The sequence below is a fragment of the Mycobacterium yunnanensis genome (genome assembly GCF_025823185.1).
Taxonomy (GTDB): domain Bacteria; phylum Actinomycetota; class Actinomycetes; order Mycobacteriales; family Mycobacteriaceae; genus Mycobacterium; species Mycobacterium yunnanensis.
Genome location: NZ_JACKVK010000011.1, coordinates 230,687 through 285,860 on the forward strand (window position 1 = coordinate 230,687; position 55,174 = coordinate 285,860).

Consider the following 55,174-nt stretch of genomic DNA (forward strand, 5'->3'; position numbering starts at 1 on the left):
AGTCGAGTCCGACGTAGGCCTCGACGCGACGCACACCCGAGCCGACGGAGGATTCGCCGAGGATCGTCACGGGTCCGATCTGCGCGGAGTTGTGCACGTGGGTGCCGCCGCACAGTTCAAGGGAGAAGGGTCCGCCGATCTCGACGAGACGAACGTCCTCGGGATAGGCCTCGCCGAAGAGCGCCATCGCGCCCATCGCCTTGGCCTTCTCCAGTTTGGTGTACATCGTGTTGACCGCGTAGTCCGCTTGCACGGCCTCGTTGGTGACGACCTCGATCTGCTCGCGCTGATCGTCGCTCAGCGCACCCTGCCAGTTGAAGTCGAAGCGGAGGTAACCGGGCCTGTTCAGCGAACCGGCCTGAACGGCGTTGGGTCCCAACACCTGTCGCAACGCGGCGTGCACCATGTGGGTGCCGGAGTGGCCCTGGGTGGCGCCGTGGCGCCACGTCGGGTCGACGCTCGCGACGATGGTGTCGCCCTCGACGAACTCGCCGGATTCGACGTTGACCCGGTGCACGAACAACGTCTTCGCGATCTTCTGCACGTCGCTGACGGCGGCCCTGGCGGCGCCGCTGGAGCCCGTGCCCGTGATCGAGCCGACGTCGGCGATCTGGCCACCGGACTCGGCGTAGAGCGGAGTGCGGTCCAGGACGAGTTCGACGCGCTCGCCCTCTCCCCCGTGCGCCACCACCGGCACTCGCCTGCCGTCGACGAAGATGCCGAGAACCCTTGCCTCGGAGGACAACTCGTCGAAACCGGTGAATTCGGTGGCACCGGCGTCGACGAGTTCGCGGTACGCCGACAGGTCGGCATGGGCATGCTTGCGGGCGGCGGCGTCGGCCTTCGCGCGCTGACGCTGCTCGGCCATCAGGCCGCGGAAGCCCTCCTCGTCGACTGTCAGCCCGGTCTCGGCGGCCATCTCCAAGGTCAGTTCGATCGGGAAGCCGTAGGTGTCGTGCAGCGCGAACGCGTCGGCGCCGGACAGCACGGAGAGCCCGGATGTCTTGGTGGACTTCGCCGCATCGTCGAAGAGTCGCGATCCGGAGGCCAGCGTGCGATTGAACGCCGTCTCCTCGGCGATGGCGATCCGACTGATCCGGTCGAAGTCCGTGACGAGTTCGGGGTAGGAGGGACCCATGGCGTCGCGGACGCATGCCATCAGGTCACCCATGACCGGGGTGTCGACGCCAAGGAGCTTCGCCGAGCGGATGACCCGTCGCAGCAACCGCCGCAGCACGTACCCGCGACCGTCGTTGCCGGGGGTCACGCCGTCGCCGATGATGATCGCCGCGGTGCGGCTGTGGTCGGCGATGATTCGGTAGCGGACGTCGTCCGCGTGATTGCCTGCCCCATACCCGCGCGGGGCGATTCCGGCGACGAGGTCGATGGTGGGCCGCATCAAGTCGGTCTCGTAGACGTTGTCCACGCCTTGCAGCAGGCAGGCGACGCGTTCGACGCCCATGCCGGTGTCGATGTTCTGGCGCGGCAACGGGCCGAGGATCTCGAAGTCGGACTTGCCGGTGCCCTCGCCGCGTTCGTTCTGCATGAAGACGAGATTCCAAATCTCGATGTAGCGGTCCTCGTTGGCCTCGGGGCCGCCGTCGACGCCGTATTCGGGTCCGCGGTCGACGTAGATCTCCGAGGACGGCCCGCACGGCCCGGGGATGCCCATCGACCAGTAGTTGTCGGCCATGCCGCGACGCTGGATGCGCTCCAGCGGCAGTCCGGCGACCTCCTGCCACAGACTGATTGCCTCGTCGTCGTCGAGATAGACCGTCGCCCAAAGGGTTTCGGGGTCGAAGCCGTAGCCGCCCTGATCCTGAGGATTGGTCAGCAGCGTCCAGGCGAACTCGATGGCGCCCTTCTTGAAGTAGTCACCGAAGGAGAAGTTGCCGGCCATCTGGAAGAACGTGTTGTGGCGGGTGGTGATGCCGACTTCGTCGATGTCCGGGGTACGGATGCACTTCTGGACGCTGGTCGCCCGATTCCACGGCGGTTTCTGCTGACCCAGGAAGTAGGGCACGAACTGGACCATGCCCGCGTTGACGAACAGCAGGTTCGGATCGTCGAGGATGACCGATGCGCTCGGCACCTCGGTGTGACCCGCGTTCACGAAGTGATCGAGGAAGCGCTTCCTGATCTCGTGTGTCTGCACGTGCTGCCGTCCCTTGATTACGTGGTGTCTTGCCCGATGCCGATTCTCGACCGCATCACACTACCGGCCCATCACGATCAACTCTGCGAGGGCGCGGCTCAGCCCGCCACGAAGCTGATGCGCACCGAGCGCCGCGGGTTGTCGACGTTCAAGTCGACGAGCACGACACTCTGCCACGTGCCGAGCAGCGGTTCGCCACCCTGGACCGGAATCGTCACCGACGGCGGGACGAGGCCCGGCAGCACGTGATCGGCACCGTGGCCCGGCGAGCCGTGCGCGTGGCGGTAGCGGTCGTCGCGGGGCAGCAGTCGCTCCAAGGCGTCGACGAAGTCGGCGTCCGAGCCGGCACCGGTCTCGAGGATCGCGACGCCGGCCGTGGCGTGCGGCACGAAGACGTTGCACAGCCCGTCCCCTCTGGACGCGCAAAACGACCGCACGTCGTCGGTGAGGTCCACGGTGCGGCGGCGCGAGGTGTCGACGTCGATGACTTTCGAGTTCACCACCCGAGGTTACGTCGCACCGTTATTCACGGCGACGTTTATTCGCGCCCCCCGGGGGTACTTCCCTTCCAGCTCAACGCACCTCGTACCCCTCGACGAAAGTGACCTCCCATGACCCCCACCGGCATCATCACCGCCATCGTCATCGGCCTCATCATCGGCCTGCTGGGACGACTGGTCCTCCCCGGCAAGCAGCCCATCGGTTTGCTCGTCACCATCGGCGTCGGCATCGTGTCGGCACTGATCGGCACCTGGCTCGCCCGCCAGCTCGGCATCCCGACCGCCACCAACGGCATCGACTGGATGGAGCTGCTTGTCCAGGTCGTCGTCGCCGCGGTCGGCGTCGCCCTGGTGGCCAGCCTCATGGGCCGGCGCCGCACGGGCGCGCTGCGCCGCTAGTCCCCCGAGAACTCAGGGCTGCGATCCGCGAAGATCGCAGCCCTGAGTGCGTTTCGGGGTCTAACGCCGCCGGCGGAGGATGGCCCGTAGCTTGTCGAGGCGCCCGGCGATGTCGCGCTCCGCGCCGTGGGTGGTCGGCCGGTAGTAGTCGACGCCGACCAGGTCGTCGGGCGCATACTGTTGCGCCACAATCCCATCGGGATCGTCGTGGGGGTACACGTAGCCCTGGGCGTTGCCCAGCGCCGCGGCCCCCGAGTAGTGACCGTCGCGCAGGTGCGGCGGCACCAATCCCGCCTTGCCCGCCTTGATGTCGCCCATCGCCGCCCCCAGCGCGGTCGTCACCGCGTTGGACTTCGGGCTGGTCGCCAGGTGCACGGTCGCGTGGGCGAGCGTGAGCTGCGCCTCGGGCATGCCGATGAGCGCGACGGTCTGCGCGGCGGCCACGGCCGTCAGCAGCGCCGTCGGGTCGGCCATCCCGACGTCCTCGCTGGCCAGGATCGTCAGCCGTCGGGCGATGAAACGGGGGTCCTCGCCCGCGGTCAGCATGCGGGCCAGGTAGTGCAGTGCGGCGTCGACGTCGGAGCCGCGAATCGACTTGATGAAGGCGCTGACCACGTCGTAGTGCTGGTCGCCGTCGCGGTCGTAGCGCACGGCGGCCTTGTCCAGCGACTGTTCGACCACCTCGACGGTCACCGATCCCGCCACCCCGGCCGTCTCCGACGCGACCTCGAGGGCGGTCAGGGCCCGGCGGGCGTCGCCCGCGGCGAGTTGGACGAGGAGTTCGACCGCGTCGGGCTCGACGGTCACCGAGCCGTCGAGGCCGCGCGGATCGGCGACGGCGCGTTCGACCACCGTGCGCACGGCGTCGGCGCCCAACGGCTGCAACTGCAGGATCAACGACCGTGACAGCAGCGGCGCCACCACGGAGAACGACGGATTCTCCGTGGTCGCCGCCACCAGGAGCACGACGCGGTTCTCCACGGCCGCCAGCAAGGCGTCCTGCTGGGTCTTGGAGAACCGGTGGACCTCGTCGATGAAGAGAACGGTCTGCTTGCCGTGCACCGCGGCGCGACGGGCCACGTCGATTACCGCCCGGACGTCCTTGACCCCTGCCGACAGCGCCGAGAGGGCCTCGAATCGACGCCCCGTCGCCTGGGAGATCAGCGACGCCAGTGTCGTCTTCCCGGTGCCGGGCGGACCGTAGAGGATGACCGACGCCGCGCCGGAACCGTCGACCAGCCGTCGCAGAGGTGAACCGTCGCGCAGCAGGTGATCCTGACCAACGACCTCGTCGAGCGAGGCGGGCCGCATCCGCACCGCCAGCGGGGCCGACGGTCCACCACCGGGAATGCCCTCACCGTCTCCCGGGTCGGACACCACGTCGAACAGACCATCGGCCACGGGACAGGCTTACCACGTCGCCTGTCACCGGCGTCAGTCGCGCAGTGGCCGGCCCTGTGGGTCCGGGACCTTGCCCACCAGGATGAGGATGCCGTCGACGAACGGCCAGATGGCACCGATGCCGCAGGTCAGCAGGCTCACCGCGAGCTGCGCGACGGCGATCCCGTTGTAGCCCAGGTAGAACCGCCCGATGCCGAAGGTGCCCAGGAACAGCTGCAGCAGCCCGGCGACCAGCTTGCTCTTGTCCGACAGCGGCCTACCCCAGGCGTCCACCCCGTACTGCCCCGGGTAGGGCGGCGGTGGGTAGCCGCCGTACGGCGGTGGAGGCGGCGGCGGGTACGGCGGATTGGACCCCGGGTAGGGCTGATTGGGCTCGGGCGGCAGCGGCGGAGGCAGCGACATGCCACGGATGATCGCGCATTTCAAGATCGACGTCCACCACTAATCAGTGGTGACGAAGTCGATCAACTCCTCGACGCGGCCGATCAAGGCGGGCTCCAGGTCGTTCCAGTCGCGCACCGTGCCGCGAATGCGACGCCACGCATTCGCGATGTCGGCCTGGGTGGCGTGCGGCCAGCCCAGCGCGTCGCAGATGCCGTGCTTCCACTCGACGTGCCGGGGTATGACGGGCCACTGCTTCAGACCGAGCCGGGCGGGCTTCACTGCTTGCCACACGTCGACGTAGGGGTGGCCGACGACCAGGGTGTGCTCACCACCGCGGCCCCGCCGGACGGCCTCGGCGATCCGGGCTTCCTTCGAGCCGGCGACGAGGTGGTCGACGAGGACGCCGAGCCGACGGGCGGGACCCGGGTCGAAGTCGGCGACGATGGTGGCGAGATCGTCGACGCCGCCGAGATATTCGACGACGACGCCCTCGATGCGGAGGTCGGCGCCCCACACCTGCTCGACCAGTTCGGCGTCGTGGCGACCCTCGACGTAGATGCGGCTGGCGCGGGCGGTGCGCGCGCGGGCGTGCGTGACGGCGACCGAACCGGACGCCGTGCGGGTGGGTGCGGCGGGCGCAGTGGCCTTGGGCGGGGTGAGGATCACCGGCTTGCCGTCGACCAGGTATCCGGGTCCGACCGTGAAGGGTCGTCGGTGACCGTCGAAGTCCTCAAGCACCATCCGGCCGTACTCGACAGCCACGATGGCTCCGACGTAGCCGGTTTCGACGTCCTCGACCACGAGGCCGACGTCGGCCGCCATTTCGGTGGAGCGCACCCGCCGCGCGGCGTGCGGATCTCGGGACAGGATGTCGGAGCCGTATCTGTCGTTCACGGAGCCGAGCCTAGGAATGATGCCGGCCTCCTGAGGCTGCCGCGCCGACGCCGTAACCGATCGGTGACCGAGACTTGACTTGAAGCGCTTGAAGTTCGGCAGAGTGGGGCCATGACCACCGACGCCGTCGCGACGGCCGATCGCGACCTGACCATTCAGCAAGTCTCGCGCCGCACCGGCCTGGCCGAGTCCACCCTGCGGTACTACGAACGCATCGGTCTCATCGAGGCCGTGCCGAGGGATCCCAGCAGCGGCCACCGCCGCTACCCGGCCGAGTTGGTCGGCACCGTCGAATCGCTGAGCTGCCTTCGCGGAAGCGGCATGTCGGTCGCCGACATCAGGCGGTACGTCGCCAACACCCGGCGCGGCGCCGACGCGACCGCCGACCAACGCGCGCTGTTCGAGGCGCACGCGGCCCGGCTGCGTGACGAGATCGCCCGGCTTCGGTTACGCGAGAGCTACGTCACCGCGAAGGCTCGGATGTGGGCGGCCAGGGAGGCCGGCGACACGGCGGCCGAACGCGAGATCGTCGACGTCGTGCTCGAACTCGGTGCCCGTCTACTCGCCGACGAGGGGGCGAGCACCGATGTCTGAGGATCGAGGGCTGGTCCTGGTCACCGGCGGCACGGGATACCTTGCCGGACACGTCATCCGCCGACTGTCGGCAGACGGATACCGCGTCCGCACGACGGTCCGCTCCCCCGGCCGCAACGCCGAGGTACGGGCGGCGGACGAGGTCGCGGTCGCCGATCTGACCACCGACGACGGCTGGACCGTGGCCGTGGCGGGCTGCGACGCGGTCCTGCACGTCGCGTCGCCGTTCCCCGCTCGACAGCCGGAGAACGAGGACGACGTGATCGTCCCGGCACGGGAGGGCACCCTGCGCGTGCTGCGCGCCGCGAATGCCGTCGGGATCCGGCGGGTGGTCCTCACGTCGTCGTTCGCGGCGGTCGGCTACAGCCCCAAACCGTCTGGCGCGCCCTACGACGAGACCGACTGGACCGATCCCACCGCGCCGAACTCGCCCTACGTCAAGTCCAAGACGCTGGCCGAGCGGGACGCCTGGAAGTTCGCCGCCGCTCACGACCTCGACCTGACGGTGGTCAACCCGGTGGGCATCTTCGGACCGGTGCTCGGCACCGACCTCGCCACCTCGGTTCGGATCGTCAAGGAGCTCCTCGAGGGTCGGCCGCCGTTGCTACCCCGCGCGTCATTCGCGGTGGTCGACGTCCGCGACGTCGCCGACCTACACGTCAAGGCGCTGCACGATCCGCGCGCCGTCGGCGAACGTTTCCTGGCCGCGGCCGGTCAACCCGTGTCGTTCCCCGAGACCGCGGCGACGTTGCGCGCCCACCTCGGTCCCGACGGCCGACGCGTGCCACGCCACACGGCACCAGACTGGTTGGTGCGCACGGGGGCTCGGGTCGTCCCGGCACTACGAGAACTCGCCGGACTGCTCGGCGAACCCAAGCGCATCGACGCCATCAAGGCGACCGAGCTGCTGGGCTGGCACCCGCGCCCGGTGGCCGACACCCTGGTCGACACGGCACGCAGCCTGATCGACGGTGGGCTGGTTGGGCGTTAGTCGACACCCCTGGCCGCGGCCAGCTTCGCCGGGTCGGAGGTGACCTCGTCGATCACCGTGTGGATGAAGCGCATCTTCTCCAACACCTTGGCCGGCAACACGAACGGGTAGAGATCGTCGTGACCCATCGACCGGTTGACCATGTTCAGCGCCCACGACAGCGGCAGCCACAGGTCGATGATCGAGTCGAAGCCGCTGGGGCCCAGGTTGCGTCGCTCGAACGTCGCTCCGGCCGGGGCGAAGCCGAATGCCGCGGCGGTGTCGAGGGTGTCGCGGATGTGCAGGTAGTGCGCAAAGGTCTCCGCCCAGTCCTCGGCCGGATGCATGGTGGCGTAGGACGACACGAAGTCGCGTTCCCAGCCGGCGGGTGCGCCCTCGCTGTAGTGCCGGTCCAGCGCCGCTTGGTAGTCGGACTCGGCGTCGCCGAACAGTTCTCGGGCCCGCTCTTCGTACTCCGACGCCACACCGACGAGTCGGTAGTAGTAGTAATGGCCGATTTCGTGGCGAAAGTGCCCGAGCAGCGTGCGATACGGTTCGGCCATCGCGATCCGCAACTGCTCGCGGTGTACGTCGTCGCCCTCGGCGAGGTCGAGGGTGATGACACCGTTCTCGTGCCCGGTGAACACCTTCTCGAACTCGCTGGACAGCAGGTCGAAGGCCAAGCCGAAGTTGGGGTCGACGTCGCGTCCGACGATGGGCAGCTTGAGGTCGACGAGTTCGACGATCAGCCGGCGCTTGGCCTTCTCGGCGACGGCGAAGGCCGCCATGGCCGGTGTGTCGGCGTCGTTGGGGCGCATCCGCGTCAGTGCGCACGAGGTGCACAGCTGCGGCACGGGAGCCACCTTCACCAGCCAGTTGCATTCGGCGGCATGCAGATTGGCGCACAACCGATACTCGCTGGCGTCGACGGCGCCACCGTGTTCGCTTTCTTCACCGCTCGCGATGACCAGGAAGGCCATCTGGTCGAGGGAGAACCCCAACCGGCTGCGGCACGACAGGCACACCGAGTTCTCGAACGCCAAGTGCTGCCCGCAGTTCGGGCAGATGAAGTCACGCACCGGCCACATCCCTGGTCAGGGGAGCCACGTCGACCGACACGTCGATCTTGCTGCTCTCCGAGTCGGTGTAGATGATGCCGCGCAGCGGCGGCACGTCCACGTAGTCGCGGCCGAAACCTGCGACCACGTAGCGTTCGTCGACCAGAGCGTCGTTGGTGGGGTCGAAACCAAACCATTGATTCTGCGGTGTCCACACCGACGCCCAGGCGTGCGTCGCGTCGATCCCGACCATGCGTTCCCTTCCAGGGGGTGGGTCCGTCGCGAGATAGCCAGAGACGTAACTGGCGGCCAGACCGTTGGAGCGCAGGCAAGCGATCGCGAGCCTGGCGAAGTCCTGACATACCCCTTCGCGGGCCACCAAAACTTCGGCCACCCGGGTGGACACGGTCGTCGAACCCGACCGGTAGGTGAAGTCGCGGTTGATCCTGGCGTTCAGATCGCGCAGCACCTCGATCAGCGGTCGCCCGGGCTCGAAACTGGGTGCGGCGTAGTCGCGAACGGCATCGGTGATCTCGGGCTTCTGCAGGTCCAGGGTGAACTCGACGGCCAGCGCGCCCTCGGTGCCCACCGGCCGGGAGATCTCCCACGGCGCGAGCGCCGAGCCCCCGGAGTACAGCTCGGCAGGCGGCGGGTCGACCTCCACCACCGAATGGCTGGTGATGGTCAGCGCCCGGTGGCGTTCGGTGACGTGGAAGTACGAGCTCACGTTTCCGTAGGCGTCGCGGCTCGTGGAACTGTCCTCCGCCTCGGGGTCGATCAGCAGTTCGTGCGACAGGCATCGCTGCCGTGACGAGTCCCGCGGGGTCAGGAAACCCCGACCGTACGAGCTCGTCACGTCGTCGGAATAGTGGTACATCGTCCGGTGGGTGATCTCGTAGGCCCGGGTGCCCACCGTCGCGGTCACGGCATGACCCGTCGTTCGTCGGGACCCCAGATCGGTTGCATGCCACCGGGCAGCGACAGATGCGTCGCGGTGATGCGGCGGGACAGCTCCCGCAGGTCGTCGTGGATGCCGCCGAGCAGGCTGTCGAGCTCGGGGCGGGTGCCGTCGGCGACCTCCTCGAGGTCGGCGGGGTCCAGCCGCCGCAGCCGCGCCGCCACCTCGTCGACGAGACGTTCGGGGCCGGTGGATCCCGAGGACGACGGCAGCGCCTTGAGATTCACCCGCAGCCGTTCGAATTGGTAGGCCAGCGAGCGCGGGTTCTCGCCGTCGAACAGCAGCAGATCGGCCACGGCGGCGACGCTCACCTTGCCCAGGGTGCGCCGACGGTAGATGACCGACGACTCGCACGTCACCAACGTCGACTCGGTGATCGTCTGCTCGGCGCCGGGGCTGCGCACCGTCGTCAGGGTCGAGCGCATGAGCGCGGCCAGCCAGATGCCGCGTTCGATCCGCTTGCCGATGTCCATCATGGTCCAGCCGACGTCGCGGACCATCGATTCGGCTGCCACGCCGGACATCGCGAGCATGCCCGCCAGCGTCTGACTGTGCGCGGTGGCCAGATAACCGTCGCCCTCGGTGTGGGAATCCGGCGGCGTCGACGAGTGCCGAAGCACGGCACGGTCGACCGCGGCGAGCACCATCCAGGTGTCGTGCGACATCTGGTCGCGAACCGACCGGGCGGCCGACCCCAGCCGCTCCACCGACTGGGCCAGTGATCCGGCCCGGCGTCGGTCCGCGGTCAGTGACCACAGCGTCGTCGGCGCGATGGCGATCATCTCGGCGGCGTCACCGGCGGCTCCGGTATCGGTGCCGGTGATGCGCCCCAGAGCGGTCAGCAGCACGGGCACGCATTCACTGTCGGGAACGTCTTGGCGATAACGGAATTCGTGGTACCGCTCGCGGGTGACGCCCAGCAACCGGGCCATGTTCTCGGCGCGCTCACCGTACCGGCCGAGCCAGAAGAGATCCGACAGGACGCGCGGCGAGCTGACCGCACGGGTCGGGCTCGGGGTGATCGCGGGCAGGTCGACCGCGGGGGCAGGCGTCCGCTCGGCGATCACCCGCGTCGGCGAGCGCACCCAGACGTCCTTGGCGGCAAGGGTGTTCATCCGGTAGGCCGCGTTGCCCGGCTCCAGCAGGTAGCCCAAGCCACCCTGCATCGGGGCGTAACCGCCGCGCTGCGCGACGGTGAACAACCTCATCCCGGTGTTGGCAGGGGACATTCCGTTGGGCGAGTGCGCGGTGGGCGCCGAGGCGAATCGAGGGAGCTCCTGGCCTACCCACTGCCATGGTGTGGCGGCGATCCGCGCCGCCAGCGCGTCGCGCTCGCCTGCGGACAGCATGGGTCCGACGATTGGCTCGCCACCGGTCACCGGCCGGATCAGCAGCGCCGAAAGGTGACTCAGCAGATGCGAGCGCTCCACGTCGACGCCGCCCCAGTACATCGGCGCCGCGCCGAGCTGCGGCGTCTCACCGACGAGCAGCTCGGCCAGCTCCGGCAGAAAGCGTTGCAGCCCAGGACTTTCCAGGATCCCACTGCCCAGGGTGTTGACCACGGTGACCGCCCCACGTCGCAGCACCTCGACCAACCCGACCACGCCGAGGCGTGAATCGGCCCTCAGATCCAGCGGATCGGCGTAGGCGGCGTCGACGCGGCGCAACACCACGTCGACGCGCTTGAGCGTGCCCAGCGACCGCATCCACAGCTTGCCGTCGCGGACCACGAGGTCGGCGCTCTCGACCAGCGGGAAGCCGAGCACGCTGGCGAGGTAGGCCTGGTCGAACGCCGTCTCGGAATGGGTACCCGGGCTGAGCACGACCACGACGGGCTCTCCGGCAGACTCCGGTGCGGCGTCGATGAGCGCCAGCCGCAGCGCCTGCGCCCACGGCGACACCGGCCGGGGCGCGATGCGTTCGTAGAGTTCGGGAAACGCGTGTGCCACCACCCGCCGGTCGGCCAGGGCGTACCCCGCCCCGGACGGCGCCTGGGTCCAGTCGGCGTTGACGCGGAACTCCCCGCACTCGTCGCGGCTGACGTCGACGCCGTGGAGGAACAGCTGATGCCTGCCCGGTACCTCGATACCGCGCGCGGCGCGGACGTACCCCGGGTGGGCGAACAGCAATTGCGGGGGCAGCACCCCGCTGGTGATCGACTTGCGCGCGCCGTACAGATCGGTCAGCACCGCGTCCAGCAGTCGCGAGCGTTGCACCAGACCGGCTTCCAGGGTCTCCCAGTCCGAGGAGGAGACCACGACGGGCAGCGGGTCCAGAAGCCACGGGCCGGGAACCTGGGTGCCGTCGCCATGGGTGACGGCGTCGCCGACCGCCGCGGGGTCGACCTGGACGAAGGTGATGCCGTCGGCGTCGACGAGGCTGCTGACCACAGACCGCAGCCGGTCCAGGCCGTATGGTCCGCGGTCGGCCACGCACTCGGCCAACTCCCGCCAGGCCGGCCGGACGGTACCGGACGGGTCGACGAACTCGTCGTAGCTGCTGGCGTTGCCGGTGCGGTCGTCGAACAAGGACTCCTGCGCGCGAGCAGCGCGGTACTTGGCCACCAGGGTGACGGCGGATGTGGGCTCCGGGGGGCCGTCGGTGCGTAGGACCATCACCGCAGCACGGTACGCACCCGACGAAGGTCGAGGATGCCCGGCGCGCCCGCGTCGGTGAACTGACGGGCCTGCTTCTCCCGGATGTCGGACACGTCGACGTGTCCGGGAGTGAATCCGGTGGCCTCGAACCGTCGGCCGCGCCGAGATTCGGCTTCGACGGCGTTGACGGGTGGGTGGTCGTAGGACCGGCCGCCGGGATGGCTCACGTGATAGGTGCACCCGCCGCGCGAGGTCCCGGAGGCGACGTCGACGAGCTCGAAGCGCAGCGGGTCGTCGACGGTGATGGTGGGGTGCAGCGCGCTGGGCGGCTGCCAGGCGCGGTACCGCACCCCGCCGACCTGAACGTCCCCACTGTTGGTCGCCAGCAGCGGGACGGGGTGGCCGTTGGCGGTGACGACGTAGCGCTCACGGTCGGCCCCGATGAGGCGAACCTGCAGACGTTCGACCGACGAGTCGACGTAGCGGGCGGTGCCGCCGGCGGTGGACTCCTCCCCCAGGACGTTCCACGGTTCGATCGCGCCGCGCAGCTCGATCTCGACGCCGTCGAACACCGCGGTGCCCACGCGCGGGAAGCGGAACTCGGTGAACGGGTCCAGCCAGCTGGTGTCGAAGGCGATGCCGTGGGCGCGAAGGTCCGCCGCCACGTCGGCGATGTCTTGAATGATGAAGTGCGGCAACAGGTATCGGCCATGCAAGTTGGCCCCGTGCCGAATCAGCGGGGCCCGAAGGGGTTGATCCCAGAACCAGGACACCAGCGAGCGCACCAGTAGCGACTGCACCATGGCCATCTGGAAGTGCGGTGGCATCTCGAAACCACGGAGTTCGAGCAGCCCCAGCCGCCCGCGGGCACTGTCGGGACTGTAGAGCTTGTCGATGCAGAATTCGGCGCGGTGGGTGTTGCCGGTGATGTCGGTGAGGAGGTGGCGGAGGGCGCGGTCGACGACCCACGGGGAGTCAGTCTCGACTTCCCGCGTCAGCCGGTCGATCTCGGCGAACGCGATCTCCAGCTCGTAGAGCGACTCGGTGCGTCCCTCGTCGACCCGCGGCGCTTGGGAGGTGGTGCCGATGAAGCGTCCGGAGAACAGGTAGGACAGGGCGGGGTGGCGCTGCCAGTAGGTGAGCATCGACACCAGCACGTCGGGGCGGCGCAGCATCGGCGACTCGGCGGGACTGATGCCGCCGAGGGTGATGTGGTTGCCGCCGCCGGTGCCGCCGTGGGTGCCGTCGACGTCGAAGGACTCCGTCGACAGGCGGGCCAGTCGTGCTTGTTCGTAGAGGGTTTCGAGCTGGGCGCGCTGCTCGGCGAAGCTGGCGGTGGGGGCGACGTTGACCTCGATGACACCCGGGTCGGGCGTCACCGACATCGACGTCAGTCGCGCGTCGGCCGGGGGGCCGTAGCCCTCGAGTACCAACGGACAGCCGGCCTCGGCGGCAGCGGCCTCCAGTCGGGTCACGACGTCGACGAAGTGTTCGAGTTCCTCGGTGGGAGGGAGGAAGACGTACAGCACGCCGTCGCGGACCTCGGCGACCATGGCGGTGATCGGCGCGCCGCCGGCCTCCTCGATCTCGGCGCCCTCGGCGTCCTCCCCGTCCGGGCCGTCGGGGAGCTCGCCGCGGGCGGCGAGCGGGTCGGCGTCGAGGGCGGCCCGGGGTGGCTTCCAGCTGATGGCGTCCAGCGGCAGCCGCAGCCCGGCGGGCGAATCACCGGCCAGCAGAACGATGCGTCCGCGCCGGAGCTGCCAGTCCGCGCTGGCCCAGCCGGTGTCGTCCTCGCGGCGATGCAGCGGCAGCACGTAGGCGCTGGGTTCGGTGACCGACTCGTCGAGTCGGGCCAGCAATTCAGCCCTTGCCTCGGGCGTGTCGGCGGCCAAGTCGTCGTCGGCACCGACGGGTTCGCCTGCGGGCTGACGCACCGCGGTGGCCAGCCTGGCGAGGGCGTCCTCGTAGGCGGGGCGCACCTGGGTGTCGGGCAGGCCGAGGCCGGCGGCCAAGGCACCGAGGACCCGCTTGGCCGAATCGGACGGAACCGGTTCGGCGGCGGTCTCTGCCCACGGGTCGGCCAGCAGTGCCGCGTTGGTCCACAACGGCTTTCCGTCCGCGCGCCAGTGCAGCATGATCTGCCAGCGCGGCAGGGGTTCGCCCGGGTACCACTTGCCCTGCGAGCGCTGCACCACGCCCTGCGGTGCCCAGATCTCCTTGAGCCGGGCAGCCAGCGCGGAGGCACGCTCGCGCTTGTGCGGTCCGTCGGCGTCGGTCGTCCACTCGGGCGCCACCTGGTCGTCGACGGAGACGAACGTCGGTTCACCGCCCATGGTCAGGCGCACGTCGGCAGCGGCCATGCGCGCGTCGACGGCGGCTCCCAGCTCGAGGATCGAATCCCAGGCCGCCGGGGTATAGGGCAGCGTCACGCGAGGGTCTTCGTGAACCCGGGTCACGACGTTGGAGAAGTCGAGGGTCACCCCGCACGGGTCGGTGGCCCCGCTGATCGGCGCGGCCGACGCCGGGTGCGGCGTCGCCGAGAGAGGAATGTGGCCCTCCCCGGCGAACAGCGCCGACGTCGGGTCCAGGCCGATCCAGCCGGCACCCGGGATGTAGACCTCGGTCCAGGCGTGCAGGTCGGTGAAGTCCGCCGCCGGTCCCGACGGACCGTCGAGCGCCTTGACGTCGGAGGTGAGCTGAACCAGGTACCCGGAGACGAAGCGGGCGGCCAGGCCCATCTGACGAAGCACCGACACCATGAGCCAGGCCGAGTCGCGGCAGGAGCCGATGGCGGTCCGCAGCGTGTGATCGGGCGTCTGAACCCCGGCTTCCATGCGGACGCTGTAGCCCACGTCGGCGTTGATCGCGCCGTTGAGGGCGACGAGGAAGTCGATGGTGCGGGTGCCGGGACGCACGCTGAAGTTCTTGACCCAATCCTGCGTCAGCTCACCGGGGCCGGACCCCTCGCCGTCCTCGTCGACCGGCCGGAGGTACGGCTCGAGATCCTCCAGCAGCGCCTTGGGGTACGAGAAGGGCCACGTCTCGGCCCATTCCTCGATGAAGAAGTCGAAGGGGTTGATGACCTTGAGGTCGGCGATGAGGCCGACGGTGATCGTCAGCTCGCGGGTGCGGTCGGGAAACACCAGCCGGGCCAGGAAGTTGCCGAATGCATCCTGCTGCCAGTTGACGAAGTGGTCGGCGGGTTCGACCTGCAGCGAATACGCCTCGATCGGAGTGCGCGAATGAGGCGCCGGACGCAAACGGACGACGTGTGGATGGACTTTCACCAGCCGGTCGAACGTGTAACTGGTGCGATGCTCCAGCCCCACCTTGATTCCCATAGGCGTTGATCCCACCACACCCGGCTGGGGGGTGCATCGCCGAAGGGGTCAGCTCACGCGCGGGCGACGCGCGACATCGAGGTGCCCTTGGGCCGCACGACGAGAACGAGGACTCCGGCGACGACGATGCCGACGAGGTTCACCACGAGCTGCAGAGCCGACTTCGCGGCGACGTCCCATGCGCCGACCGTGGCGGCGACGACTGCGAATCCGGCTGCGGTCACGGTGTAGACGGAGATGAACACGCCGACGAGTCCGGTCGCCTTGGCCCAGACCAGCGACAGCATGCCTGCCGCGCCGGCCAGCAGCGCCACCACGAAGGAGATGGGCCCGACCTCGAAGATGAAGTCGACCTCGCTGACGTGCTGCACGCTGTCCAGGGTCAACCAACCGAACGCCTCGGCGGCCATGGTGGCCAGGGCGGTGACGCCCATGGCGATGGGGAACCCCACGACGAGGGCGGTCGCGGCACGCCTTGCCAGGTTTCCCCGGCGTTGCACCAGCGCCACGGAAAGCGCTGCCAGCGGCCCGAACTCGGGTCCGAGCACCATCGCTCCGACGACCGTCACCGTGGAGTCGGTCACCACGCCGACGGCAGTGAGCAGACAGGCCAGGGTCAAGAACAGCACGAAGGTTACCGACAGGGAGGATTCCTCTCGAGTGCGTCCGATCAGCTCGTCCCACACCAGGGCGTCGGCCGCATCTCCGACCGCTTCGTCCTCGGCCCGGTGCGCGCGGGTGGACAGCACCGTGTCGAGCACTTCCAGGGTGATCGCGCCGCGATGCTGGACGTCGAGCGCCTTGAGTTGGCGGATCAGGCCGTTGGCGCATTCCCGCGCGACGTCGGCGGTGATCTCGTCGCCGACGGGGTCCAGCGCGGCCCCGGGGTGCAGCAGCAGATTGGCCACGCCGACCTCGCCCCGGAGAATGTCGATCACGTCGCCGCGTAGGTCCTCGGGTGCGATGACGCGCAAGTGCAGCACGAGCGCACGGTAGCTCGCGCCCACGCTTTCCGACCCGACTGTCGCGAAATGTGGGCACTCCACACGTTTGTGTTGTAAATTCACACCACCTGCCGGCACGGCACCCGCCTCACCTTGAATTCGGAGATCAGAGCTGTGAATTTTCCACACACGGCCGTTGCGTGATCATGGATGCGAAGACGCGCCGGAGCCGCATCGAGGAGCGTGTCCGCGCCGACGGCGAAGTCGGTTACGCCGACCTCGCCGTCGACTTCGACGTCTCCGAGATGACGATCCGACGCGACGTGGAGGCACTGGAGACCCTGGGGGTGGTCCGCCGCGTCGTCGGCGGCGCCATCGCCTTGAAGGGCAAGGACACCGAACCCGCCTTCGAGACCCGGGTCGCCGACGCCGCGGAGGAGAAACGCCACATCGCCGATGCGGTAGCCGATCTCGTCAGTCGTGGGGAGACCCTGATCCTGGACTCGGGAAGCACCGCCCTAGCCGTTGCGCAGTCGCTGCGAGGACGACAGCTCGAGTTGACGGTGCTGACACCCAGCGTGCTGGCCGCGCTGGAACTGGTCGACGAGGAGAACACCACCGTCGTGTTGACCGGCGGCGAACTGCGCCCCGGTGAACTCAGCCTCATCGGTCCGGCGGCCGAGGACACCCTGTCCAACTACAACTGCGACACGTTCGTGATGGGCGTGGCCGGCATCGACGGACTTCGAGGCATCTCGGACTACCACCAGGCCGACAGCAGGGTGAAGCGTGCGGCAAGCAGTCGGGCCGACCGCGTCATCGTCGCCGCCGACCGCAGCAAGCTCGGCAGGGTCACCTTCACCAGCATCGCCGCGCTGTCCGAGATCGACGTCCTCATCACCGACGGCGACCCGCAGCATCCCGCGCTGGTCGCCGCGCGGGCGGCTGGCGTCGACGTGATCTGCGTGGCCGGCGTCGACGCCGAGACGGGTCGGGCCGAAAACCAGTGAGCACCTACACCATTGGGGTCGACGTCGGCACCACGGGCACCAAGACCGTGCTGTTCGACACCGAGCGCGGCATCGTCGCCCAGGCCGTGCGCGAGACCACGCTCCACTCCCCCGGTCCCGGCTTCGCCGAAGCCGACACCGACCAGTGGCACGCCAACGTCGTCGAGTCCATCCGGGAAGTGCTGCAGTCGGGCGACATTCGCCGCGAGTCGGTGGTGGCGGTCGCGGTATCCGGCATGGTTCCCGCCGTCGTGGCGCTGGACGACCACCGCCGCCCCCTGCGCCGCGCGATACTGCAGAACGACGCCAGGGCGACCCGCGAAGTCGCCGAGCTCGCACGGGCCCTGGCCGACGTCGACCTGGTTCGCATGACCGGCTCCGCCCTTACCCAGCAGTCCGTGGCCCCCACCGTGGCGTGGCTGCGCACCCACGAACCAGAGGTCTACTCCCGCACCGCGCACTACGTCGGCTCCTACGACTGGGTGCTCACCGCCCTCGGGGCCGACGTCCACGTCGAACGCAACTGGGCGCTGGAATCGGGGCTCTCCACCATCGACGGCGACGTCGCCGACCCCGTGCTGCGCGCGGCGCAGCTGGATCGCACCGTGCTGCCCCCGGTTCACTCCCCTGGCGCGGTGGTCGGCGAGTTGAGTTCAGCCGCAGCGGATTCAACAGGTCTGGCGGCCGGAACCGCGTTGGTCGTCGGTGGCGCCGACCACGTGTTGTCGGCGTTCGCGGCGGGCGTGAACGGCCCCGGCGACGCACTGGTCAAGCTGGGCGGCGCCGGCGACATCCTGGTCGCCAGCGACACCCGTGTGGTCGACGAACGGCTCTACCTCGACGCCCATCCCGTGCCCGGACACTGGTTGCCCAATGGATGCATGGCCACCAGCGGCAGCCTGATTCGCTGGTTTCAGGCGTTGATCGGTGGCGCCGACGCCGTCGCACTGACCACCCTCGACGAGGAGGCCACCGGCACCGCGCCCGCAGAGGTGCTGTGCCTGCCGTACTTCCTCGGCGAGAAGAGCCCGCTTCACGACCCCGAGTTGCGCGGCGTCTTCGCCGGCATGCACCTCGGACACACTCGAGCCGATCTGTACCGCTCGGTGCTGGAGGCCATCGCGTTCGGCTTCCGCCATCACGTGGACGTGTTCACCGACATCGGAATCCCGCCACGCCGGGTGATGATCACCAACGGCGGATCCAAGTCCACCCTGTGGAAGCAGATCCACGCCGACGTCCTCGGTCTCGAGATGCGACCCGTACGAGGACATCCCGGCGCATCTCTCGGTGCCGCGGTGATCGCCGCGATCGGTGTCGGCGCACTCGACGACTGGTCGGACGCCGCGCGCTTCGTCACCCTCGATCCGCCGATCGAGCCGGACCCGACGCGGCGCGCGGTGTACGACGACGCATATCAGACCTGGCGGGACCTCGGCGCCGCAGTGACCCCGATCTCCCACCAGATGGCACGACGCGTTCGACAGGAGTCCGACAAATGAAGGGAACGTGCGGTACATGACGACGATTGCGAAGAAGACCAGGCGGCGGCGGTTCGCGCCGCCGATGGTGGCGATGTGTGCCGCGCTCACACTGGTTCTCAGTGCCTGTGCGGGCAGCGGGGGACCCGAACAGACCCAGGCGACCGGTACCGGGGAGGTGGCCAAGGACGTCTCCGGCACCGTGCGAATCCTGATGGAGAACGTTCCGGACACCGACGTGGTCAAGTCGATGGTTCCCGAGTTCAACAAGGACTATCCGAACGTCAAGGTCGACATCGAGACCCTGACCTACGACCAGATGCGCGACAAGCTCGTGTCGTCGTTCCAGTCGTCGTCGCCCACCTACGACTTGATCATCGTGGACAACCCGTGGATGGTTGACTTCGCCAAGGCGAACTTCCTGCAGCCGTTGGACTCTCGCATCGACAGCACGCCCGGCTACGACGACGCGGACTTCTTCAAGCCACTGACCGACATCGCCACCGTCGACGGCAAGAAGTACGGCGTGCCGTTCTACAACTACGCACTGGGCTACCTGTACGACACCGACGACTTGGCCACGGCCAAGCTGCCCGTGCCGACCACGCTCGACCAGCTGGTCAGCACGTCCAAGGCGCTCAAGGTGGGGGACCGCGCCGGTATCGCGATGCAGCCGCAGCGGGGTTACAAGATCTTCGAGGAGTGGGGCAACTGGCTCTTCGCCGCGGGCGGTTCGATCTACGGGCCGGACGGCAAGCCGACGTTGAACACCCCGCAGGCCAAGGCGGCCCTCGACGCCTACATCGACACCTACAAGACCGCCGCCCCGGCCAACAGTCTCAACTGGGCCTTCGACGAGGCGTTCCGCTCGGTGTCCAGTGATCAGGCCGCCTCCATGATCAGCTACAACTGGAACCTGCCCGCGCTCAACGCCCCGGGATCGGGCCCGTCGGCAGGCAAGTACAAGCTCGCGGAGATCCCCGGCGGCAAGCAGGTCCTCGGCTCGTGGAGCTGGTCCATCCCCGCCAACTCCGGATCATCGGACGCCGCATGGGCATTCGCGTCGTGGCTGACCTCCAAGGCACACGACGTCGAGCGCACCGAGAAGGGCGGTGCCGCGATCCGCCAGAGCACGCTCCAGGATCCGGCCGTCCTCAACGGGCCGCTGGGCGCGGAGTACTACCAAACCGTCGAGAAGATGCTGGGCAACGCCGCACCCCTGAGCCAGGGACCGAGCGGCGAGGAGATGATCCAGGCCGTCGGCACCGAACTCAACGAGGCCGTCGCGGGCACCAAGAGCGTCGAGGACGCCTTGGCCGCCGCCCAGGCCGCCGCCGAGAAGATTCAGGGCTAACCCCACATGGAACCGACCACCCCGAGAAGGGAGCGACGCGAGTCATGACGTTCAAGCACGGCATGGTCGCGCCCCTCGTCGCGCTCTTCATCGGGGTGGTCGGCTTCCCTCTGGGTTACGCGTTCTATCTCAGCGTCACCGACTACAAGCTGACCAGCCGAGGGGCGCCGCGGATAGTCGGCGCGGACAACTACGTGGCGACCTTCGGCGACGGCGCCTTCTGGCAGTCCTTCGGCACCACCGCGCTGTTCGTCACGGTCGCCGTCGGCCTGGAACTGGTCATCGGGTTGGCCATCGCACTGGCACTGCAAAAGCAGCGCTGGGCAAGCGATCTCACCCGCTCGATGCTGTTGGCGCCGATGTTCATCACCCCGATCGCGGTCGGGTTGATCTTCCGGTTCCTGCTCAACGACCAGATTGGCGCCATCCCCCGGTTGTTGCAGACCGTCGGCGTGGACTACGACTTCTTCGGGCCGGGCAAGGCGATCTTCACACTGGCCTTCATCGACGTCTGGCAGTGGACGCCGTTCATGGTGCTGCTGCTGCTGGCCGGTCTGGAGTCCATTCCCAAGCAACCGCTGGAGGCGGCCAGGGTCGACGGCGCCAGCGGCTTCTACGTGCTACGCCGGGTGACGTTGCCCTTGCTCGCCCCGGTGCTGGTCGTGGCAATCCTGCTTCGCTGCCTCGACGCCATGAAGGTGTTCGAATACGTCTTCGCGACCACCCGCGGCGGCCCGGGCACCGAGACCCAGACGCTGCAGTACTTCGTGTACCAGACCGGAATTCAGTTCTTCCGCCTCGGATCGGCGTCGTCGATGGCGTTCGTCGTGCTGGTGGTCGTGCTGACCGTCATCGTCATCGCATTCCGCCGCATGGAGAGGGCCAAGCGATCGTGAAGAACTCGCCCGTCCTCACCGTCTGCCGGGTGGCCCTGCTGTGGGCCGCGGGCATCTGCGTGTTGTTCCCGGTGGCCTGGATCGCCCTGGCCAGCTTCAAGAATCCCGAGCAGCTCAACGACCCGTTCCTGCTGACCTTTTCGCCAACCCTGGACGCGTGGCGCAACGTGCTCGACTCCGGGATCCTGGAGGCCGCCGGGCGCAGCGCGATCGTGGCGCTGACCACCGTCGGCATCAGCATCGTGGTGGGCAGCATGGGCGCCTACGCCATCGCCCGCTTCCGGGCCGGTGGCACGGCCACCCGATTCGGCATGCTGGCCGCGCAGGTACTCCCCCCGGCGGTGTTGGTGTTTCCGTTCCTCACCATGGCGTATGCCTTGCGGCTCAACGACACCCTGGTGCCGGTCATCTTCGCGCACCTGAGTTTCGTGCTGCCCGTGGTGACGTGGTTCCTCATCGGATTCTTCGAGGCGGTTCCACGGTCGCTGGAGGAGCAGGCGCAGGTCGACGGCTTCACCCGCTTCGCGGCCTTCCGGTTGGTCGTGCTGCCGCAGGTGTTCCCGGGAATGGGGGCCGCCGCCATCTTCGGTTTCACCCTGTCGTGGAACGACTTGTTCTACGGCCTGATCCTGGCGCCGGGCAAAGCCGCCATCCTGCCGGTGGCCATTGCCGGCTTCAACACCTTCCGTGGCGTTCAGATCGGCTCCATGAGTGCCGCCATCCTGATCGCCGTCGTCCCCGTCGTCATCGCGAGCTTCTTCATCCAGCGCAGGCTGGTGCAGGGCATCAGCGGTGGCGCGGTGAAGTTCTAATAGATAGGTCTCCTGAGTACTCATGGCAACCGTGCGCTTCGAACGCCTCACCAAGTCCTACGGGTCGATTCCCGTGGTCACCGACCTCGACCTCGAACTACCCGACGGGTCGTTCACCGTTCTGGTCGGCCCGTCCGGCTGCGGCAAGTCGACGTCCCTGCGGATGCTCGCAGGCCTGGAATCGGTCACGTCGGGCACCATCCGGATCGGCGACCGCGACGTCACCAATCTGCAACCGCGCGACCGCGACATCGCGATGGTGTTTCAGAACTACGCGCTCTACCCCCACCTGACGGTGCGGGAGAACATCGCCTTCCCGCTGCGGGCGGTGAAGACGCCGCGCGCCGAGGCGCTCGCCAAGGCCGACGCGGTCGCGGAGTCACTCGGCCTCGCGACGATGTCGGGGCGCAAGCCCAAGGATCTCAGTGGCGGCCAGCAGCAGCGAGTCGCCATCGGCCGGGCCATCATTCGCGAACCGAAGGTGTTCCTGTTCGACGAGCCGCTGAGCAACCTCGACGCCAAGCTCAGGGTCGAGACCCGCACTGAACTGCTTCAGATCCAGCGCCGGCTCGGCATCACCAGCCTCTACGTCACGCACGACCAGGAGGAGGCGATGACGCTGTCGGACCGCATGGTGGTGATGCGCGACGGTCGCGCCGCACAGGTCGGCACGCCTCTGGAGGTGTACGACGCCCCGGTCGACACGTTCGTCGCCTCGTTCGTCGGCAGCCCGAAGATGAACCTCGTCGACGGCGAGCTGACCGGCGAGGACTTCACTCTGCCGAACGGTTTCGTGCTGTCGCTGTCGCAACGGATCAGCCGCGGGCACGTGACGCTCGGCGTGCGGCCCGACGACCTGGTGCCCACCGCCGACGACGAAGGTCGCGCCACCGTGAAGCTCGTCGAACTGCTCGGCCCGCGGGCGATCGTCACCGTCGACGTCGGCGGTACCGAGCTGACGTGCGTCGTCGAGACCGCCCGGATGTCGGGAATCACCGAAGGCGCCCGGGTCTCGCTGTCGGCCCGGCCCGGAGCCGTCCACGTGTTCGACGCAGAAACCGGCCGACGCGTCGTCGGCGATCAGATCGAGAAGGGGAACGAACTCCACCCATGACCAAGACAGTCGTAATCACCGGAGCGGGCAGCGGCATCGGACGGGCCATCGCGAACACCCTCGCCGAACGCTCGTGGCAGGTCGTGGTCACCGACGTCGACGGTGCCGCCGCCAAGGACGTCGCCGCGGCGCTGCCTGCCGACTCCGGCGTCCGACACGAGTCGGCGGTGCTCAACGTCAGCTCGCCGCAGGACGCGGCGGCGGTCGCCTTGGACGTGACCGATCGCCTCGGCCTGGATGCCTGGGTGAGCAACGCGGGCATCTCCTTCATGCACGGCTTCCTCGACGCACCGATCGCCCGCTACGACCAGACCATGGACGTGAACCTCAAGGGCGTCTTCGTCTGCGGTCAGGCCGCGGCTCGGGCCATGGTGCGCAGCGGCACGCAGGGCGCGATCGTCAACACCGCGTCGATGGCGGGCAAGCAGGGCCGGGTGCCGTTCCTGGCCGACTACGTCGCGTCGAAGTTCGGTGTCATCGGGCTCACCCAGGCCATGGCCTACGAACTTGGCGAACACGGGATCACCGTCAACTGCGTGTGTCCCGGCTACGTCGAAACCCCCATGCAGTCACGGGAATTGGAGTGGGAGGCGCAGTTGCGTGGCTCCACCCCCGACGGCATTCGCGCGATGATGATCCGGGACACCCCCCTGCAGCGGCTGGAACGACCCGAGGACGTGGCCCGTTCGGTGGCGTTCCTGCTCTCCGAGGACGCCCGCTTCATCACCGGCGAGGCGCTGGCCGTCAACGGCGGCGCCTACATGGACTAGCCGACCACCTTTACCCACCGCACGCCACCACTGAGAAAGGCACCCACGTGACCACCACCTGGCTCGACGAGGTCTTCACCGTCAGAAAGCCCGTCATCGCCATGCTCCACCTGTCCGCGCTGCCCGGCGATCCCGCCTATGACAGCTCCGGCGGCATCGCCGCCGTCGTCGCCCGAGCCCGTGAGGAACTCGACGCCCTGCAGGGCGGTGGGGTGGACGGGGTGATGGTGTCCAACGAGTTCAGCCTGCCGTACCTGACCAAGACCGAGCCGATCACCGCGATCACGATGGCCAGGATCATCGGAGAACTGTTGCCCCACTTCGAAGTTCCCCACGGGGTGAACGTGCTGTGGGACGGCAGGGCGTCGATCGACCTCGCCGTCGCCACCGGGGCGAAGTTCGTCCGCGAGATCTTCACCGGCGTCTACGCCAGCGACTTCGGCTTGTGGGACACCAACGTCGGCGAGGTGGCGCGGCACCGCGCCCGCGTCGGGGGCGCCGACGTCAGGCTGTTCTTCAACATCGTGCCCGAGTCGGCGACCTACCTCGCGGCCCGCGACCTGGCCGCCATCACGCGCACGACCGTCTTCGCGACGCTGCCCGACGCCATCTGCGTCTCGGGCGCCACGGCGGGCGCGCCCACCGACGCCGAGGCCCTGCGGGTGGTCAAGTCCGCCGCGGGCGCGGTGCCCGTCTTCGTCAACACCGGGGTGCGGGCGGAGAACGTGGGCGACCAACTCGAGATCGCCGACGGGGCGATCGTGGGCACCTACTTCAAGAAGGACGGGGTGTTCGAGAATCGCGCCGACCAGTCGCGGGTCGCGGAGCTCATGGGCGAGGCGCGGAAGTTCCGCGAGCAGCTCGTCTAGCGCCCGGCTCGCCGGGAGATTCGGACCTCCAGCTCGTCGGGTGCGACGTCGTGGCCGTCGGCGCAGCGGATCGCCACCGTGGCCTCGGCGCCGCACTCGGCGTGCGACAGCCGTAACGGCGTGTCGCCGAAGTACTTTCGTCCCCACTCGAACATGGCCCACACGACGGGCATCAACGCGGTCCCCTGCTCGGTGAGGACGTACTCGTCGCGGCTGCGCTGCCCGGGCTCCTGGTAGGGCTGCTTGGCGAGCAGTCCGGCGTCGACGAGTTCGGACAGCCTGGCCGAGGTGGCGGCCTTGGTGATGCCGACGCGGCGGGCGAAGTCGTCGAAGCGGGTGGTGCCGTAGAAGGCCTCGCGCATGACGAGCATCGCCGACTTGGTGCCCACCAGACCCATCGTCTTCTCGATTGGGCAGCGTCCTACCGGCGACCACGAATCGCGGTCGGCGAGACGACCCTGAAGGACTGTCATCGACGTCACTCCCTAGCTGGGTTGTTTGAACTATACCGAGGTGTTTACATCTAAGTATAGATAGTAGTACTCAGCGACGAGTCTTCGAGGAGATCACCATGTCCGCCTATTCCGATCGCGACGCCGTCATCGTGGGAGCCGTCCGCACCCCCGTCGGCAAGGGCAACGCCACCGGCGCACTGCACGACGTGCTGCCCGTCGACCTCCTCGCCCACAGCCTGCGCGAGCTCGTCGAGCGCACCGGCGTCGACCCCGCGAAGGTCGACGACGTCATCGCAGGCGCGGTCACCCAGGTCGGGGACCAGTCGATGAACATCGCCCGCAACGCACTGCTCGGTGCCGGCCTTCCGGAGAGCGTGCCCGGCACGACCGTCGACCGACAGTGCGGAAGTAGCCAGCAGGCAATCAGTTTCGCCGCCCAAGGCGTGCTCGCCGGGTCCTACGACGTCGTGATCGCCGCCGGTGTGGAGTCGATGTCGCGCGTGGTCATGGGCAGCTCGATCCTGCCGGGCAGTGATCCCTTCGGCCTCGGGATGGCGCAGCGGTATCCGGATGGTCTGGTGCCCCAGGGCATCAGCGCCGAACTCATCGCCGCCAAGTGGGGATTCTCCCGCAGCGAGCTCGACGAGTTCTCCGCAAGCAGTCACGAGAAGGCCGCCCGCGCCGCCAAGGACGGCCTGTTCGACCGGGAGTTGGCGCCGATCGCCGGCCTGACCGCCGACGAGATCATTCGCCCCGACACCACGGTCGAGACCCTGGCCGGGTTGCGCCCCGCATTCTTCAACGAGGCCTACGCGCAACGGTTCCCGCAGATCCGCTGGGAGATCACCCCCGGCAACTCCTCGCCGCTGTCCGACGGCAGCGCTGCGGTGATGATCACCAGTGGGGCGGCGGCCCGCGCCCTCGGCCTCGAGCCGCTGGCGCGGATCCACACGACGACGGTGGTCGGATCCGATCCGCTGTACATGCTCACCGGCGTGATCCCCGCGACCGAGAAGGCGCTGGCCCGGGCCGGCTTGACGATGGCCGACATCGACCTGTTCGAAGTCAACGAGGCGTTCGCACCCGTGGTGCTGGCCTGGGCCAACGATGTGTTTGGGGCGCAAGGCGCGGCAAAGGGTTTGGAGAGGACCAACGTCAACGGCGGGGCCATTGCAATCGGCCATCCGCTTGGGGCTAGTGGTGCCCGCATTATGACGACAATGGTAAACGCGCTCGAACAGCGCGACGGACGGTATGCGTTGCAGACGATGTGCGAGGGCGGCGGCATGGCGAACGCAACTATCATCGAGCGCCTATAGATTCGGTTTCCTGGGCCTACGGTGCTGGTGAAGCCGTACTTTACTGGCCCCGTAGGCCCGGGCGGCGGTAGCGTCGCGCGCCATGAACGAGTGGGCGTGGGTACTGATCACAGAAGACGGCGTCACCCGGTATCCCGGGGTTGGCCCGCAGGCGGCTTACGCGGCGGTAGGGGTCGACCCCGAAGGCGACACCCTCGCAGGCGACCAGCCGTACCTAATCGAGTTCAGGCGCGTCTAAAAGCGCCGAGCGCCGACAAAACCGTGTCGCACAAAACCGTTAACAAATGACAGCAATGTCATTTTGGCCGGTAAACTCCCCAGAGAGCACCGAGCCCCGGGCCATCCCGGGGGGCCGGTATGACTCAGGGCTGGTGATCTAGTTGGACGCTAGGTAGCCGACTGTAGCGCATTCCTGGCAGTGCTCTTAGGAAATGGGCCATGTGTCCAGATCGGAGTACACAGTGAAAATTGAATGGAAACCTGGCTGGGAAGAGGAGCTGCAACGCGCATTGCAACCGGCAATGCAGCAGTTCGCCGAGGATCACCAGGCGGAGATGGACGCGCTGAGCGAGCAATACGCTGGGCAGCCCGTAGCCGACGTGGCAGTCGCGGTCCGGCAGATGATGGACCGGTGGCCCGGGAAGTTATCGAGCGAAGATGAGCTGACCCGTATCGCGACCGCGATCAGTCAGGGCCAGCGAGTGCTTCTTCGGGGCGGTCCACAGTAGGAGCAAGCGGTTCCGGGGGCAGGGGTGTGAGTCACCAACACCCCTGCCCTCCGGGCCGTGACGCCCGCGCCAACCCGAGGCAACCCCGCAGCAAGAGGGGTTCGGGAGGTTCGGGAGGCAGCAGGGCGCAAGCATTGCGGCACGGTGGCCGGGGCCACGAAAGGCCATTTCATCTAGCCCCGGCGACCGTGCCTAACGGGTTAGGCGACCGTGGGTAACACTGCTCGGTGAAAACCACGGTCGCCTAGCCCGAGTTCTTAGCGCCGAAGCGCTGCCTTCATTCGAAGTTGCAGCGCCAGCGCCGCCTTTTCCTCGTAGTCGTAATCGTCGCCGTCCTCGTCATCGTCGGTGATGTCGCCACGGCCCTTGTTCGCACCGTCGGCAGCGCCGTCGACACCGTCCATGCTTAGACAGCCCGCGCCCAAGTGCACGCTGGCGTCATGGATCGCTTGGAGGAACGCATCCTCAGCACCGCCCGACTTCACGATGTGCCGCACCGCATCAGAGAACGCCTTCGCGCTGAGCACCTGTGCCGCCGGGTTGGCGGGGAGACTGACGAACGCACCCCCGATCAACTCCCGGGTGCCGTCACGGTGCCGCAGGAACTCCACTGACACGCTCTTGACATGACCACCGGCCACCAATGCCCGGACGTGCTGCGCGGCGTCGGTATCGGCGAACGCCCCTTTGACCCGGAGGTTGCCCTGGGAGTCGAAGTACGGCCGCCCGGACCCGACGACGTCGGTGACGCTGTCGGAGTGGTTGACATTGATCGGTACCCACTGCGGGAGTTGTCGCCAGTCCTTTTGGTGAAGCTGCTCGCCGTGGCGGTCCAGGGCGTCGTTGCTTAGCAGGATGTCGAACTCGCCGGGATCACTTGACGGGCTTACCGTCGCCGTTGCCCTCTTCGTCGCCAGCTGCATCACTCACCACCCATCCGTTGATCTGCCACACCGTGGCGACGTGCAAAGGAACCTCGGCGGTCTCGCCGGGCCGGTACACCACGCCCTCGTAAGCCACCTGTAGGCCGTCCGCAACGCGGACTGTCACAAGCCCGTCCACTAGGCGGTCGGCAGGTTGGTGATCGACAGGACAGCAGCGGGCCGCTCCACGGCCAGGACCAAACGCTCTTCGAGGACGAACCGCGAAATGTTGCGCGTGAAGTCGTCGGTGGTCTGCCCGGTCTGAATGGTGATGCCCTCGCGGATCAGCACGTTGCCGAACTTCTGAGTGTCGAGCATCAGGCCAGCGCCAGCGGCAATGCTGGTGGTGGTCAGCACCGGAACGCCGAGAATGCTATTGGCCTGCTGATTCGACGGGTCCGAGTTCGCGGAGATGAACAGGAACCGGCCCGTGGTGTCCTTGAGCCGCTGAATGGCGGACCACGTGTTCGGGTGCAGCACAAGCAGGTTGGCGTCTGCGAGTGCAGGGCCGACGCGCAGCTGTGCGATGCCCTTAATGAGCGAATCGATGACAGTCACACCCGTGCCGGTATCGGTGCTCGCATCGTGGGTGAGGATTCCCGACGTGTTCAGGAATCCCGTCATGTGCTTGTCGGTACCCGAACCCGAAAGCAGTTCGGTGTTTTCCACGTCCTGCAACTGGCGGGTCAGCTCAATCTCGGCGTAACCCAAGAATGCCGGGAAGTCGGACAGCGTCTCGTAGCTGATGCCGACGTGCGCCGCGAGCTTGACCGCCGTCAACGTCAAGTTGGTCGTATTCAGCACGACCTCCGGCTTGAGGGCACCCTCGGCGACGGGGCCGGGAGCGCCCGTAGTGGAGCTATGAACAATCACTTCCTTGCTCGGCAAGCTGATCAGCTCGGTAGGCAGGCGGTCCAGGAGTCGCGACTCGTGAATCTTGCCGAGCACCTGGGAGTCGAGCTGCGCGGGTAGAAGACCCGACACGGTGGAGAACGCCTTGACGGTCGCGGTCTGGCGATCCTTGGCCGCGTTGAACACGGTTTCGAGCGCCTTGTGTTCGATGACCATGGGGTTGCTGTAACGGCCGGACTTGGCGCTGATCGGGTCGACGACGGTGCCGCCCCCATGAAGCTGGTCGGCGGCACCCATTCCGCTAAGCGGGTGATTCGCAAACGCCTTCGCCCCAGCCTCTTGCAGGTCCAGCGCATCATCTAGCGCGTCGAGTTCCTTAGCCCGGGCGGTAAGGGCGTCATTCTTGTGGTAGCTCTTAGTCGCGACCATGTCGTCGATCTCGGCGGTAAGCGCGGCGCGATCAGCCTTCAATTCTCGGCGCTTAGCCGCGATCTGCGCTTCTGTAATGTTCATTTATTTAGTTGTTGCTTTCTGTTGCATAGGAACGCTGAGCCCGGGATCGGGCTTAGCGGTGTAGCTCACCTATGCGGGACACAAAGCGGGAAACCCCTCAGGGGTCGGCGGCATTGTGTGCGGCTGGTGTCGTGCCGGACTGGCGGGGCCGCAGCAATTGCGGAGCGGCCAGACGGCACTAGGTGGAGCGGTGAAACGTGGGATCGCTAAGAGGTCGACTATTGGCGGGATTCAGCGGGCAATCACCGGACTAGCTGGTGATTGGGCGGCTTAGTGCGGCCTTAGGTCAACGGGTTGAGCGATCCCGTCACCCCGGTAACTCCGGGGAAGAATGTTAGGAACTGATTGACTTTCCGGTGCCACCGAAGTGCGCAACGGTGGCCGCTCGACAAGCGAACTCCGGCATGTGTGCGGACCCGTACTCAATCCAGTGCGCTTTGTAGTCGTGGGCGGTTATGCGGGCCATCGGCGCGCCCTCCGGGGTGCGCATGAACTTGACGCGAATACTGTTCGCGTAATCACCGGGGTTCTCGACGTAGCCCGACCTAAGGGTGTGAGTGCGCGAGTAGGGGTGATCGAATGCTTCCCAGTAGTCGACCCAAAACTGGCGGGCCTCAGCGGCGCGTTCCATAACCGCCGCCAATACTGCCGGACTGTTGACTATGGCCTGTTCGATTTTTTCGATGCCAATGGCCTCGTCTATCGCGTGCTCAATCAGAGAATGGCCGATATGTTCTATTAAGCCCATGAGCAAGCCTCAACGTAGCGCCAGGTGTCACTCATGCGGGTATCCTCTGTTCGTGCCTCTACCGGCTAACGAATCGGGCGCAATGTCCCCGGCGTGACAGGTGGAACCCCGGCAAGATGATCGAAACGGGCCTGCAACTCCGTGAGCGCCTGGACGCGGTTCGCATTCGTGATGCCGTTGAGCACGTCCACGGCGCGACCCTCTTCGAACTTCCGCAACAACGCGTTGAGTCGCGCCATCTCAGCCTCGACGGAACGCTTGCAGCCCTCGCTACAGAACCGCGTTGGTCGGCCACGGCCAGGCTCACGGCGCGCACCGCACTTCACGCAAGCGGGCGGCTGGTATCTTGTCACTTAATGCTCCTAAGATTAGCTAATTTTATGCACTATGACCTGCACCGACTGCATAAAACCCGACCATGGACCGTTGCGCGAAACGCGTCTGCACTTCACTAAGCCGAGAGATTGGTCAAAGGGCGCGCCGCGTTCGTGATGAGATGTACCCCACCCCAAACGGATTGCATATGTGCAGGTCAGAGGAGTGAGGGGTGTGGCGGTTAGTTAGGCGTTGGTGGTGCGGCGGCTTAGCTTTATGCGTTGATTTCGCATGAATATGCGACGCTGTTGCGCGTCTAGTTTGCTGTTCGACCGAAGCTGCTGGTCGAGTCGGTGTGCCTGCTGTGACATGGGACGCACAAGCTGCGGCCGAACCGGGGATCGTTGGGGTTGTCGCCATCGGCTATGAGCTGTCGACGGGTTCTCGGGTAGTGGTCAGCCACTATCGCTTCGCCGCCGCACACGGCGCATGTCCAGTTGTCGCGGCGCAGGACGGGTAGGCGGAATGTGTCGCGGTGGTTCTGGTCGTAACCGCGTTGTGCGGAGGTGCCGCGTTGTCGGTCCGCTTGTGCGAGGTGCTTAGCGCACTTGCCCGACCGGACGACAGGTTGCCCGCAGCGGGTGCAGGGACGATTAGGGCTGTTCGGAATGTTCTTTGCCTTTTCTCAGACGGGTGCAGCGTGTCTCCGAGTGGTCGTGTCGGCGTTCGCACTTACATTCGATATGCGCCCTCAGGTGTGGGTGCGCGGTCACTACCCAAGGAAGGAGGAAGCATGACGACAGGCAAAAAAGATGCAAGTCTGGCGAGCAAGATTCTCGCTAATCCCAAATCGTCGAAAGCGGCTAAGAGCGTCGCTGCGAGCGATTTAGCCCAAGCGAAACGTAAGGGCAAGTAGTAGTTGACGGACGGGGAAGTCTGTCAGCGCGTGCCACGGGCGGAGGTTGCCTTCGTCCGTGGCACGTCCGGCGAGAGGCAACACTCCGCCTAAGCTCGTCACGGCGAAGGGATGAACTATGGCGCAATTGCAGTGGACCGAGACGGCGGGCACCGGCCCGTACGGAATGAGCTGGGACGCAGACGGACAGCAGAATAGCTATCGTGTCAGCGCTTACCGCCCTTCGGGGTCGGGCACGGGGTTCAAAGTTGAGGAACTAATAGAGAATGCGGGGGACGGTCGCATAGAGCATCAAGGCTCCGAAGATGGGGCGAAGGCCGTTGCACAAGACTGGGAAGACAACTGGAAGTAGGTAGCGCGCGTGCGACTGTCTACTTTCGATCTGATGGCCCGCGCGACGGGTACCGCTGAATGGGTGGACGCCACTTCGCCGGGGTGGTGGTGCGCGGCGCGAAGAGTGCGCGTGCGGCGGCTGTCTGGCGCTCGGCCTTTTCCATGAGTTCGCGCGCCTTGGCGATGAGTTCGCGCGCCTCTTCGATTTCATCATCGTTCGGCATGTTGTCTGCGAAGTAGCCCAGTCGATCCCATTCTGGGGAACGTGTATCGGTCATTGCGTGTCGAGTCCTTCGGTGGTTTCGAGCATGTCGGCTACGGCGTCGATCACGGCGAACGCTTCGTCCCTCGTTAGGTGAACCTTGCGGGTGGTGTGCGCGCCCCGGACGGTCCTGATGGTGACGCCGGGTTCGGGGAGATTGCGGTATTCGGTGACCGCGATGCGCCCGTGGGGGCTTTCGATGCGCATGGTTTGCATGTTTGCCCCTAAGGGTTTCTGGTGGTGGTCTCACGGGTAGGAACGAGGTCCGCAGGCCATTCCCCGGGCCTGCGGCCGTTCATGCCCCTAGCGATTAGTGAATCGGGCGCATTTCAGAGGGTGGCGTATTCGGCCAGGCTCAACCCGAACATCTTCGCCTTAAGCCGATTCATCGGGCAGGCAATGCGAACGCCTGCACTATCGAAAAAGGTCACCGTGATCGTGTCGTCGTCGGTGTGCTCGAAGTCGGCCCCGAGCAGGTCCAGGACGAGCGGGCGCTTTGTGGGGGTGGTGTCTTCGGTGTCGAACATGTCAGTTTTCCTTTGGTGTGGCGGTTGGTTTCATCAATGCTGAATGGGGTTCATCACGTGCGCGGCGCGCCGTCGGCGGGCAGATAGTCGGCCAGGGCCGATACCACCTCTTGGACCTCGGAGCGCGAAAGCAGCACCTTCGAAAAACCCTGGTGAATGGTGACCCCCCGACCGTGACGGTTGGTCACGTATATCGGGGTTCCTGTGCTGTTGATTCGCTTGGACATGATCGGGTCTCTTTCAGAATGGGCAGCAGGTTGCGCAGACGGGTGCGTGGGTTTCAAGATGCCGCTGGGGAGGATGTCCATCGAATTGCTCTAAGCATTCACTGCATCGGTAGCCCGCGTCCTCAGCTGCCGTGGGCGTCGTGCGCGCGGGTGCGCTCTGATCACACTCTGATCTCTGATCTGATCTTTGATCTGATACTGGGTCACGGGTGACCCCCCCGGGGGGTCGTGGGTGACCCCCCTCCGTGTCACCGGTGACCCGTGGTCGTGTGCCATATGACCCGAGGTCATGGGTGACCTCAGGTCGTGAGTGACCCGTGGTCGCCGGGAGTGTCAGCGTGTAGCAGGAGGCTTGGTTGCGGCCATTCTCGCCGCCACGGCCCCCACGTGATTCCTCGCGGATGAAGCCTTTGCGTTGCAATGACTTGATGCTCCGCTTGATGGTGCTTTCGCTCAACTCGCAGTCAGTTGCAAGGGTGCTGCGGCCCGGGTGCGCATTGCGGCCGTGCCCATCGGAATAGTCCAAGAGGGTGACCAGCACCCGGTACTCGGATGCGTCTAGACCTGCCCCATGAAGCGCCTTGAGATAGGCGAATTTGTTGTCGAACTCTGCCATGATCTGTTGGCCTTTCCCTGCCCCAATTGGGGCTCACTTATTCAGTTGCCTCTCTGTCGAACAGATACGGACCTACCGAAAGAACACGACTCGCTGCTTGGGTTGCTTGCGATTGGCGGGTTGCATGTTGAATTGCATTTCATGCTCGGTGCGCAGCGCATCCCATTCCGGGTCAATCATCCATCGGAGGTTGTCCACCCGGCAGTTGAAGGGGTCGCCGTCGAAGTGCAAGACGGTAACGCCACGGATGGGGGCCGGAGCCGGTCCGAGGAATGCCGTCGCCACGACTTCGTCTAGGAATCGTTCGCCGTCACCCACCAGGATCACGGGCACGCCTAGCAGTTCGTGCTTGTGGATGGGTAGAGGGCGACCGTGCAGGCGGGGCGTGCCCGCCGCTGAGATCGTGTATCCCGGAATGCCTTCGATGGACTTCCGTTCGGCGCGGGGTTGAGCCGCGTTGTCTCTGCGCTTCTGCCCATTGTACCCCCCGGGGGTATCTGAACGCTCGTTAGCTATGGCAATTGTTGACACGTCGGCGTGTCGCGCTTACGCGGCGAATGCGGCGTCGATGTATTCCAGCACGTCGGCGCGCCGATACATCACGCGGCGGCCAATCTTCGCGCTTCGGGGACCGCCCTCACCCTGCGCGCGGTAATGCCGCAACGTGGCAACGGGGAGGCGAAGCAATTCGGCGGCTTCTTCGATTGTCAGCAGTTCGGTGTTCATTGTTGAAGCAGCTCCTATGACACAGCGAAATTGGTGCGGTTGCACCAATAACCTTTTTCGCGCGGTGTCGGGGCGGTCGCTCCGTTGCCCCAGTAAGTTGTCGGCCTAGTTAGGTAGCTGCGAGGTACTCACATGAATGCCGATTACCTGTAGACACTAACCGGCCACCGTTATTGCTGTAAGTGGACACGCCGCAACGTTGTGCGCGGCCCTCTAGGTGGCAATCCGGGCAGCCAACCAGCCACTCGGTACGATCACCGTGTCCTCGTCAATGGGGCGACGACCAGCCGGGGCCGGGTGAACCGTCACCGTCAGGAGCTTGCGCACCCCCAACCGCCTATCCCCCGTCGACGACAAGTCCCACCCCGTAGCGGCCAGCGCGCCCAGCTCTGCCTCGTCCGCAACCTTCGGTGTAGGTGCCAGTTCAGCGATCCTCGCGCGCAGCCCAGCCTCGATACGGGAGAACGCCGCAGGGGTCACGGTCCCAGCGATGGCGGCGGCCTCCCACTCGGCCAATTGCGCTTCCAGAGCATCAATCTCGGGCACCCCGCCTTCATCCGACTCTCCCCCATAGAGCGCGGAGACCGGCCCAGCAAGGGCATTAAGGATGGTTCGCATCGCTTGCGCCACGCGCCCATCGAGCGGTCCCGCTGCGCGCTGGACGTGCCCTTGCGGGCAGCGGTACGCATCAGGGCGACCCTCCCGGCGCTTCCATTGCAGCCTCGTCGCACACGTGCCGCACACGGCGATTCCGCTGAGTAAGTGCTTCGGCTCAGGCCCGGGCGGCGACGACCAACCCGTTAGCTTCACCTGCTTGTCCAAGCGAGCTAGCAGCCTTTTGTGTTGTTGTTCGGTGATGATCGGTTCCCACGCTGCCTTTCCGGCAATCGCGCCCTGGTGGACACGCAGCCCGGCTAAAGCGGGATTGCTTAGCGCGCGCCGAAGTGAAGTTCCATCCCGTGGCGCATAGCCCTCCATGCTCTTAAGCCAAGAAAGGACGCTGCGCTGAGACTCCCCCGCCAGCATCCGCTCCACGGCGGTGCGAACCTTCGGCCCCTCCACGGGGTCGATCTCCCACACCGCTACGTCTGCGCGGCGGTAACCCCACACGGGCTTACCGGAGGGTCGGCCGTCGGTTGCGGCGCTTAGCTTTCCCCTCAGCACGCGGGTGCGGATAAGTTCGGCTTCACGTTCCGCCAACAGCGCGTCCAGCCCGCCGACAAAGCGGTCGTCACCTGAGTTGAGGTCGAGCAGCTTGCCCGAGTAGTGGAGCGGCACAGACAGCGCACTGCACAGGTTGCGGAGCCGTACGTATTCCTCCAGATCGCGTTGGGTGCGGGACGCCTCCCAGCACACCAACACGTCACCGGCCCGCAGCTCCGTTTTCAGCGCCTCCCATGCCGGACGACCCTTCGCCGAGTACCGGGATGCCCCACGGTCGTTGTCCACGAACACTTTTCGCACCGGCCAGCCGTTGCGCTCGCACACGGCGCGACACTCTTTTTCCTGGTCGGCGACCGAACGCCCGCCGTTCTGGTCAGACGACACCCTGGTGTAGATCACGGCATCCATGGGCTGCATTCTGCTACGCACCCCTAAACCTGCACAAGCCTGGGCGAAGGACACCGGTGCCGACCTGGCCAAGACCAACGTGAACGGCGGCGCCATCGCCATCGGTCACCCCCTCGGCGCGTCGGGTGCCCGCATCATGACGACGATGGTCAACGCGTTGGAGCAGCGGGGTGGACGGTACGCCTTGCAGACCATGTGCGAGGGCGGCGGCATGGCGAACGCCACCATCATCGAACGGCTCTAGAACGCTGACGCATTGGTGACGTCGCGCCGCGCGGGGTTTCGCTTTCATGGCGCCTGGGGAAACCCCGCCGGCGTGAACAACTTTCAACTCGTGAGTCGCATCGGCCTGCTCGCGGGATCTGCCTCCGTCGCGCTCGCACTGCTTTCGGGCTGCGGCAGCGACGACAAGGCCAACGAGACCAGCGTTCCGGCGACCACGCCCTCCAGCAGCATGCCGGCCACCACCTCGCCGCCCTCGCTGGCCCCGAGCACGCCGATCTCCCCTCCCCCGACGACCACCACCGGAAGTGCGGGCGGGACCGGAGGAGCCGGCGAGAACAGCACCGCGCCGACGACCGGAGCCAACGTGACCGGCCCAAGCGCCACCGTCAGCGGCGGCAACTCGGCCACCGCGACGACCGTACAGACGCAGTCACCGCCGACCGGTGAGTCGATGCCCGGTGACAACGCGCCGCCGCAGGGCAACCCGGGCAGCCCGGGGCGCAACTAACCGGTCAGGCGCGGATCAACTCGAACAGCGGTATCGCCCGCTCGGTCTTGGCCTGATACTCCGCGAAGACGGGTGCCTTCTCGACGATGGCGGGGTATGTCGCCTCACGCTCGTCGTCGGGAAGTTCGCGCACCTCGACGTCGTAGGCGTCGGTGCCCACCTCGATGCGAGCCTTTTCGTTGGCCCGCAGGTTGTGCACCCACGCCGGGTGCTTGGGCGCACCGGCGTACGAACCGACGATGAGCATCTTGCCGTCGACCACCAGGTAGGCCAGCGGCGACAGACGCGGCTGACCCGACTTCGCGCCGGTGGTGTGCAGGAGTAACAGGTTGCCACCCTCGAACGGGCCGCCCACCTTGCCGCCGTTGGCGCGGAATTCGTCGACGATGCCGCGGTTGAAGTCGTCGAGGGCGGCTGTGTCCGAGACGAGTCGTTCTCTGTCGAAATCTGTCATGGTGGTCACAAGTGTCCTCCGGGCGCGGGTATTCCAGCGGCGAGTTCGCACACCCGGCGAAGCTGGTCGCGCCCGGCTTGCACGGGCATCAGTAGCAGATCGGTGGCACCCGCCTCGACGTAGCGCGCAAGCCCCCGGGCAACGTGCTCCTCGTCGCCGATCAGCGCCAGGTCGACGACGCTGTCGACTCCCTCGCGGGCGTTGACGCGTTGGTAGGACGGCACCTGGTCGTACACGGCCATGGCCTCGGCCGCTTCGGCCCGGGCCTGCTCGACGTCTCGGGTGACCGCCACGCTGACCAGACCGAACACCCGGGGCGCCGGCCGGCCGGCGTCGGCGGCGGCCTTGCCGATGGTCGGCACGATGAACTCCTCCAGCGTGCGCGGCCCGGCGTACGGCATCGTGCCGTCGGCGAGTTCTCCGGTGACCTGCAACGTCCGCGGTCCCATGGCAGCCACGAAGACGGGGTACGGCGCGGCCGACGGTAGCGCCACCGGCATGACCTGCGGGTCGACGGCGGTGACGTGCTGCCCGCGGAACTCCACGGTGCCGGTGTCGCGGACCGCCCGCAGCACGGTCAGGTACTCCCGAAGCCGTGCGGCGGCGTGGTCGGTCGGGATCGCGAACGCCCATTCCTCGAGCATCGCGACGCCCAACCCGACGCCGAGGCTGAAGTGCCCGCGGCTGGCCGACTGCGCGGTCTGCGCGGCGGCCGCCAGGATCAGCGGGTGCCGTGGGTTGATGGGCACCACCGACGTGCCGACCGCCAGTCCGGGAATCATCGCGCCGATGATCCCGGCGACGGCCACCGCGTCGAGGTCGAGTTGCTGCCCCAACCAGACGTGCCGGACGCCGGTGTCCCAGGCCAGCGACGCCTGCTCGACGGCGTCGGCGACGACGTGTTCGGCGGAACGATTGGGGGTGAGCAGCACTCCTGTGGTCATGGCACCCACGGTGCCGCCCGCGGGCGCGCGCGTCCAACGCCCATGTCGCAACGCCCGATGCCTCACGGGCATGAGGGCTAGGCTGGTTTTCGTGTCCGCTCCGGTCGACCTCGAGCTTCGCGTGGTGCGGTACTTCGTCGCCGTGGCCGAGCACGGGCACTTCGGTCGCGCCGCGGCCGCACTGCACATCACCCAACCGTCGCTGAGCCGGCAGATCAGGGGACTCGAAAGGCAGCTCGGCACAACGCTTCTGCTGCGCACCCCGCGGGGTAGCCAGCTCACCGACGCGGGCCGGGCGTTCCTGACCCATGCCGAGCCGATGCTGGCCGCCGCGGTCCGCGCAGCCGCACACGCTCGCGCTGCCGCCGTTCCGCGCCGACTCACCGTCGGGTACACCACCAATCTGGTCGTGGGTGCGGCGGTCCGTGAACTACGCCGCCGCCTTCCAGACGTCGACGTCACCGTTCGCCATCTGCCGTGGAACGGTGCCCAGCCAGCGTTGACGGATCGCACCGTCGACGTCGCGGTGACCCGTCTGCCCATCCCCCTCGACGGCGTCGAGGTGACGCCGTTGTACCGCGAGCCACGGGCGCTGCTCGTCGCCCGTGGGCACCGAATGGCCGCGCGGGAGGCCGTCGAGCTCGCCGACATCGAGGGCGAGGTGATGCCCCGGGTGAGCGACCCCATGTGGGACAGCTGGTGGCGTACCGGCCCGCGGCCCGATGGTTGGGACGCCCCCGACGGCCCGGTGCTGGACGACGCCGCCGAGATGTTCGACTTCATCGTCGAGACTGGCGCGGTGCTCATCGTGCCCGCCGACAGCCGGATCCCCGACCTGAATCCGGAGCTGACGACCGTCCCGTTGCTGGGGGTCGAACCCGGCGAGGTGGCGCTGGCTCGTCGCGCTGGCGAACCCAACGTCCTGGTCGACGAATTCGCCTCCTGTGCAGCAGAATTCGTCACTCCGGGAACTCCAAGCCCACGTCGGCGTTGAGCTTGCGTTCGCGTTGTATTCGATCCGCGTGATCCCTGGCGCGGGTGGTCGTGCGCCGCGGCATGGTCAGTCCGGCGGCGTGTGCCTCGGGTCGTCCCGTAGTCCTCACCGTCGCGGTGGGTCTGGAGAGTTCGGGGAACAGCAGTCGGCTGCCCGGCGTGGTCACGAACTCCCGGCCGTCGGGTGCGGTCCAGATGACGGTGCCGTCGTCGAGTTGTCGTTCGCGCCAACCATTCTCACCACCCCAGAACGTCTTGAGCAGGTGGTGTCGACGACAGACGCATTTGAGGTTGGACGCCGCGGTCGGTCCGTGCGGCCACGGAATCGTATGTTCCACATCGCAATTCGTCGCGGGCACGCGACAACCCGGGAAGCGGCACGTCATGTCGCGGCAGCGGACGAAGTCAGCCAGTTTCTTCGACGGTCGATACCGGTTCTCCGGTGGCGCTTGCCCCGGGTGCACGATCCGGGTGATGGTGGCCCCGACGGTCGCCCGACAGGCAATCGCACCGGGGAGGAACTGGCCGCCCATCAACGCCCCGGGGCGCAGCTTCGCGAAGTATCCGGGCGCCGGGGTGAGGGCCTCGGCAAGGGTGAGGTCGCGAAGGGGCTTGTCGAAGAGCGGTGGCTCTTCCCCGTCGATGGCGGCGCGCTCGTCGTGGGGAGCAGACGCGGCTGGACGTGTTTCACGTCGCGGCGGGGTCTTAGCGGACTCCGGCGCGGGATCCAACCCGTCGCCGGCAGCCTGGTCGGATGCGTCTGACTCTTCAGCGTCGTCGCCCGCTGGCGTCTGGGGCACCGGTGCGGGGCTCTCGGGCCTCGGCGCGGGCGGCTCGGAGTCGGACGTCTCTGTCGGCTCAGCCAGCGTCTCGTCACTGGCGATCACGTACACCACCACGCCGGTGGCGGGCGGGTTCTGCGCGGCCGCGCAGTCATCGTTCCCGCACAGGCACGCCAGCCGGTCGGTCCCGATGGCGCCGATGGCGTCGGCGCGGAGTTGGTCGGCGGTCCGGGGATCGGCCGGGCACACCGTCTTGGCCAAGTTTCGCAGCCTGGCCTCGAATGCCTTCGCATCGTGGGCGAACAGGGTGGCCAAGATGGTGGCCATCCCGCTGCCGTCCTCCTCGATCCTGACGTCGACGGAGCGACCCCGCGCCTTGGTCTCGTCCCGTCGGACGGCCTGCGGGTCGACCTGGTGGACGAAGAAGTCGATGGCCTTCTCGGTCTTGTCCACCGACCGCGGTTCCCAGTCCCCGAACGCCTCGCCCAGCAGGCCGTCCAACGCCCGCAGCGCGTCGGGGTCGACGACCAGAGCGCCGCGGTGCACCACGGTCTTCACCAACGCATACGTGATCAACCCCTCGGCGAAGACCACGGCCACGCGGGGGAACCGGTCGTGCAGAGCCACCGCGACCAACAATTGGTGGGAGGCGGTGCCGGGGGTGATGTTTTGTGCGGCGCCGATGTGGGCGGCGACGGCGTCGAGGTTGTCCAGGCACCACTGGTCGCGATCGGCGGACCCGGAGGCGGCATGGGCCTCGTCGAGCATGGCGGCCATCGTCGCCACCCGGTGAGCGCAGGCCGCGTTCTCCACCCGCGCCCACGACGACAGCGCCCCGGCACCGCGGGTGCCAGTCGTCGCGTCCACCAGATCGTCGAACATGAACCCAGTTTAGGCCTCACCACCGACGAAACTTGTTCTGCGGCAGTCGTTCTGTGGATGAAAGCCGCACTGTGGATAACCTCGCCCACGCTGCCAAATTCGTCGGTGCCGTGTGCTAGGGATCCGCGGAAAGACCACGGCGCTTCGGTCTCGCGCGTTGGTCAGCCGCCCCGGCCTCGCCAAGATCCGAATTACTTGGTGACCAGCTATAGGTCGGCCAATGGACAGGGGCCTGGCCGGGCGGCAGTATCGCGTTCTAGCGCCCAGAACACCTTGACCTGTTAAGAAACAGAACCTAAGAGCCCTTAGGCTTGCCGTCGATGCCCGATTCCTTGCGCTGCTGCGCGGTGATCGGTGCCGGCGCGTCGGTCAGCGGGTCGACGCCGCCGCCGGACTTCGGGAACGCGATGACCTCGCGGATCGAATCGGTCCCCGCAAGCAGGGCGGTGATGCGATCCCAGCCGAACGCGATGCCGCCGTGCGGCGGGGCACCAAAGGTGAACGCGTCCAACAGGAAGCCGAACTTGTCCTGCGCCTCGGCGTGGTCGATGCCCATCATCGCGAACACGCGCTCCTGCACGTCGCGGCGATGGATGCGGATCGACCCGCCGCCAATCTCGTTGCCGTTGCAGACGATGTCGTAGGCGTTGGCCAGCGCGGCACCGGGATTGGTGTCGAAGGTGTCCTCCGACTCCGGCTTGGGCGAGGTGAACGCGTGGTGCACGGCCGTCCAGGCACCTGAGCCGACGGCGACGTCACCGGACGCGGTCGCCTCGTCGGCGGCCTCGAACAGCGGCCAGTCGACCACCCAGGTGAACGCCCAGGCGTCCGGGTCGATCATGTCCAGCCGCTTGGCGATCTCGATGCGGGTCGCGCCTAGCAGCGCACGGGCGGCCTTCACCGGGCCAGCCGCGAAGAAGATGCAGTCCCCCGGCTTGGCGCCCACGTGCGCGGCCAGTCCGTCCCGCTCGGCGTCGGTCAGGTTCTTCGCGACGGGGCCACCGAGCGTTCCGTCCTCGCCCAGTAGCACGTAAGCCAGGCCCTTGTGGCCGCGCTGCTTGGCGAATTCCTGCCACCCGTCGAGGGTGCGGCGCGGCTGTGACGCTCCACCCGGCATGACGACCGCACCGACGTACGGGGCCTGGAAGACCCGAAAGGTGGTGTCGGAGAAGTACTCCGTGCAGTCGACCAGCTCGAGGCCAAACCTGAGGTCTGGCTTGTCGGAGCCAAAGCGGCGCATCGCCTCGGCGTAGGTGATGCGCGGGATCGGTGTCGGCAGGTCATAGCCGACGAGTGCCCAGAGTGCCTTGAGGACCTCTTCGGACACCGCCATCACGTCGTCGGGGTCGACGAAGCTCATCTCCATGTCGAGCTGGGTGAACTCGGGCTGCCGGTCGGCGCGGAAGTCCTCGTCGCGGTAGCAGCGGGCGATCTGGTAGTAGCGCTCCATGCCGGCCACCATCAACAGCTGCTTGAACAGCTGCGGGCTCTGCGGCAACGCGTAGAACGAGCCGGGCTGCAGCCGCGCAGGCACCAGGAAGTCGCGCGCCCCCTCCGGGGTGGACCGCGTCAGCGTCGGCGTCTCGATCTCGACGAAGTCGTGACGTGCCAGCACCTCGCGCGCAGCGGCGTTGACCTTGGAGCGCAACCGAATTGCGTGTCCCGGGCCGGCGCGGCGCAGGTCGAGGTACCGGTACTTGAGCCGGGCCTCCTCACCGGGAGTCTCGTCGAGCTGGAACGGAAGCGGGGCGCTCTCGCTCAGCACCGTCAGCGACGTGGCGTTGACCTCGATGTCGCCGGTGGCGATGTCGGCGTTGGCGTTGCCCTCCGGCCTGGTCTCCACGACGCCCCGAACCAGAACGCAGAACTCGGCGCGCAACCGGTGAGCCTGCTCGAGCACCTCGGCGTCGCGGAACACGACCTGGCTGATCCCGGAAGCGTCGCGCAAGTCGATGAAGATGACCCCGCCGTGGTCACGCCGGCGGTCGACCCACCCGGCCAACGTGACCGTTTGGCCGGTGTCGGTGGACCGCAACGAACCGGCGGCATGACTGCGCAACACGAAGACTCCCTGGGAAGTGCCTGACGAGAGGACTGCCACAGTGTAGTGGTGGCCCCGGCGGGACTACCTTGGCCTGGGTGGGCATCTCCATCGCGGTCATCGGTCCCGGCGCCATCGGCTCGACCGTCGCAGCGCTGCTGCACGCGGCCGGCCACCACGTGACCGTGTACGGGCGCACGCCACGCGCGTCGATCGAGGTCCGACCCGACTCCGGCATCCTCGACGGCGAACCCGTCGTCATCCCCGATCCGGTGCGGACCGATCCCACGTCGGTCGACGGACCGGTCGACGTGGTGATCCTCGCGGTCAAGGACACCCAGAACGCGGCCGCGGCCGTGTGGCTCGACCGGTTGTGCGGCCCGGACACGACGGTGTGCGTGATGCAGAACGGCGTCGAGCAGGTCGAACGGGTCGGCAAGCTGTGCCCGGCGAGCACCGTGGTCCCCAGCGCGGTGTGGTTCTCGGCGCAGTCCCAGGCCGACGGGTGGGTGCGCCTGCGCACCCCGGTGCGACTGGTGCTGCCCGACGACGAGGCGGGTGGCGCGTTGGCCGAGGTGCTGCGCGTGCCGTCACTGACCGTGGAGTGCAGTCCCACCTTCCTCGACGACGCGTGGCGCAAGCTGCTGACCAACGCCGTCGCGGGACTCATGGTGCTGACCGGGCGTCGCGCCGGGATGTTCCGCCGCGACGACGTCGCGGGCCTGGGCCGCGCCTACCTGCGGGAATGCCTCACCGTGGCCCGTGCCGAGGGCGCCGGCCTCGGCGACGAGGTGGTCGAGGAGGTCATGCGCCTCTTCACCGACGTGCCGGAGGACCTGACCACCTCGATCCTCACCGACCGCGAACTGGGCAGGCCGCTGGAATGGGACGTGCGCAACGGCGTCGTCGCCCGCAAGGGTGCCGCGCACGGGGTGCCGACGCCGATCAGCGACCTCGTCGTACCCCTGCTCGCGGCGGCCAGCGATGGACCCGGGTGACCCAGCGAGTAGACACCCGGCCATAGAGTGTCCACCCATGGCCACGTTCCACCCGTGTGAACCCGTCGACGCGACGTTCGTCGACACCGCCCCGTTCCGGTTCGTCAGCACCGTCGACCTCGCCATCACCCCTGAACGCCTCTTCGAAGTGCTCGCCGACGCGGAGTCGTGGCCGCAGTGGGTCAGCGTGATCACCAAGGTCACCTGGACCAGCCCCGAGCCACGCGGCGTCGGCACGACCCGCACGGTCGACATGCGCGGCGGCATCACCGGCGCCGAGGAATTTCTGGCCTGGGAGCCCAACGCCCACATGGCGTTTCGCTTCAACGAAAGCACCTCGAGCGCAATCGCGGCCTTCGCCGAGGACTACCGGGTGGTGCCGACGCCGACGGGTTGTCACCTCGTGTGGGTGATGGCGATGAAGCCCAACGGAATCGCCGCACGACTCGGCCTCGAACTCGCCCGACCCGTGATGTCCTGGATGTTTCAGCGATTCCTGCACAACCTCGACCGCTACTGCCAAAACCGGTTCAGTACAAGCCCTCCCACGCCGCGCGCCTGACGGCGTCGGGATCGGCGACGGTGTCGTCGCGGGTGGACCGGATCACCCGCGTGCGACGGGACTCCGCGTCGTAACGCGGCCAGTCCTCGTCGAGTTCGGCGGTCGCGAAGTCGAGCCACGTCCGCTGCATCCGGCGACCCACCGATGGCTGCACGCGCCTGCCCAGCGGATGCATCTTGCGACCGAGGTAGGAACCGTAGCTGTGCTGAATGTGCACGATCTCGCTGCCGTGCGTGGCACCGAGCCCGAGCAGGCGCAGACTCCACGCCGCGTGGTCGAAACGGTAGACGTAGGTGGGCGCGTGCGCGGAGTAGGCGTCGGCGAACGCCCACGTGGGCGCCCCGAACATGGCGTCGGAGCCGAAGGCGATCAACGCGCGACGACGCGGAAAGTCCAGATAGGCGGCCAGGAGTCGCTCCCGCGCCTCAGGAGCCGTCCTTGCGAAGAAGTCCTCGACCATCGGCCGGGTGGTCGGCAGCATCGGCGGCTTGCCCCAGGCGAACATCGACGCTTCGTGGCTGTTGGTGCCGACGATCAACGGAATGGACGACACCCGGCCGTGGCGCGCGGCGTCGACGGGATGCCGCGGTAGCGAGTCCACCCCGTGAGTCAGCCCGTAGGCCAGCGTCGGGGTGTGGGCCGCGCTCTCGCCCTGCAGCTGACCGGCCGCACGGCGCAGCCGACGCTGCGGCAGGGACTTCACCTCCCCGACGGGTACCCCCAGCCGCTCGAGGAACGTGCGCGCCTGGCGCGCGCGGGTCTCCCGGTCGGCGATGAGCGGCAGTGCCGGGCTCTGCGCGATCGCCCGGGAGAACAACCCGTCGGCCAGCGGGCTGGCCAACAGTGCCAACACCGACGTCGCGCCTGCCGACTCGCCGAACACCGTGACCTGGTCGGGATCACCACCGAACGTGGCGATGTTCTCGCGCACCCATCGCAGCGCGGCGACCTGATCGCGGAGGGCCAGATTGTCGTCGAAGCCGGGTCCCAGGTCGCCGAGCTCGAAGCCACCGAAGACCCCGAGCCGATACGTCACGTTCACCACGACGACGTCGCCGTTGGCCGCCAGCCGACTTCCGTTGTACAGCTGCAGTTGTCCGGCGCCGTAGACGAACGCACCGCCGGGGATCCAGACCATTACCGGCAGGCAGGCGGTGGGATCGGGCGACCACACCGTCAGCGTCAGACACGCTTCGTCGCGAATCTTCGGGTCGTCACGGCCACCGCCGACGAAGCTGCGCCCCTGCGGCGGCAAGGGTCCGTGTTCCTTCGCGTCGCGGATTCCGCTCCACGGCAGCGGCGGGGTCGGCGCCAGGAAGCGCCGCTCGCCGACCGGTTGCTCGGCGTACTCGACGCCTCGCCACACGTCGACGCCGGCCTCGGTGCTGCCGCGCAGGGCGCCGTACGTGGTGTGCGCCACGGCCGGATCGCGGACGGTTTCGCGCTGGGCAGCCACCGGCCGAATCGTAGTGTGGGAAGCTGAACCCGGCTGAAACGGGAACCATCGGCAGGGTCGACGGACGGGGTGAAGATGACCTTCAACGAAGGTATGCGGATCGACACGAGCACCACGTCGTCCAGCGGCGGGGGTGGTGGCGGTGGGCGCGGGCTTGCCGTCGGCGGCGGCCTCGGCGGTCTGGTCATCGTGGTCATCGCGCTGTTCCTCGGCGTCGACCCGGGCACGGTGCTCCCCCAGGAGGGGGCCGGGCAAGACGGTTCCCAGGGCGCGGAGACGCAGGGCTTCGACACCAGCCAGTGCAAGACGGGCAAGGACGCGAACGACATCCTCGGCTGCCGCATCATCGCGACGGGCAACTCCGTCGACGGCGTCTGGGCGCAGTTGATGCCGGGCTACACCCGCCCCAAGATCCGGCTCTTCAGCGAGAACGTCAGCACCGCATGCGGACCTGCCACCACCGACGTCGGGCCGTTCTACTGCCCGGGCGACCAGACCGCCTACTTCGACACCGCCTTCTTCCAGGAGCTCGTCGACCGGTTCGGTTCCAGCAACGGGCCGTTGGCGCAGGAGTACGTCGTCGCCCACGAATTCGGCCACCACGTGCAGGATCTACAGGGCACGCTGGGCCGCGCGCAACAGGGACCCGGCGGCGCCGAGGGCAACTCGGTGCGCACCGAACTCCAGGCCGACTGCTACGGCGGGGTGTGGGCGCACTACGCGGCGATCACCAAGCAGGAGGGCACCGACGTGACGTTCCTGCAACCCTTGACCGACAAGGACATTCAGGACGCACTGTCGGCGGCGTCGTCGGTGGGCGACGACCGCATCCAGCAGTCCTCGACCGGCCAGGTCAACCCGGAGTCCTGGACGCACGGCTCGTCTGCCGCCCGCCAGTACTGGTTCACCGAGGGGTACCGCACCGGCGACCCGAAGCAGTGCGACACCTTCTCGGCCACGGATCTGCACGAGTGACGGAACCGGCGCCCGACACCAAGGATTGGACCTGGGTTCTGACCGAGCCGTGCCCGCAGTGCGGATACGACGCCGCGGCCGTCCGACCGGATCAGGTCGCCGAGCGCGTCCGGCGGGACGCCGAGGGCTGGGTCAGCAGGCTGGGTGACGCAGCGGTGGCCGAGCGCCCGTCGCCGGAAGTGTGGTCGGTGCTGGAATACGGCTGTCACGTTCGCGACGTGCACCGCATCTTCGGTGAGCGCGTCCGGTTGATGCTCAGCCAGGACGATCCCCGGTTCCCCAACTGGGATCAGGACGAGACCGCCCTGGCCGAGCGTTACTCCGAGCAGGTGCCGTCGGCGGTGGCCGACGAGTTGGCCCGAGCAGCGGGCGACGTCGCCGACGCCTACGACGCCGTGCCCGCCGACGCGTGGTCTCGGCGTGGGCTGCGCAGCAACGGAAGCGAATTCACCGTCGCCACCCTCGCGCTGTACCACCTGCACGACGTCGTGCACCACACGTGGGACGTCACCGCCGACCGCTAGCGATGTGCCCGCCAGAAGTCGACGAGGACGCGTGCGGCCCCGGCGGGATCCTGCGTCATCCACCAGTGACCGAGCCCCTCGAGAACGTGAACGTGGGCCCCGGCACGGGACGCGGCGCGCCGCTTCTGCTCGTCGGTGCCGACGAAGTGGTCCTCGGACGGCATCAAGGCTAGCCCTGGACGACCGGCGGCGGCCGCCAGGCTTTGGCCCGCCGTGGCCGGAACCGGCTGCGCCGCAGACCGATACAGCGTCAGAATCGAGTGGCCCATGGCGTCGTCGATACCCGGTGACACCCGGTCGGCGATCTGGGCGGACATGCCCGCGCCGACCAGGAAGTCGGCCCGATCGGCGTCGGACATCGACGTGAAGTCCGCCACCGCCGCTTCGCCCACCTCGGGCGTCTGCCACGCCTGAGCGAGGTCGTGCCAGACGTAGTCGGCGTCGAAGAGGCCGACTACGTCCGACACCCAGGTGCGCACCACCTCGGGCCTGGCCATCACGGCGTTCAGGGCGTGACCGCCGCCCCAGTCGTGTCCGACCAGGTCGACGGGACCGTCGACGTCGTCGAGTTCGGCGAGGAGCCAGTCCCGGTAGCCGTCCATCGTGGGGGTGAAGTCGGCGGGGATCGGCGCGCCGAATCCGGGTGGGGACAACCTGAGGACGTCGGACTCCCCCAGCGCCGCCAGGTCGTCGACCAGCCCATCCCACACCGCGGCGGTCTCGGGCACGCCGTGGACCAAGACCACCGTCATCGTTGCCTCACCATGCCCGAAGGATAGCCCCGCCGGCGACGCTCAGCGCTGATTCGCCGGACGCACCACGATCTCGTTGACGTCGACCTCGGGCGGCTGCGACACCGCGAACGCGACGGCGTCGGCGATCGACGACGCCGGTATCGCATGCCGCCGGTACTCCGACATGGCTTGCTGTGCCGTGGGATCGGTGATGGTGTCGGCGAGTTCGGACTCGACGACGCCCGGTGAGACCGTGGTGACGCGGAGGTACGGGGGCGACTCGAGCCGCAGCCCCTCGGTGATCGCCCACGCGGCGTACTTGGTGCCGCAGTAGACCGCTGCGGTCGGGGTCACCCCGTGAGCCCCGATCGAGGCGATCGTGACGAAGTGCCCGCTCTCCTGGTCGCGAAACGGCCCCGACGTCGCGGCGATCCCGTGCAGCAGCCCGCGGACATTCACGTCGATCATGTGGTTCCACTGGTCGGTCAGGCCGGCGTCCAAGCGAGAGAGCGGCATCACGCCCGCGTTGGCGACGAACACGTCGAGACGACCGTGGCGCTCGACGGTGGCGGCCACGGCCGCACGGACGGCGTCGAGGTCGGTGACGTCGAGGGCGTACGGCTCGATCCCGTCGGCGCTCGCCGCCAGCTCGTCGAGCAGCTCGAGGCGACGGGCAGCCGCGATCACCCGGTGACCGTCGGCGGCCAGGCGTCGGGCGACGGCCAGGCCGATACCGCTGCTGGCACCGGTGACGAAGGCAATCCGCTGTGAGTTGGTGACTGTGTCCATGGCACCACCGTGCCGACGAACGCCCCGGACGCGGAAGACCGCATGGCACCTGGGTGCGCCACACCCAGGCTGAGTGGACGCGCGTTGCGTACCGTGAGGCCATGCCGGACTCGCACCAGAACGCCGACCTCGGCGCCTTCCTGCGGGCCCGACGCGCCAAGGTCACCCCCGACGACGTGAACCTGGGTGCCCACGCCCGCCGCCGGCGCCGCGTGCCGGGGCTGCGACGAGAAGAAGTGGCCGCGCTGGCCGGTGTGAGCCCGGACTACTACACCCGGTTGGAGCAGGGCCGCGAGCGCCATCCATCGGCGGAAGTCCTCGCCTCACTCGCCGAGGCACTCCGGTTGACCGGCGACGCGCGCGACCACCTCTTTCGGCTGGCCGGGGCCGCTGTCACCACGGCGGCCGGCTCGTCGTCGGAGGTGGACTCCGCGCTCGTCGCACTGATGGACGCCTGGCCTCACAATCCTGCGCTCATCTACGACCTCGCGTACGACGTGGTGGCGTCCAACGCCATGGCCGACGCCCTCTTCCACGGGTGGGCCCACTCCCGCAACCTGCTCGAGGTGGTCTTCGGCGATCCGGCGGCGCGAACGTTCTACGTGGACTGGGCCGAGGTCGCCGCCGACGCCGTCGCCGGCTTCCGGTTCAACCACGGCCGACGCCCGGCCGATCGCCGGGTCCGCGCGGTCCTCGCCCGGATGCTGGCCGAGTCCGCAGAGTTCACCGAACTCTGGAACGGCCACGACGTGCGAGGAAAGACCTTGAGCCAGAAACGCTTTCAGCATCCTGACGTCGGTCGCATCACCCTCACCATGCAGGCCTTCGACGTCCGCTCCCGGCCAGGCCAAGAGCTCGTCGTCTACCACGCCGAATCCGGGTCGCCCAGCGCCGACGCCCTGAGCCTGCTCGGCTCGCTGACTGCGAGCGTCGGGGACTAGCACCCGACCGAGCTTCATCAAATCTCCAAGAAACGTTCACGAGGTCTCCCGCACGCACCGCAACCATGGGGACCATGACTGCTGAGAACGCGAGGCGCACCGCCGCCCCGGTGCGGCTGACCGGCTCGTTCGACGACGACGTGGCGGCCCTGCGGCCGGAGCTGCACCGGTACGCGACGAGGTTGACGCGCCACTCCTCCGACGCCGAGGACCTGGTCCAGGAGACGATGCTGAGGGCGTTCAAGGCCTACGGCAGACTTCGCCAGGACACCTTCGTCACGGCGTGGTTGTTCACCATCGCAAGGAACACCTGGTTCAGCATGTGTCGCGCGTCGAGCCGACGGCCCGAAGTGCTGTCGGCCGACGTCGGCGACTACGCGTCCGCGACACCGCATGCGGTCGCGGGCGCGTCGGCGGAAGTCGAGGCGCTGGGGAACGACATCGACCCGGACCTGGCCGCCGCGCTCGCCGGACTGTCGGAGGAGATGCGCGCCACGGTGTTCCACGTCGCCGTCGGGGACATGCTCAGCCGCGACGCCGCCGACCTGCTGGGGGTGTCGACCAACACGGTGTTGACCAGAATGCACCGCAGCAGACGCGCCTTGCGTCGTGCGCTGAACGCGGCCGCCTGAGTCACGACGCCAGCGACACCACGTAACTCAGCACACCCGCCAGCACGAAGAACCCACCGACGGCGACGAGCCCCACGTGGTTGGCCAGCCAGGACGCGACGACCGGTGACGTGCCGATGGCGACGATTTCGACGGTGGTGCAGATCCTCTTCCGCAGAGGGGTCTTCGGCGGTTCGCAGGTGTCCATGCGCACCAATCTGCCCACCGCTCAAAGCGATTGCTTGAAGATCGCGTGGAGATTGGCCGGAGGACGTCCGGTCAGAACAAGGTTGGCTGCGCCTGCGGGACGGCGGGCGGCGGCGGGGCCGAGCCCAGCCGAAACGAGCGGTGCTCCCCCGTCAGCCCGTACTTGGCCAGCAACGGTGCCGCGCGCCGGCGCAACTCGTCACGATAATCGGCCGGCAAGTAGGCACCGCGGCCGTACAGTTCGCGGTAGGGCCCCACCAGCTCGGGGCGCGACCGGGCCAGCCAGTCCATGAACCAGTTGCGCGTCGACCCTCGCAGGTGAAGCCCGAAGACCGTCGCGCCGACGGCGCCCGCCGAGGCCACCTGGGCCAGCAATCCGTCCAGGTGCTCGACCGAATCGGTCAGCATGGGCAGCACCGGTGCAATCATCACGTGACAGTTGAGCCCTGCGCCGGAGATGGCACGAATCAGCTCGAGCCGGGCCCGCGGTGAGGGCGTGCCGGGCTCCACCTCGGCGTGCAGATCGGGATCGCCCACCGCCAGCGACACCGCCACGCTGACGTCGACCGAGCCGGCGGCGTCGACGATCAGCGGCAGGTCGCGCCGCAGCAGCGTGCCCTTGGTGAGGATCGAGAACGGTGTGCCCGATTCGGCAAGCGCGCCAACGATTCCCGGCATCAACGCGTATCGCCCCTCGGCGCGCTGATAGGGATCGGTGTTGGTGCCCAGCGCCACCGTCTGACGGGTCCACGACGGGCGCGCCAGTTCGCGGCGCAGCACGTCGACGACGTTGGTCTTGACCACCACCTGGGTGTCGAAGTCCGCGCCGCTGTCGAAGTCCAGATATTCGTGGGTGGGCCGGGCGAAGCAGTACCGGCAGGCATGGCTGCATCCCCGATAGCCGTTGACGGTGAAGGCGAAGGGCAACTGGCTGGCGTTGGGCACCTTGTTGAGCGCCGATTTGCACAGCACCTCGTGGAACGTAATGCCCTCGAACTGCGGCGTTCGCACCGACCGAACGAATCCGATGCGCTGCAGGCCCGGCAGTGCTCCGTCGTCGACGTCTACGCTCTGAGCATCCCACCGCATTCACCAAGTCGAACACGTGTTCGACTCGAAAGTCAATCAACGAATTGGCGTTCTTAAGTGAGATGCGCGAGCGTTTGTGCAGTAGACTTCGAACTGGGTGTAAGACACATCCGTTCCTGATGAAAGAAGTAAAAGAGTATGGCACAGGGAACTGTGAAATGGTTCAACAGCGAAAAGGGCTTCGGCTTCATCGCCCCCGACGACGGCTCCCCGGATGTCTTCGTCCACTACTCTGAGATCCAAGGCGGCGGCTACCGCTCGCTGGAAGAGGCTCAGCGGGTTCAGTTCGACGTCGGACAAGGTGCGAAGGGCCCCCAGGCCACCGGAGTTACCGCGATCTAAGAACTTTACGTTCTATGGGCTGGCAAGGTTTTCACCTTGCCAGCCCATAGTTCTGTGTGGGGTGGGTTAGCCGCCGGTCACCACTGGCCGAGCTGGCATTGCAAGTTATACGGCGCATCCTGCTGCACGGCCACCTGACCGTCAACTGCGATGTCGCAGTGCGGGTTTGGGGCGGCACGCATACCGTGAGTGGTGCTGCTGACCGTGAGAATCGCCCACTGCGGATCCGCGAGCGTGGTCTCGAAGACCCACGGCACACCCGCGGCCAGGGTCACTTCTTCCTTCTTCAGGTACGCGTAGGAATCGGCGTTGTAAGCAGCCTTGTCGGCCGGCTGATTCACCAGGTAGAAGAGGTCGAAGTCGGCGTCACCGGCCGACACCAGCGTGTAGCGGACCTGATGACCTGCGGGCTCCGCATTCGACGTTGCCGGTGAGGCCAATCCTGCGGCGGCCACCAGCGCCGCCACACCAACGGCTGCACCGATCTTGCTTGTCGCTGTTCGCATGATCTTCACATCGCCGAACGGTACCGGACCGTTACAGCTCGAGCAGGACCGTCACCGGGCCGTCGTTGACCAACTCCACTGCCATGTCGGCTCCGAAGACGCCCGTCTCGACGCGGGCGCCGAGGCCGCGCAACGCCTCACAGAAGGCCGTCACCAGGGGTTCGGCGACATCGCGCGGGGCGGCCGCGTTCCACGACGGACGACGGCCCTTCACGGTGTTGGCGTACAGCGTGAATTGACTCACCACGAGGATGGGCGCCTCGACGTCGGCGGCCGAACGCTCCCCGTCGAGAATTCGCAGCCGCCACAGCTTGTCGGCCATGCGCACGGCCACGTCGGCGTCGTCGTCGTGCGTGACCCCGACCAGCGCCAAGAGCCCCTGCCCGACGGGATCGATCTCACCGACCACCGCCCCGTCGACGACCACTCGGGCCGACGTCACCCGCTGCACCAGGACGCGCACGGTCAGGCCAGGCGTGCCAGCACGTCGGTGACGACGTCGTCGACTCCGACGTCGACCTGCTCCCCCGTCTGCAACGCCTTCACCCCGACGGTGCCCGCCTCGACGTCACGGTCCCCCGCCACCAACGCGATCCGGGCCCCAGACCGGTCGGCCGCCCTCATGGCGCCCTTGAGCCCGCGGTCCCCGTACGCGACGTCCACCCGAACACCGGCCGCCCGCAAGCGGCCCGCCAGCGTGGCGAGCACCAGCTTCGCCGGTTCGCCGAGCGGCACGCAGAAGACCTCGACGCGGGCGGTCTCCCCCACCGTCTTGCCCTCGGCCGCGAGCGCCAGCACGGTGCGGTCGACGCCCAGGCCGAAACCGATACCCGAAAGGTCTTGACCGCCAAGCTGTTTCATCAGTCCGTCGTAGCGACCACCGCCGCCGATGCCCGACTGCGCACCCAACCCGTCGTGCACGAACTCGAAGGTGGTCTTCGTGTAGTAGTCCAGACCCCGCACCATCCGCGGGTTGATCACGTAGTTCACGCCCAACGCGTCGAGGTGCCCGAGCACGGCGTCGAAGTGCTGTCTGGCGGCCTCGGAGAGGTGGTCGATCATCAACGGCGCCGCGGCCGTCATCTCGCGCACGTGCGGACGCTTGTCGTCGAGCACGCGCAGCGGGTTGATCTGTGCGCGGCGGCGGGTGTCTTCGTCGAGATCCAGCGCGAAGAGGAACTCCTGCAACAGTTCTCGATACTGCGGACGGCACGTGTCGTCGCCGAGGGAGGTGAGCTCCAGCCGGAAACCGTCGAGCCCGAGGGCACGAAAGCCCTCGTCGGCGACGGCGATCACCTCGGCGTCCAGCGCGGGGTCGTCCACCCCGATCGCCTCGACCCCGACCTGCTGCAACTGCCGATACCGTCCGGCCTGGGGCCGCTCGTAGCGGAAGAACGGTCCGGAGTAGCGCAGCTTGACCGGCAACTGCCCGCGGTCGAGGTTGTGCTCGATGACCGCGCGCATCACACCGGCGGTGCCCTCGGGGCGCAGCGTCACCGACCGGTCGCCACGATCGGCGAAGGTGTACATCTCCTTGCTCACCACGTCGGTCGACTCGCCGACGCCGCGGGCGAACAGCGCCGTGTCCTCGAAGATCGGCAGCTCGACGTGGCCGTATCCGGCCCGGCGGGCCGCGTCGAGCAGGCCGTCGCGAACGGCCACGAACTGTCCCGACTCCGGCGGCAAGTAGTCCGGGACGCCCTTTGGTGCTTGGAAATCACTCACGTGCGGCACATTTCAGTCAGATTCCTTCGAGGAACGGGTTGGCGCGACGCTCGGCGCCGATGGTGGACCTGGGGCCGTGCCCCGGCAGTATCACGGTGTCGTCGTCGAGCACCAAGAGCTTCGTCACGATCGACGTCAGCAGGTCGCGCCCGCTGCCACCGTAGAGATCGGTGCGACCGATCGACTGCTTGAACAACGTGTCGCCGGTGAAGGCGAGCGCACCGGTGTCGACCTCACCGGGCGCGACCCGGAAGACGACCGAGCCCCGGGTATGCCCCGGGGTGTGGTCGATCGTGACGGTGACTCCGCCCAGCTCCAACTCGACTCCGTCGCGGTCCAGCTCGACCACCTGGCGCGGTTCGCGAAACATCGTCGACAGCGCACGCTGCGCGATGCGGGGCCCAAGCCCCTTGATGGGGTCGGTCAGCATCTCCCGGTCCTCGGGGTGGATGAAGACCGGGCAACCGTAGGTGTCACCCACCTTCTGGGCAGACCACATGTGGTCGACGTGGCCGTGGGTGAGCAGGACCGCGGCAGGGGTCAGGCGGTTGTCGTCGAGGATCTTGCGCAGGGGCGCCATCGCCCGCTGGCCGGGGTCCACGACGATCGCGTCGGCTCCCTGTTTGGGAGCCAGCACATAGCAGTTGCACTGCAACATGCCGGCCGCAAACCCAGTGAGGAACACGGGCACCAGTTTCCCATCCACCCCACCCGTGGGTCGCGGCGCCTCTTCTCAGGCATAACTGGCACACTCGTTGCCGATCACGAACACGAGGAGGACTTCGCGGTGCCGACTAACGAGCAGCGGCGGGAAACGGCCAAGCGCAAACTGGAGCGGCAGCTCGAGCGCCGCGCCGCTCAGGAGCGCAGGCGACGCCTCGTCACCATCGTCGCCTCGGTGGTGGGCGTGTTGCTCGTCATCGGCGCCGTCGTCGCCACCGTCGTGCTGACCGGCAAGGACTCCGACACGCAGGCCTCGGCCGACACCTCGACGACGTCGAGTGCGGCGGCCGCTCCTGCGCCCAGCGGCGGCACCCTGCCGCCGTTCGTCGCCCCGGCCAACCTCGGCGCCGACTGCCAGTACCCCGCCACTCCGGGCGAGCCCGCCAGCAAGAAGAACAACCCGCCTCGGACGGGCAAGGTGCCGACCGAGCCAGCCCAGATCAGCGCGTCCATGACTACGTCGGACGGCAATCTCGGCCTGCAGCTCGACAACGCCAAGGCACCGTGCACGGTCAACAGCTTCGCCAGCCTCGCCCAGCAGGGCTACTTCAACGACACCCCCTGCCACCGGTTGACCACCTCGCCGGGCCTCTCGGTGCTGCAGTGCGGCGACCCGACCGGCAAGGGCAC

The 55,174-nt window shown here is 67.6% G+C and carries 61 protein-coding genes and 1 pseudogene (2 of these 62 cut by a window edge); 24 read left to right on the forward strand and 38 right to left on the reverse strand.

What is annotated here, in order from left to right; all coding sequences use genetic code 11:
• Window positions 1-2,155 carry the 5' portion of an alanine--tRNA ligase gene (gene alaS, locus H7K45_RS20775; RefSeq protein WP_263997855.1) on the reverse strand. The gene continues 530 nt to the left of window position 1, outside the view, so only the first 2,155 of its 2,685 coding nucleotides appear in the window; the start codon lies at window positions 2,153-2,155; its stop codon lies off the left edge, out of view.
• 98 nt (window positions 2,156-2,253) lie between these two features.
• Window positions 2,254-2,655, reverse strand: a complete 402-nt coding sequence (locus H7K45_RS20780) for a secondary thiamine-phosphate synthase enzyme YjbQ (RefSeq protein ID WP_263997856.1) — start codon at window positions 2,653-2,655, stop codon at window positions 2,254-2,256.
• A 111-nt stretch (window positions 2,656-2,766) separates the two neighbouring features.
• Between H7K45_RS20780 and H7K45_RS20785 the strand changes: the two genes are divergently transcribed.
• Window positions 2,767-3,054, forward strand: a complete 288-nt coding sequence (locus tag H7K45_RS20785) for a GlsB/YeaQ/YmgE family stress response membrane protein (RefSeq protein ID WP_263997857.1) — start codon at window positions 2,767-2,769, stop codon at window positions 3,052-3,054.
• A 60-nt stretch (window positions 3,055-3,114) separates the two neighbouring features.
• Here the strand turns inward: H7K45_RS20785 and H7K45_RS20790 are convergent, their stop codons facing one another.
• Genes H7K45_RS20790 through H7K45_RS20800 form a run of 3 tightly spaced genes read right to left on the reverse strand, consistent with a single transcriptional unit; the run spans window position 3,115 to window position 5,733 of the window.
• The gene (locus H7K45_RS20790) at window positions 3,115-4,455 is read right to left on the reverse strand and encodes a replication-associated recombination protein A (protein ID WP_372512600.1); all 1,341 of its coding nucleotides are present in this window, start codon (window positions 4,453-4,455) and stop codon (window positions 3,115-3,117) included.
• A 33-nt stretch (window positions 4,456-4,488) separates the two neighbouring features.
• Window positions 4,489-4,857, reverse strand: a complete 369-nt coding sequence (locus H7K45_RS20795; protein WP_263997859.1) for a TM2 domain-containing protein — start codon at window positions 4,855-4,857, stop codon at window positions 4,489-4,491.
• A gap of 39 nt (window positions 4,858-4,896) precedes the next feature.
• Window positions 4,897-5,733: a DUF3097 domain-containing protein gene (locus tag H7K45_RS20800; protein WP_263997861.1), complete on the reverse strand. Its 837-nt coding sequence runs from the start codon at window positions 5,731-5,733 to the stop codon at window positions 4,897-4,899.
• Between the two features lie 111 nt (window positions 5,734-5,844).
• On the opposite strand from H7K45_RS20800, the gene H7K45_RS20805 reads away from it, so the two are divergent.
• Both H7K45_RS20805 and H7K45_RS20810 read left to right on the forward strand, forming a co-directional pair.
• On the forward strand, window positions 5,845-6,327 hold the full coding sequence (locus tag H7K45_RS20805; RefSeq protein ID WP_263997862.1) for a MerR family transcriptional regulator: 483 nt from the start codon (window positions 5,845-5,847) through the stop codon (window positions 6,325-6,327).
• Entirely contained in the window at window positions 6,320-7,318 is a 999-nt protein-coding gene (locus tag H7K45_RS20810) for an NAD-dependent epimerase/dehydratase family protein (RefSeq protein WP_263997864.1), read from the forward strand. Before H7K45_RS20805 ends, H7K45_RS20810 begins: the two co-directional genes overlap by 8 nt.
• Here H7K45_RS20810 and H7K45_RS20815 read toward each other — a convergent pair.
• From H7K45_RS20815 to H7K45_RS20835, 5 genes are read right to left on the reverse strand one after another with little or no spacing between them, the layout of a single operon-like run.
• Window positions 7,315-8,376, reverse strand: a complete 1,062-nt coding sequence (locus H7K45_RS20815; protein WP_263997865.1) for a zinc-binding metallopeptidase family protein — start codon at window positions 8,374-8,376, stop codon at window positions 7,315-7,317. The genes H7K45_RS20810 and H7K45_RS20815 overlap by 4 nt on opposite strands.
• Window positions 8,369-9,280, reverse strand: coding sequence for a transglutaminase family protein (locus H7K45_RS20820; protein ID WP_263997866.1), 912 nt, complete (start codon window positions 9,278-9,280; stop codon window positions 8,369-8,371). Before H7K45_RS20820 ends, H7K45_RS20815 begins: the two co-directional genes overlap by 8 nt.
• Window positions 9,277-11,928 (reverse strand): circularly permuted type 2 ATP-grasp protein, encoded by a 2,652-nt coding sequence (locus H7K45_RS20825; RefSeq protein WP_263998382.1) that lies wholly within the window; start codon window positions 11,926-11,928, stop codon window positions 9,277-9,279. The genes H7K45_RS20820 and H7K45_RS20825 overlap by 4 nt, the downstream gene beginning before the upstream one ends.
• Complete coding sequence (locus tag H7K45_RS20830) at window positions 11,928-15,251, reverse strand: transglutaminase family protein (protein WP_263997867.1); 3,324 nt, start codon at window positions 15,249-15,251, stop codon at window positions 11,928-11,930. The genes H7K45_RS20825 and H7K45_RS20830 overlap by 1 nt, the downstream gene beginning before the upstream one ends.
• 53 nt (window positions 15,252-15,304) lie before the next feature.
• Window positions 15,305-16,189 (reverse strand): DUF389 domain-containing protein, encoded by an 885-nt coding sequence (locus H7K45_RS20835; protein ID WP_372512620.1) that lies wholly within the window; start codon window positions 16,187-16,189, stop codon window positions 15,305-15,307.
• Window positions 16,190-16,401: 212 nt separating this feature from the next.
• Here H7K45_RS20835 and H7K45_RS20840 point away from each other — a divergent pair, with 212 nt between their 5' ends.
• From H7K45_RS20840 to H7K45_RS20875, 8 genes are all read left to right on the forward strand, one after another.
• On the forward strand, window positions 16,402-17,205 hold the full coding sequence (locus H7K45_RS20840) for a DeoR/GlpR family DNA-binding transcription regulator (protein ID WP_263997869.1): 804 nt from the start codon (window positions 16,402-16,404) through the stop codon (window positions 17,203-17,205).
• Window positions 17,202-18,707, forward strand: coding sequence for an FGGY-family carbohydrate kinase (locus H7K45_RS20845; protein ID WP_263997870.1), 1,506 nt, complete (start codon window positions 17,202-17,204; stop codon window positions 18,705-18,707). Before H7K45_RS20840 ends, H7K45_RS20845 begins: the two co-directional genes overlap by 4 nt.
• Window positions 18,708-18,780: 73 nt before the next feature.
• On the forward strand, window positions 18,781-20,040 hold the full coding sequence (locus H7K45_RS20850; protein WP_263998383.1) for an ABC transporter substrate-binding protein: 1,260 nt from the start codon (window positions 18,781-18,783) through the stop codon (window positions 20,038-20,040).
• A 44-nt stretch (window positions 20,041-20,084) separates the two neighbouring features.
• Window positions 20,085-20,936, forward strand: a complete 852-nt coding sequence (locus tag H7K45_RS20855; RefSeq protein WP_263997871.1) for a carbohydrate ABC transporter permease — start codon at window positions 20,085-20,087, stop codon at window positions 20,934-20,936.
• On the forward strand, window positions 20,933-21,748 hold the full coding sequence (locus H7K45_RS20860) for a carbohydrate ABC transporter permease (RefSeq protein WP_372512601.1): 816 nt from the start codon (window positions 20,933-20,935) through the stop codon (window positions 21,746-21,748). Before H7K45_RS20855 ends, H7K45_RS20860 begins: the two co-directional genes overlap by 4 nt.
• A 22-nt stretch (window positions 21,749-21,770) precedes the next feature.
• Entirely contained in the window at window positions 21,771-22,862 is a 1,092-nt protein-coding gene (locus H7K45_RS20865; RefSeq protein ID WP_263997872.1) for an ABC transporter ATP-binding protein, read from the forward strand.
• Window positions 22,859-23,632, forward strand: coding sequence for an SDR family NAD(P)-dependent oxidoreductase (locus H7K45_RS20870; RefSeq protein WP_263997873.1), 774 nt, complete (start codon window positions 22,859-22,861; stop codon window positions 23,630-23,632). Before H7K45_RS20865 ends, H7K45_RS20870 begins: the two co-directional genes overlap by 4 nt.
• 47 nt (window positions 23,633-23,679) lie before the next feature.
• Window positions 23,680-24,501 (forward strand): BtpA/SgcQ family protein, encoded by an 822-nt coding sequence (locus H7K45_RS20875; protein ID WP_263997874.1) that lies wholly within the window; start codon window positions 23,680-23,682, stop codon window positions 24,499-24,501.
• On the opposite strand, the gene H7K45_RS20880 is transcribed toward H7K45_RS20875, so the two are convergent.
• Window positions 24,498-24,974 (reverse strand): winged helix-turn-helix transcriptional regulator, encoded by a 477-nt coding sequence (locus H7K45_RS20880; protein ID WP_263997875.1) that lies wholly within the window; start codon window positions 24,972-24,974, stop codon window positions 24,498-24,500. The genes H7K45_RS20875 and H7K45_RS20880 overlap by 4 nt on opposite strands.
• A 98-nt stretch (window positions 24,975-25,072) precedes the next feature.
• On the opposite strand from H7K45_RS20880, the gene H7K45_RS20885 reads away from it, so the two are divergent.
• Window positions 25,073-26,275, forward strand: a complete 1,203-nt coding sequence (locus H7K45_RS20885; RefSeq protein ID WP_263997876.1) for a thiolase family protein — start codon at window positions 25,073-25,075, stop codon at window positions 26,273-26,275.
• Between the two features lie 461 nt (window positions 26,276-26,736).
• Entirely contained in the window at window positions 26,737-27,003 is a 267-nt protein-coding gene (locus tag H7K45_RS20890) for a hypothetical protein (RefSeq protein WP_263997877.1), read from the forward strand.
• A gap of 257 nt (window positions 27,004-27,260) precedes the next feature.
• On the opposite strand, the gene H7K45_RS20895 is transcribed toward H7K45_RS20890, so the two are convergent.
• From H7K45_RS20895 to H7K45_RS20915, 5 genes are all read right to left on the reverse strand, one after another.
• On the reverse strand, window positions 27,261-27,929 hold the full coding sequence (locus H7K45_RS20895; protein WP_263997878.1) for a hypothetical protein: 669 nt from the start codon (window positions 27,927-27,929) through the stop codon (window positions 27,261-27,263).
• Window positions 27,877-28,053 (reverse strand): hypothetical protein, encoded by a 177-nt coding sequence (locus tag H7K45_RS20900; RefSeq protein ID WP_263997879.1) that lies wholly within the window; start codon window positions 28,051-28,053, stop codon window positions 27,877-27,879. The genes H7K45_RS20895 and H7K45_RS20900 overlap by 53 nt, the downstream gene beginning before the upstream one ends.
• 11 nt (window positions 28,054-28,064) lie before the next feature.
• The gene (locus H7K45_RS20905) at window positions 28,065-29,291 is read right to left on the reverse strand and encodes a phage major capsid protein (protein ID WP_263997880.1); all 1,227 of its coding nucleotides are present in this window, start codon (window positions 29,289-29,291) and stop codon (window positions 28,065-28,067) included.
• 334 nt (window positions 29,292-29,625) lie between these two features.
• The gene (locus H7K45_RS20910; protein ID WP_263997881.1) at window positions 29,626-30,039 is read right to left on the reverse strand and encodes a hypothetical protein; all 414 of its coding nucleotides are present in this window, start codon (window positions 30,037-30,039) and stop codon (window positions 29,626-29,628) included.
• A gap of 65 nt (window positions 30,040-30,104) precedes the next feature.
• On the reverse strand, window positions 30,105-30,278 hold the full coding sequence (locus tag H7K45_RS20915) for a hypothetical protein (RefSeq protein ID WP_263997882.1): 174 nt from the start codon (window positions 30,276-30,278) through the stop codon (window positions 30,105-30,107).
• Between the two features lie 869 nt (window positions 30,279-31,147).
• On the opposite strand from H7K45_RS20915, the gene H7K45_RS20920 reads away from it, so the two are divergent.
• Window positions 31,148-31,270, forward strand: a complete 123-nt coding sequence (locus H7K45_RS20920) for a hypothetical protein (protein ID WP_263997883.1) — start codon at window positions 31,148-31,150, stop codon at window positions 31,268-31,270.
• A gap of 371 nt (window positions 31,271-31,641) precedes the next feature.
• On the opposite strand, the gene H7K45_RS20925 is transcribed toward H7K45_RS20920, so the two are convergent.
• From H7K45_RS20925 to H7K45_RS20955, 8 genes are all read right to left on the reverse strand, one after another.
• Window positions 31,642-31,881 carry a hypothetical protein gene (locus H7K45_RS20925; protein WP_263997884.1) on the reverse strand — a complete coding sequence of 80 codons (240 nt, stop codon included), beginning with the start codon at window positions 31,879-31,881 and terminating at the stop codon, window positions 31,642-31,644.
• A complete protein-coding gene (locus H7K45_RS20930; RefSeq protein ID WP_263997885.1) occupies window positions 31,878-32,072 on the reverse strand; it encodes a hypothetical protein in 195 nt (64 codons plus the stop codon). The genes H7K45_RS20925 and H7K45_RS20930 overlap by 4 nt, the downstream gene beginning before the upstream one ends.
• Before the next feature lie 122 nt (window positions 32,073-32,194).
• Window positions 32,195-32,392 (reverse strand): hypothetical protein, encoded by a 198-nt coding sequence (locus tag H7K45_RS20935; RefSeq protein WP_263997886.1) that lies wholly within the window; start codon window positions 32,390-32,392, stop codon window positions 32,195-32,197.
• 53 nt (window positions 32,393-32,445) lie between these two features.
• Window positions 32,446-32,619, reverse strand: a complete 174-nt coding sequence (locus H7K45_RS20940; RefSeq protein ID WP_263997887.1) for a hypothetical protein — start codon at window positions 32,617-32,619, stop codon at window positions 32,446-32,448.
• A 13-nt stretch (window positions 32,620-32,632) separates the two neighbouring features.
• Window positions 32,633-33,235 carry a helix-turn-helix domain-containing protein gene (locus H7K45_RS31705; RefSeq protein ID WP_372512602.1) on the reverse strand — a complete coding sequence of 201 codons (603 nt, stop codon included), beginning with the start codon at window positions 33,233-33,235 and terminating at the stop codon, window positions 32,633-32,635.
• Between the two features lie 72 nt (window positions 33,236-33,307).
• Window positions 33,308-33,568, reverse strand: a complete 261-nt coding sequence (locus H7K45_RS20945; protein WP_263997888.1) for an HNH endonuclease — start codon at window positions 33,566-33,568, stop codon at window positions 33,308-33,310.
• 213 nt (window positions 33,569-33,781) lie between these two features.
• Window positions 33,782-33,961, reverse strand: a complete 180-nt coding sequence (locus H7K45_RS20950; protein WP_263997889.1) for a helix-turn-helix domain-containing protein — start codon at window positions 33,959-33,961, stop codon at window positions 33,782-33,784.
• A gap of 213 nt (window positions 33,962-34,174) precedes the next feature.
• The gene (locus H7K45_RS20955; RefSeq protein ID WP_263997890.1) at window positions 34,175-35,533 is read right to left on the reverse strand and encodes a recombinase family protein; all 1,359 of its coding nucleotides are present in this window, start codon (window positions 35,531-35,533) and stop codon (window positions 34,175-34,177) included.
• A gap of 37 nt (window positions 35,534-35,570) precedes the next feature.
• On the opposite strand from H7K45_RS20955, the pseudogene H7K45_RS20960 reads away from it, so the two are divergent.
• A pseudogene (locus tag H7K45_RS20960) lies at window positions 35,571-35,777 on the forward strand (steroid 3-ketoacyl-CoA thiolase); the annotation flags it as partial.
• A gap of 83 nt (window positions 35,778-35,860) precedes the next feature.
• Here the strand turns inward: H7K45_RS20960 and H7K45_RS20965 are convergent.
• The 3 genes from H7K45_RS20965 to H7K45_RS20975 form a co-directional block, all read right to left on the reverse strand.
• Entirely contained in the window at window positions 35,861-36,166 is a 306-nt protein-coding gene (locus H7K45_RS20965; RefSeq protein ID WP_263997891.1) for a hypothetical protein, read from the reverse strand.
• Window positions 36,167-36,270: 104 nt separating this feature from the next.
• Window positions 36,271-36,720, reverse strand: a complete 450-nt coding sequence (locus H7K45_RS20970; protein ID WP_263997892.1) for a nitroreductase family deazaflavin-dependent oxidoreductase — start codon at window positions 36,718-36,720, stop codon at window positions 36,271-36,273.
• A 5-nt stretch (window positions 36,721-36,725) separates the two neighbouring features.
• Window positions 36,726-37,664, reverse strand: coding sequence for a TIGR03564 family F420-dependent LLM class oxidoreductase (locus tag H7K45_RS20975; RefSeq protein ID WP_263997893.1), 939 nt, complete (start codon window positions 37,662-37,664; stop codon window positions 36,726-36,728).
• A gap of 91 nt (window positions 37,665-37,755) precedes the next feature.
• Between H7K45_RS20975 and H7K45_RS20980 the strand changes: the two genes are divergently transcribed.
• Window positions 37,756-38,658: a LysR family transcriptional regulator gene (locus H7K45_RS20980; RefSeq protein ID WP_263997894.1), complete on the forward strand. Its 903-nt coding sequence runs from the start codon at window positions 37,756-37,758 to the stop codon at window positions 38,656-38,658.
• Here the strand turns inward: H7K45_RS20980 and H7K45_RS20985 are convergent.
• Together H7K45_RS20985 and aspS are read right to left on the reverse strand one after the other, a co-directional pair.
• Entirely contained in the window at window positions 38,624-40,321 is a 1,698-nt protein-coding gene (locus tag H7K45_RS20985) for an HNH endonuclease signature motif containing protein (RefSeq protein ID WP_263997895.1), read from the reverse strand. The two genes, H7K45_RS20980 and H7K45_RS20985, sit on opposite strands and share 35 nt — an antisense overlap.
• Window positions 40,322-40,616: 295 nt before the next feature.
• Complete coding sequence (aspS, locus tag H7K45_RS20990) at window positions 40,617-42,383, reverse strand: aspartate--tRNA ligase (protein ID WP_263997896.1); 1,767 nt, start codon at window positions 42,381-42,383, stop codon at window positions 40,617-40,619.
• Window positions 42,384-42,460: 77 nt separating this feature from the next.
• Between aspS and H7K45_RS20995 the strand changes: the two genes are divergently transcribed.
• Together H7K45_RS20995 and H7K45_RS21000 are read left to right on the forward strand one after the other, a co-directional pair.
• On the forward strand, window positions 42,461-43,360 hold the full coding sequence (locus H7K45_RS20995; RefSeq protein WP_263997897.1) for an oxidoreductase: 900 nt from the start codon (window positions 42,461-42,463) through the stop codon (window positions 43,358-43,360).
• A 37-nt stretch (window positions 43,361-43,397) separates the two neighbouring features.
• Window positions 43,398-43,922, forward strand: a complete 525-nt coding sequence (locus tag H7K45_RS21000; RefSeq protein WP_263997898.1) for an SRPBCC family protein — start codon at window positions 43,398-43,400, stop codon at window positions 43,920-43,922.
• Here the strand turns inward: H7K45_RS21000 and H7K45_RS21005 are convergent.
• Window positions 43,891-45,378, reverse strand: coding sequence for a carboxylesterase/lipase family protein (locus H7K45_RS21005; RefSeq protein WP_263997899.1), 1,488 nt, complete (start codon window positions 45,376-45,378; stop codon window positions 43,891-43,893). The two genes, H7K45_RS21000 and H7K45_RS21005, sit on opposite strands and share 32 nt — an antisense overlap.
• 75 nt (window positions 45,379-45,453) lie before the next feature.
• On the opposite strand from H7K45_RS21005, the gene ypfJ reads away from it, so the two are divergent.
• Complete coding sequence (gene ypfJ / locus H7K45_RS21010; RefSeq protein ID WP_263997901.1) at window positions 45,454-46,353, forward strand: KPN_02809 family neutral zinc metallopeptidase; 900 nt, start codon at window positions 45,454-45,456, stop codon at window positions 46,351-46,353.
• A complete protein-coding gene (locus H7K45_RS21015; RefSeq protein WP_263997903.1) occupies window positions 46,350-46,877 on the forward strand; it encodes a DinB family protein in 528 nt (175 codons plus the stop codon). Before ypfJ ends, H7K45_RS21015 begins: the two co-directional genes overlap by 4 nt.
• On the opposite strand, the gene H7K45_RS21020 is transcribed toward H7K45_RS21015, so the two are convergent.
• Window positions 46,874-47,629, reverse strand: a complete 756-nt coding sequence (locus H7K45_RS21020; protein WP_263997904.1) for an alpha/beta fold hydrolase — start codon at window positions 47,627-47,629, stop codon at window positions 46,874-46,876. The genes H7K45_RS21015 and H7K45_RS21020 overlap by 4 nt on opposite strands.
• Before the next feature lie 42 nt (window positions 47,630-47,671).
• Window positions 47,672-48,400: an SDR family oxidoreductase gene (locus tag H7K45_RS21025; RefSeq protein WP_263997905.1), complete on the reverse strand. Its 729-nt coding sequence runs from the start codon at window positions 48,398-48,400 to the stop codon at window positions 47,672-47,674.
• 101 nt (window positions 48,401-48,501) lie between these two features.
• Here H7K45_RS21025 and H7K45_RS21030 point away from each other — a divergent pair, with 101 nt between their 5' ends.
• A complete protein-coding gene (locus H7K45_RS21030) occupies window positions 48,502-49,341 on the forward strand; it encodes a helix-turn-helix transcriptional regulator (RefSeq protein ID WP_263997906.1) in 840 nt (279 codons plus the stop codon).
• 74 nt (window positions 49,342-49,415) lie between these two features.
• Window positions 49,416-49,973: an RNA polymerase sigma factor gene (locus tag H7K45_RS21035; RefSeq protein WP_263997907.1), complete on the forward strand. Its 558-nt coding sequence runs from the start codon at window positions 49,416-49,418 to the stop codon at window positions 49,971-49,973.
• Window position 49,974: 1 nt separating this feature from the next.
• On the opposite strand, the gene H7K45_RS21040 is transcribed toward H7K45_RS21035, so the two are convergent.
• Together H7K45_RS21040 and H7K45_RS21045 are read right to left on the reverse strand one after the other, a co-directional pair.
• Window positions 49,975-50,160 (reverse strand): hypothetical protein, encoded by a 186-nt coding sequence (locus H7K45_RS21040; RefSeq protein ID WP_263997908.1) that lies wholly within the window; start codon window positions 50,158-50,160, stop codon window positions 49,975-49,977.
• A 71-nt stretch (window positions 50,161-50,231) separates the two neighbouring features.
• Window positions 50,232-51,248: an Rv2578c family radical SAM protein gene (locus H7K45_RS21045; protein ID WP_263997909.1), complete on the reverse strand. Its 1,017-nt coding sequence runs from the start codon at window positions 51,246-51,248 to the stop codon at window positions 50,232-50,234.
• Between the two features lie 138 nt (window positions 51,249-51,386).
• Here H7K45_RS21045 and H7K45_RS21050 point away from each other — a divergent pair, with 138 nt between their 5' ends.
• Entirely contained in the window at window positions 51,387-51,590 is a 204-nt protein-coding gene (locus H7K45_RS21050; RefSeq protein ID WP_056548397.1) for a cold-shock protein, read from the forward strand.
• Between the two features lie 77 nt (window positions 51,591-51,667).
• Here the strand turns inward: H7K45_RS21050 and H7K45_RS21055 are convergent, their stop codons facing one another.
• Genes H7K45_RS21055 through H7K45_RS21070 form a run of 4 tightly spaced genes read right to left on the reverse strand, consistent with a single transcriptional unit; the run spans window position 51,668 to window position 54,506 of the window.
• Window positions 51,668-52,096 (reverse strand): Rv2576c family protein, encoded by a 429-nt coding sequence (locus tag H7K45_RS21055; protein WP_263998385.1) that lies wholly within the window; start codon window positions 52,094-52,096, stop codon window positions 51,668-51,670.
• Window positions 52,097-52,127: 31 nt separating this feature from the next.
• Complete coding sequence (gene dtd / locus H7K45_RS21060) at window positions 52,128-52,559, reverse strand: D-aminoacyl-tRNA deacylase (protein WP_263997910.1); 432 nt, start codon at window positions 52,557-52,559, stop codon at window positions 52,128-52,130.
• Between the two features lie 2 nt (window positions 52,560-52,561).
• Window positions 52,562-53,821, reverse strand: coding sequence for a histidine--tRNA ligase (gene hisS, locus H7K45_RS21065; protein ID WP_263997911.1), 1,260 nt, complete (start codon window positions 53,819-53,821; stop codon window positions 52,562-52,564).
• 16 nt (window positions 53,822-53,837) lie between these two features.
• On the reverse strand, window positions 53,838-54,506 hold the full coding sequence (locus H7K45_RS21070) for an MBL fold metallo-hydrolase (protein WP_263997912.1): 669 nt from the start codon (window positions 54,504-54,506) through the stop codon (window positions 53,838-53,840).
• Between the two features lie 102 nt (window positions 54,507-54,608).
• Here H7K45_RS21070 and H7K45_RS21075 point away from each other — a divergent pair, with 102 nt between their 5' ends.
• A protein-coding gene (locus H7K45_RS21075) for a peptidylprolyl isomerase (RefSeq protein ID WP_263997913.1) crosses the window boundary here: on the forward strand, window positions 54,609-55,174 show its 5' portion. Its footprint extends 328 nt past the window's final position; only the first 566 of its 894 coding nucleotides appear in the window; its start codon is at window positions 54,609-54,611; its stop codon lies beyond the right edge, outside the window.

Excerpts from the sequence above, each read along its gene's own strand:
- H7K45_RS20785 (WP_263997857.1), top strand. The coding sequence starts at position 2,767 with ATGACCCCCACCGGCATCATCACCGCCATCGTCATCGGCCTCATCATC.
- H7K45_RS20795 (WP_263997859.1), bottom strand. The coding sequence starts at position 4,857 with ATGTCGCTGCCTCCGCCGCTGCCGCCCGAGCCCAATCAGCCCTACCCG.
- H7K45_RS20805 (WP_263997862.1), top strand. The coding sequence starts at position 5,845 with ATGACCACCGACGCCGTCGCGACGGCCGATCGCGACCTGACCATTCAG.
- H7K45_RS20810 (WP_263997864.1), top strand. The coding sequence starts at position 6,320 with ATGTCTGAGGATCGAGGGCTGGTCCTGGTCACCGGCGGCACGGGATAC.
- H7K45_RS20825 (WP_263998382.1), bottom strand. The coding sequence starts at position 11,928 with ATGGTCCTACGCACCGACGGCCCCCCGGAGCCCACATCCGCCGTCACC.
- H7K45_RS20830 (WP_263997867.1), bottom strand. The coding sequence starts at position 15,251 with ATGGGAATCAAGGTGGGGCTGGAGCATCGCACCAGTTACACGTTCGAC.
- H7K45_RS20840 (WP_263997869.1), top strand. The coding sequence starts at position 16,402 with ATGGATGCGAAGACGCGCCGGAGCCGCATCGAGGAGCGTGTCCGCGCC.
- H7K45_RS20850 (WP_263998383.1), top strand. The coding sequence starts at position 18,781 with ATGTGTGCCGCGCTCACACTGGTTCTCAGTGCCTGTGCGGGCAGCGGG.
- H7K45_RS20855 (WP_263997871.1), top strand. The coding sequence starts at position 20,085 with ATGACGTTCAAGCACGGCATGGTCGCGCCCCTCGTCGCGCTCTTCATC.
- H7K45_RS20865 (WP_263997872.1), top strand. The coding sequence starts at position 21,771 with ATGGCAACCGTGCGCTTCGAACGCCTCACCAAGTCCTACGGGTCGATT.
- H7K45_RS20870 (WP_263997873.1), top strand. The coding sequence starts at position 22,859 with ATGACCAAGACAGTCGTAATCACCGGAGCGGGCAGCGGCATCGGACGG.
- H7K45_RS20880 (WP_263997875.1), bottom strand. The coding sequence starts at position 24,974 with ATGACAGTCCTTCAGGGTCGTCTCGCCGACCGCGATTCGTGGTCGCCG.
- H7K45_RS20885 (WP_263997876.1), top strand. The coding sequence starts at position 25,073 with ATGTCCGCCTATTCCGATCGCGACGCCGTCATCGTGGGAGCCGTCCGC.
- H7K45_RS20905 (WP_263997880.1), bottom strand. The coding sequence starts at position 29,291 with ATGAACATTACAGAAGCGCAGATCGCGGCTAAGCGCCGAGAATTGAAG.
- H7K45_RS20910 (WP_263997881.1), bottom strand. The coding sequence starts at position 30,039 with ATGGGCTTAATAGAACATATCGGCCATTCTCTGATTGAGCACGCGATA.
- H7K45_RS20915 (WP_263997882.1), bottom strand. The coding sequence starts at position 30,278 with ATGGCGCGACTCAACGCGTTGTTGCGGAAGTTCGAAGAGGGTCGCGCC.
- H7K45_RS20920 (WP_263997883.1), top strand. The coding sequence starts at position 31,148 with ATGACGACAGGCAAAAAAGATGCAAGTCTGGCGAGCAAGATTCTCGCT.
- H7K45_RS20925 (WP_263997884.1), bottom strand. The coding sequence starts at position 31,881 with ATGACCGATACACGTTCCCCAGAATGGGATCGACTGGGCTACTTCGCA.
- H7K45_RS20930 (WP_263997885.1), bottom strand. The coding sequence starts at position 32,072 with ATGCGCATCGAAAGCCCCCACGGGCGCATCGCGGTCACCGAATACCGC.
- H7K45_RS20935 (WP_263997886.1), bottom strand. The coding sequence starts at position 32,392 with ATGTTCGACACCGAAGACACCACCCCCACAAAGCGCCCGCTCGTCCTG.
- H7K45_RS20940 (WP_263997887.1), bottom strand. The coding sequence starts at position 32,619 with ATGTCCAAGCGAATCAACAGCACAGGAACCCCGATATACGTGACCAAC.
- H7K45_RS31705 (WP_372512602.1), bottom strand. The coding sequence starts at position 33,235 with ATGGCAGAGTTCGACAACAAATTCGCCTATCTCAAGGCGCTTCATGGG.
- H7K45_RS20950 (WP_263997889.1), bottom strand. The coding sequence starts at position 33,961 with ATGAACACCGAACTGCTGACAATCGAAGAAGCCGCCGAATTGCTTCGC.
- H7K45_RS20955 (WP_263997890.1), bottom strand. The coding sequence starts at position 35,533 with ATGGATGCCGTGATCTACACCAGGGTGTCGTCTGACCAGAACGGCGGG.
- H7K45_RS20970 (WP_263997892.1), bottom strand. The coding sequence starts at position 36,720 with ATGACAGATTTCGACAGAGAACGACTCGTCTCGGACACAGCCGCCCTC.
- H7K45_RS20975 (WP_263997893.1), bottom strand. The coding sequence starts at position 37,664 with ATGACCACAGGAGTGCTGCTCACCCCCAATCGTTCCGCCGAACACGTC.
- H7K45_RS20985 (WP_263997895.1), bottom strand. The coding sequence starts at position 40,321 with ATGTTCGACGATCTGGTGGACGCGACGACTGGCACCCGCGGTGCCGGG.
- H7K45_RS21000 (WP_263997898.1), top strand. The coding sequence starts at position 43,398 with ATGGCCACGTTCCACCCGTGTGAACCCGTCGACGCGACGTTCGTCGAC.
- ypfJ (WP_263997901.1), top strand. The coding sequence starts at position 45,454 with ATGACCTTCAACGAAGGTATGCGGATCGACACGAGCACCACGTCGTCC.
- H7K45_RS21020 (WP_263997904.1), bottom strand. The coding sequence starts at position 47,629 with ATGACGGTGGTCTTGGTCCACGGCGTGCCCGAGACCGCCGCGGTGTGG.
- H7K45_RS21025 (WP_263997905.1), bottom strand. The coding sequence starts at position 48,400 with ATGGACACAGTCACCAACTCACAGCGGATTGCCTTCGTCACCGGTGCC.
- H7K45_RS21030 (WP_263997906.1), top strand. The coding sequence starts at position 48,502 with ATGCCGGACTCGCACCAGAACGCCGACCTCGGCGCCTTCCTGCGGGCC.
- H7K45_RS21035 (WP_263997907.1), top strand. The coding sequence starts at position 49,416 with ATGACTGCTGAGAACGCGAGGCGCACCGCCGCCCCGGTGCGGCTGACC.
- H7K45_RS21040 (WP_263997908.1), bottom strand. The coding sequence starts at position 50,160 with ATGGACACCTGCGAACCGCCGAAGACCCCTCTGCGGAAGAGGATCTGC.
- H7K45_RS21045 (WP_263997909.1), bottom strand. The coding sequence starts at position 51,248 with ATGCGGTGGGATGCTCAGAGCGTAGACGTCGACGACGGAGCACTGCCG.
- H7K45_RS21050 (WP_056548397.1), top strand. The coding sequence starts at position 51,387 with ATGGCACAGGGAACTGTGAAATGGTTCAACAGCGAAAAGGGCTTCGGC.
- H7K45_RS21055 (WP_263998385.1), bottom strand. The coding sequence starts at position 52,096 with ATGCGAACAGCGACAAGCAAGATCGGTGCAGCCGTTGGTGTGGCGGCG.